Origin of the sequence: Mesorhizobium sp. M1163, assembly GCF_040318415.1 — a bacterium.
GTDB lineage: Bacteria > Pseudomonadota > Alphaproteobacteria > Rhizobiales > Rhizobiaceae > Mesorhizobium.
This window is the reverse complement of sequence record NZ_JAMYMF010000024.1, coordinates 1-57,364: the sequence shown is the minus strand read 5'-3', so window position 1 is coordinate 57,364 and position 57,364 is coordinate 1. Positions and strand designations below refer to the sequence as shown.

General features: G+C 63.2%; 50 protein-coding genes (1 of these 50 cut by a window edge). 28 read left to right on the top strand and 22 right to left on the bottom strand.

The genetic code is table 11. The features are described 5' to 3' along the window. On the top strand, window positions 1-2,215 hold the 3' portion of the coding sequence (xdhB, locus tag NKH43_RS22125) for a xanthine dehydrogenase molybdopterin binding subunit (protein ID WP_352859934.1). The gene continues 137 nt to the left of window position 1, outside the view; only the last 2,215 of its 2,352 coding nucleotides appear in the window; the start codon falls outside the window, past its left edge; the stop codon is at window positions 2,213-2,215. Between the two features lie 62 nt (window positions 2,216-2,277). Then, window positions 2,278-3,240, top strand: a complete 963-nt coding sequence (xdhC, locus tag NKH43_RS22120; protein WP_352859933.1) for a xanthine dehydrogenase accessory protein XdhC — start codon at window positions 2,278-2,280, stop codon at window positions 3,238-3,240. 9 nt (window positions 3,241-3,249) lie between these two features. Here xdhC and dps read toward each other — a convergent pair whose 3' ends face one another. The 4 genes from dps to NKH43_RS22100 all read right to left on the bottom strand — a co-directional run bounded on the left by dps (window position 3,250) and on the right by NKH43_RS22100 (window position 7,137). After that, the gene (dps, locus tag NKH43_RS22115; RefSeq protein ID WP_023718076.1) at window positions 3,250-3,738 is read right to left on the bottom strand and encodes a DNA starvation/stationary phase protection protein Dps; all 489 of its coding nucleotides are present in this window, start codon (window positions 3,736-3,738) and stop codon (window positions 3,250-3,252) included. A gap of 144 nt (window positions 3,739-3,882) precedes the next feature. Beyond that, a complete protein-coding gene (locus NKH43_RS22110) occupies window positions 3,883-5,136 on the bottom strand; it encodes an LLM class flavin-dependent oxidoreductase (protein WP_352859883.1) in 1,254 nt (417 codons plus the stop codon). Next, window positions 5,133-6,140 carry an LLM class flavin-dependent oxidoreductase gene (locus NKH43_RS22105; RefSeq protein ID WP_352859881.1) on the bottom strand — a complete coding sequence of 336 codons (1,008 nt, stop codon included), beginning with the start codon at window positions 6,138-6,140 and terminating at the stop codon, window positions 5,133-5,135. Before NKH43_RS22105 ends, NKH43_RS22110 begins: the two co-directional genes overlap by 4 nt. A 76-nt stretch (window positions 6,141-6,216) precedes the next feature. Continuing rightward, window positions 6,217-7,137 carry a LysR family transcriptional regulator gene (locus tag NKH43_RS22100; RefSeq protein ID WP_023718073.1) on the bottom strand — a complete coding sequence of 307 codons (921 nt, stop codon included), beginning with the start codon at window positions 7,135-7,137 and terminating at the stop codon, window positions 6,217-6,219. Window positions 7,138-7,276: 139 nt separating this feature from the next. Between NKH43_RS22100 and NKH43_RS22095 the strand changes: the two genes are divergently transcribed. The 4 genes from NKH43_RS22095 (at window position 7,277) to NKH43_RS22080 (ending at window position 11,850) form a co-directional block, all read left to right on the top strand. After that, window positions 7,277-8,494 carry a urate hydroxylase PuuD gene (locus NKH43_RS22095; RefSeq protein WP_352859879.1) on the top strand — a complete coding sequence of 406 codons (1,218 nt, stop codon included), beginning with the start codon at window positions 7,277-7,279 and terminating at the stop codon, window positions 8,492-8,494. Continuing rightward, the gene (gene guaD / locus NKH43_RS22090) at window positions 8,491-9,804 is read left to right on the top strand and encodes a guanine deaminase (RefSeq protein ID WP_352859877.1); all 1,314 of its coding nucleotides are present in this window, start codon (window positions 8,491-8,493) and stop codon (window positions 9,802-9,804) included. The genes NKH43_RS22095 and guaD overlap by 4 nt, the downstream gene beginning before the upstream one ends. Before the next feature lie 74 nt (window positions 9,805-9,878). Continuing rightward, the gene (locus NKH43_RS22085) at window positions 9,879-10,385 is read left to right on the top strand and encodes a heme-degrading domain-containing protein (RefSeq protein WP_352859875.1); all 507 of its coding nucleotides are present in this window, start codon (window positions 9,879-9,881) and stop codon (window positions 10,383-10,385) included. Between the two features lie 199 nt (window positions 10,386-10,584). Further along, complete coding sequence (locus NKH43_RS22080) at window positions 10,585-11,850, top strand: glycerate kinase type-2 family protein (protein ID WP_352859873.1); 1,266 nt, start codon at window positions 10,585-10,587, stop codon at window positions 11,848-11,850. Window position 11,851: 1 nt separating this feature from the next. Here NKH43_RS22080 and NKH43_RS22075 read toward each other — a convergent pair whose 3' ends face one another. The 3 genes from NKH43_RS22075 to NKH43_RS22065 form a co-directional block, all read right to left on the bottom strand. Further along, window positions 11,852-12,574, bottom strand: coding sequence for a UdgX family uracil-DNA binding protein (locus tag NKH43_RS22075; RefSeq protein WP_280940411.1), 723 nt, complete (start codon window positions 12,572-12,574; stop codon window positions 11,852-11,854). Between the two features lie 86 nt (window positions 12,575-12,660). Continuing rightward, window positions 12,661-14,082: a glutamine synthetase family protein gene (locus tag NKH43_RS22070; RefSeq protein ID WP_352859872.1), complete on the bottom strand. Its 1,422-nt coding sequence runs from the start codon at window positions 14,080-14,082 to the stop codon at window positions 12,661-12,663. A 14-nt stretch (window positions 14,083-14,096) separates the two neighbouring features. Next, window positions 14,097-15,479, bottom strand: a complete 1,383-nt coding sequence (locus NKH43_RS22065) for an aspartate aminotransferase family protein (protein WP_352859870.1) — start codon at window positions 15,477-15,479, stop codon at window positions 14,097-14,099. Between the two features lie 89 nt (window positions 15,480-15,568). Between NKH43_RS22065 and NKH43_RS22060 the strand changes: the two genes are divergently transcribed. Beyond that, the gene (locus tag NKH43_RS22060) at window positions 15,569-16,090 is read left to right on the top strand and encodes a hypothetical protein (RefSeq protein ID WP_352855778.1); all 522 of its coding nucleotides are present in this window, start codon (window positions 15,569-15,571) and stop codon (window positions 16,088-16,090) included. Between the two features lie 4 nt (window positions 16,091-16,094). On the opposite strand, the gene NKH43_RS22055 is transcribed toward NKH43_RS22060, so the two are convergent. Both NKH43_RS22055 and NKH43_RS22050 read right to left on the bottom strand, forming a co-directional pair. After that, window positions 16,095-17,069 (bottom strand): WD40 repeat domain-containing protein, encoded by a 975-nt coding sequence (locus NKH43_RS22055; RefSeq protein ID WP_352859868.1) that lies wholly within the window; start codon window positions 17,067-17,069, stop codon window positions 16,095-16,097. 153 nt (window positions 17,070-17,222) lie between these two features. After that, window positions 17,223-18,284: a CobW family GTP-binding protein gene (locus NKH43_RS22050; protein WP_352859866.1), complete on the bottom strand. Its 1,062-nt coding sequence runs from the start codon at window positions 18,282-18,284 to the stop codon at window positions 17,223-17,225. A gap of 200 nt (window positions 18,285-18,484) precedes the next feature. Between NKH43_RS22050 and NKH43_RS22045 the strand changes: the two genes are divergently transcribed. Together NKH43_RS22045 and NKH43_RS22040 are read left to right on the top strand one after the other, a co-directional pair. Further along, on the top strand, window positions 18,485-19,207 hold the full coding sequence (locus NKH43_RS22045) for an intradiol ring-cleavage dioxygenase (RefSeq protein WP_352859864.1): 723 nt from the start codon (window positions 18,485-18,487) through the stop codon (window positions 19,205-19,207). Window positions 19,208-19,410: 203 nt separating this feature from the next. Further along, complete coding sequence (locus NKH43_RS22040; RefSeq protein ID WP_352454736.1) at window positions 19,411-19,893, top strand: MarR family winged helix-turn-helix transcriptional regulator; 483 nt, start codon at window positions 19,411-19,413, stop codon at window positions 19,891-19,893. Between the two features lies 1 nt (window position 19,894). On the opposite strand, the gene NKH43_RS22035 is transcribed toward NKH43_RS22040, so the two are convergent. Further along, window positions 19,895-20,767: an AraC family transcriptional regulator gene (locus tag NKH43_RS22035; RefSeq protein ID WP_352859863.1), complete on the bottom strand. Its 873-nt coding sequence runs from the start codon at window positions 20,765-20,767 to the stop codon at window positions 19,895-19,897. A 51-nt stretch (window positions 20,768-20,818) separates the two neighbouring features. Between NKH43_RS22035 and NKH43_RS22030 the strand changes: the two genes are divergently transcribed. From NKH43_RS22030 to NKH43_RS22010, 5 genes are all read left to right on the top strand, one after another. Next, complete coding sequence (locus tag NKH43_RS22030) at window positions 20,819-21,226, top strand: DUF2000 family protein (RefSeq protein WP_352859861.1); 408 nt, start codon at window positions 20,819-20,821, stop codon at window positions 21,224-21,226. Between the two features lie 185 nt (window positions 21,227-21,411). After that, window positions 21,412-22,296 carry a DMT family transporter gene (locus NKH43_RS22025; protein ID WP_352859859.1) on the top strand — a complete coding sequence of 295 codons (885 nt, stop codon included), beginning with the start codon at window positions 21,412-21,414 and terminating at the stop codon, window positions 22,294-22,296. Window positions 22,297-22,364: 68 nt separating this feature from the next. After that, the gene (locus NKH43_RS22020; protein ID WP_023676245.1) at window positions 22,365-23,387 is read left to right on the top strand and encodes a LacI family DNA-binding transcriptional regulator; all 1,023 of its coding nucleotides are present in this window, start codon (window positions 22,365-22,367) and stop codon (window positions 23,385-23,387) included. Then, window positions 23,384-24,364, top strand: coding sequence for a 2-hydroxyacid dehydrogenase (locus NKH43_RS22015; RefSeq protein WP_023718057.1), 981 nt, complete (start codon window positions 23,384-23,386; stop codon window positions 24,362-24,364). The genes NKH43_RS22020 and NKH43_RS22015 overlap by 4 nt, the downstream gene beginning before the upstream one ends. A 154-nt stretch (window positions 24,365-24,518) precedes the next feature. Beyond that, window positions 24,519-24,914, top strand: coding sequence for a hypothetical protein (locus tag NKH43_RS22010; RefSeq protein ID WP_352484378.1), 396 nt, complete (start codon window positions 24,519-24,521; stop codon window positions 24,912-24,914). Between the two features lie 6 nt (window positions 24,915-24,920). Here NKH43_RS22010 and NKH43_RS22005 read toward each other — a convergent pair whose 3' ends face one another. After that, window positions 24,921-25,694: a gamma-glutamyl-gamma-aminobutyrate hydrolase family protein gene (locus NKH43_RS22005; protein WP_352484379.1), complete on the bottom strand. Its 774-nt coding sequence runs from the start codon at window positions 25,692-25,694 to the stop codon at window positions 24,921-24,923. A gap of 285 nt (window positions 25,695-25,979) precedes the next feature. Between NKH43_RS22005 and NKH43_RS22000 the strand changes: the two genes are divergently transcribed. Next, a complete protein-coding gene (locus NKH43_RS22000; RefSeq protein ID WP_023718055.1) occupies window positions 25,980-27,089 on the top strand; it encodes a TRAP transporter substrate-binding protein in 1,110 nt (369 codons plus the stop codon). Between the two features lie 151 nt (window positions 27,090-27,240). On the opposite strand, the gene NKH43_RS21995 is transcribed toward NKH43_RS22000, so the two are convergent. The 5 genes from NKH43_RS21995 to NKH43_RS21975 form a co-directional block, all read right to left on the bottom strand. Beyond that, window positions 27,241-27,615: a VOC family protein gene (locus NKH43_RS21995; RefSeq protein ID WP_352484380.1), complete on the bottom strand. Its 375-nt coding sequence runs from the start codon at window positions 27,613-27,615 to the stop codon at window positions 27,241-27,243. 275 nt (window positions 27,616-27,890) lie between these two features. After that, a complete protein-coding gene (locus NKH43_RS21990; protein WP_023718053.1) occupies window positions 27,891-28,916 on the bottom strand; it encodes a zinc-dependent alcohol dehydrogenase family protein in 1,026 nt (341 codons plus the stop codon). Between the two features lie 16 nt (window positions 28,917-28,932). After that, window positions 28,933-30,705, bottom strand: a complete 1,773-nt coding sequence (locus NKH43_RS21985) for a TRAP transporter large permease (protein ID WP_031193698.1) — start codon at window positions 30,703-30,705, stop codon at window positions 28,933-28,935. Next, window positions 30,705-31,289 carry a TRAP transporter small permease subunit gene (locus NKH43_RS21980; RefSeq protein ID WP_023718051.1) on the bottom strand — a complete coding sequence of 195 codons (585 nt, stop codon included), beginning with the start codon at window positions 31,287-31,289 and terminating at the stop codon, window positions 30,705-30,707. Before NKH43_RS21980 ends, NKH43_RS21985 begins: the two co-directional genes overlap by 1 nt. Before the next feature lie 205 nt (window positions 31,290-31,494). Continuing rightward, window positions 31,495-32,400, bottom strand: coding sequence for a branched-chain amino acid ABC transporter permease (locus NKH43_RS21975; protein ID WP_352859858.1), 906 nt, complete (start codon window positions 32,398-32,400; stop codon window positions 31,495-31,497). Window positions 32,401-32,560: 160 nt separating this feature from the next. Between NKH43_RS21975 and NKH43_RS21970 the strand changes: the two genes are divergently transcribed. From NKH43_RS21970 to NKH43_RS21920, 11 genes are all read left to right on the top strand, one after another. Then, complete coding sequence (locus NKH43_RS21970; RefSeq protein WP_352859856.1) at window positions 32,561-33,184, top strand: CGNR zinc finger domain-containing protein; 624 nt, start codon at window positions 32,561-32,563, stop codon at window positions 33,182-33,184. Next, window positions 33,177-33,722: a hypothetical protein gene (locus NKH43_RS21965; RefSeq protein WP_352859854.1), complete on the top strand. Its 546-nt coding sequence runs from the start codon at window positions 33,177-33,179 to the stop codon at window positions 33,720-33,722. Before NKH43_RS21970 ends, NKH43_RS21965 begins: the two co-directional genes overlap by 8 nt. A 225-nt stretch (window positions 33,723-33,947) precedes the next feature. Continuing rightward, a complete protein-coding gene (locus NKH43_RS21960; RefSeq protein WP_352859852.1) occupies window positions 33,948-37,427 on the top strand; it encodes an indolepyruvate ferredoxin oxidoreductase family protein in 3,480 nt (1,159 codons plus the stop codon). A gap of 152 nt (window positions 37,428-37,579) precedes the next feature. After that, a complete protein-coding gene (locus NKH43_RS21955) occupies window positions 37,580-39,892 on the top strand; it encodes a putative bifunctional diguanylate cyclase/phosphodiesterase (protein WP_352859850.1) in 2,313 nt (770 codons plus the stop codon). Window positions 39,893-40,136: 244 nt separating this feature from the next. Beyond that, a complete protein-coding gene (locus tag NKH43_RS21950) occupies window positions 40,137-40,820 on the top strand; it encodes an N-acyl amino acid synthase FeeM domain-containing protein (RefSeq protein WP_245278538.1) in 684 nt (227 codons plus the stop codon). A 109-nt stretch (window positions 40,821-40,929) separates the two neighbouring features. Then, window positions 40,930-41,079: a DUF3096 domain-containing protein gene (locus NKH43_RS21945; protein WP_023718043.1), complete on the top strand. Its 150-nt coding sequence runs from the start codon at window positions 40,930-40,932 to the stop codon at window positions 41,077-41,079. Between the two features lie 244 nt (window positions 41,080-41,323). Beyond that, window positions 41,324-41,548 carry an aa3-type cytochrome c oxidase subunit IV gene (locus tag NKH43_RS21940; protein ID WP_023718042.1) on the top strand — a complete coding sequence of 75 codons (225 nt, stop codon included), beginning with the start codon at window positions 41,324-41,326 and terminating at the stop codon, window positions 41,546-41,548. Window positions 41,549-41,629: 81 nt separating this feature from the next. Beyond that, complete coding sequence (locus NKH43_RS21935; protein WP_023718041.1) at window positions 41,630-42,904, top strand: Re/Si-specific NAD(P)(+) transhydrogenase subunit alpha; 1,275 nt, start codon at window positions 41,630-41,632, stop codon at window positions 42,902-42,904. Further along, window positions 42,904-43,326, top strand: a complete 423-nt coding sequence (locus NKH43_RS21930) for an NAD(P) transhydrogenase subunit alpha part 2 (RefSeq protein WP_036244434.1) — start codon at window positions 42,904-42,906, stop codon at window positions 43,324-43,326. Before NKH43_RS21935 ends, NKH43_RS21930 begins: the two co-directional genes overlap by 1 nt. A 6-nt stretch (window positions 43,327-43,332) precedes the next feature. Then, window positions 43,333-44,730, top strand: coding sequence for an NAD(P)(+) transhydrogenase (Re/Si-specific) subunit beta (locus NKH43_RS21925; protein WP_023718039.1), 1,398 nt, complete (start codon window positions 43,333-43,335; stop codon window positions 44,728-44,730). Between the two features lie 141 nt (window positions 44,731-44,871). After that, complete coding sequence (locus tag NKH43_RS21920) at window positions 44,872-46,338, top strand: hypothetical protein (protein ID WP_352859849.1); 1,467 nt, start codon at window positions 44,872-44,874, stop codon at window positions 46,336-46,338. Between the two features lie 103 nt (window positions 46,339-46,441). On the opposite strand, the gene NKH43_RS21915 is transcribed toward NKH43_RS21920, so the two are convergent. From NKH43_RS21915 to NKH43_RS21905, 3 genes are all read right to left on the bottom strand, one after another. Beyond that, window positions 46,442-47,359 (bottom strand): hypothetical protein, encoded by a 918-nt coding sequence (locus NKH43_RS21915; protein ID WP_352859848.1) that lies wholly within the window; start codon window positions 47,357-47,359, stop codon window positions 46,442-46,444. 248 nt (window positions 47,360-47,607) lie between these two features. Continuing rightward, on the bottom strand, window positions 47,608-50,079 hold the full coding sequence (gene gyrB, locus NKH43_RS21910; RefSeq protein WP_352859847.1) for a DNA topoisomerase (ATP-hydrolyzing) subunit B: 2,472 nt from the start codon (window positions 50,077-50,079) through the stop codon (window positions 47,608-47,610). A gap of 146 nt (window positions 50,080-50,225) precedes the next feature. Continuing rightward, on the bottom strand, window positions 50,226-52,892 hold the full coding sequence (locus tag NKH43_RS21905) for a caspase family protein (RefSeq protein ID WP_352859846.1): 2,667 nt from the start codon (window positions 52,890-52,892) through the stop codon (window positions 50,226-50,228). A 117-nt stretch (window positions 52,893-53,009) separates the two neighbouring features. Between NKH43_RS21905 and NKH43_RS21900 the strand changes: the two genes are divergently transcribed. Then, a complete protein-coding gene (locus NKH43_RS21900) occupies window positions 53,010-54,383 on the top strand; it encodes a cytochrome P450 (RefSeq protein ID WP_352859845.1) in 1,374 nt (457 codons plus the stop codon). Between the two features lie 27 nt (window positions 54,384-54,410). On the opposite strand, the gene NKH43_RS21895 is transcribed toward NKH43_RS21900, so the two are convergent. Continuing rightward, the gene (locus tag NKH43_RS21895) at window positions 54,411-55,385 is read right to left on the bottom strand and encodes a complex I NDUFA9 subunit family protein (protein WP_352859844.1); all 975 of its coding nucleotides are present in this window, start codon (window positions 55,383-55,385) and stop codon (window positions 54,411-54,413) included. 244 nt (window positions 55,386-55,629) lie between these two features. Between NKH43_RS21895 and NKH43_RS21890 the strand changes: the two genes are divergently transcribed. Further along, window positions 55,630-55,902: a hypothetical protein gene (locus NKH43_RS21890; protein ID WP_352859842.1), complete on the top strand. Its 273-nt coding sequence runs from the start codon at window positions 55,630-55,632 to the stop codon at window positions 55,900-55,902. A 57-nt stretch (window positions 55,903-55,959) separates the two neighbouring features. Here the strand turns inward: NKH43_RS21890 and NKH43_RS21885 are convergent, their stop codons facing one another. Together NKH43_RS21885 and NKH43_RS21880 are read right to left on the bottom strand one after the other, a co-directional pair. Further along, complete coding sequence (locus NKH43_RS21885) at window positions 55,960-56,961, bottom strand: Ldh family oxidoreductase (protein WP_352859840.1); 1,002 nt, start codon at window positions 56,959-56,961, stop codon at window positions 55,960-55,962. 33 nt (window positions 56,962-56,994) lie between these two features. Next, on the bottom strand, window positions 56,995-57,364 hold a 370-nt coding region (locus NKH43_RS21880), incomplete at its 5' end, for an ABC transporter permease subunit (RefSeq protein WP_352859839.1).

The window sequence follows — 57,364 nt, the reverse complement described above, 5'->3', positions numbered from 1 at the left end:
CACGCTGCACGGCTGTCTTGGGCTTTCGGCGGCGACGCATGCCACCGTCACCAGCATGGACCTGTCGGGGGTCCGCGCCGCACCCGGCGTCATCGACGTGCTGACGGCGAGCGACGTGCCCGGCGAAAACGATATTTCGCCGACCGGCCGCCACGACGAGCCGGTGCTTGCCGACGGCAAGGTGCAATTCTTCGGCCAGCCGATCTTCTGCGTCATCGCCGAAACCCGCGAGCAGGCGCGCCGGGCGACGAGGCTGGCCAAGGTCGGATACAAGGAATTGCCGTTCGTCGCCGATATTGGCGAGCTCGATCCCCGGAAAGACAAGCTGGTCACGCCGCCGCTGACCCTGAAGCGCGGTGATGCAGCGGCTGCGATCAAGGCAGCGCCACGCCGGCTGAAAGGGCAGATGCGCATCGGCGGCCAGGAGCATTTCTATCTCGAGGGTCATATCGCCTTGGCCATCCCTGGCGAGGACCACGACGTCACCATCTATTCCTCGACCCAGCACCCGAGCGAAATCCAGCACATGGTCAGCCATGCGCTCGGTGTTCCGAGCCACGCGGTGACGGTGGAAATCCGCCGGATGGGGGGCGCTTTCGGCGGCAAGGAAACGCAAGGCAATCAGTTTGCGGCATTGGCCGCTATCGCCGCGAAGAAACATCATCGGGCCGTGAAAATCCGGCCCGACCGCGACGACGACATGATCGCCACCGGCAAACGCCACGATTTCCTCGTCGACTACGAGGTCGGCTTCGACGATGAGGGCAATATTCTCGGCGTAGATTTCATGTTCGCGGCGCGCTGCGGCTTCTCGGCCGACCTCTCCGGCCCGGTCACCGACCGCGCGCTGTTCCATTGCGACAACACCTATTTCTGGCCGGCGGTGCACGCGCAATCGGCGCCGCTCTACACCAATACGGTATCGAACACCGCCTTTCGCGGCTTCGGCGGCCCGCAAGGCATGGTCGGCGCCGAGCGCGTCATCGACGAAGTCGCGTTTGCCGTCGGCAAGGACCCGCTCCAAATCCGCAAGAAGAATTTCTACGGCACCAGCGACCGCAACATCACGCCCTACCACCAGACGGTCGAGGACAACATCATCCACCGCATCGTCGCCGAGCTGGAGGCGAGTTCCGACTATGCAAGGCGCCGCCGCACCATCGATGCTTTCAATGCCAACAGCCGCTTCATCAAGCGGGGACTGGCGCTGACGCCGGTCAAGTTTGGCATCTCGTTCACCGCCACCCATTACAACCAGGCCGGCGCGCTGGTGCATGTCTATACCGATGGTTCAGTGCACCTGAACCACGGCGGCACCGAGATGGGGCAGGGCCTCTATGTCAAGGTGGCGCAGGTTGTGGCGGAAGAGTTCCAGATCGACCTCGATCAGGTCAAGATCACCGCGACGACGACCGGCAAGGTGCCGAACACCTCGGCCACTGCCGCGTCTTCCGGCTCCGACCTCAACGGCATGGCGGCGCAGAACGCCGCCCGCCAGATCAAGGACCGGCTGACCAATTTCGCCGCCGAGAAATTCCAGGTGCCGCGCGACCAGGTGCTATTCCTGCCAAACCGGGTGCGCATCGGTAATCAGGAGATCGCCTTCGCCGATCTCGTCAGGCAGGCCTATATGGCGCGCATCCAGCTTTCGGCGGCTGGCTTTTACAAGACGCCGAAAATCCATTGGGACCGCGACAAGGGCGAGGGTCGCCCCTTCTATTATTTCGCCTATGGCGCGGCTTGCTCGGAAGTTTCAGTCGACACGCTGACCGGCGAATATGTCGTCGAGCGCACCGATATTCTGCACGAAACCGGGCGTTCGCTGAACCGCGCCATCGACCTCGGCCAGATCGAGGGCGGCTTCATCCAGGGCATGGGCTGGCTGACCACGGAGGAACTGTGGTGGGACGACAAGGGGCGGCTGCGCACCCATGCGCCGTCGACCTACAAGATCCCGCTCGCTTCGGACCGGCCGAAGATTTTCAACATCACGTTGGCCGACTGGGCGGAAGCAGGCGAGCCGACGGTGCACCGCTCCAAGGCGGTCGGCGAGCCGCCCTTTCCGCTCGCAATGTCGGTGCTGCATGCGCTGTCGGATGCGGTGGCGAGCGTTGCTGGCCACAAGATCTGCCCGCGCCTTGACCCGCCTGCCACGCCGGAACGGGTGCTGATGGCGATCGAACGGCTGAAGCGAGAAGCCAGGACCGGCACTTGAATCCCGGAAAACGTGCAATTCAGGCCGAAAAACTCTATATTTCCCAACAGGGAACGCGAATGATGAACGCGAAAATGCAGAGCCTGAAAGCCTTTCTTGCCGGTGCCTGCCGGGTCGCCTTGGTTGAGGTGGCCGGGACAAAAGGCTCGACGCCGCGCGAGAGGGGTGCCTTCATGCTCGTCTCAGGATCGGCCACTTTCGGCACGATCGGCGGCGGCCAGCTCGAATATATGGCGATCGACAAAGCGCGGCAGATGCTTGGTCGATCGGCCTCAGGTTCTGGCGAATCTGTCGAGGCTGGCGCCGCCCCTCATCCGCCTGCCGGCCCCTTCTCCCCGTATAGTTACGGGGAGAAGGGGGCTGGCCGCAACGCTGTCGCGACGCTCGACGTCGCGCTCGGCCCGGAGATCGGGCAGTGCTGCGGCGGCAGGGTCGAGGTGCTGATCCGGCTGGTTGACGCCGCGCTTGAGGCCAAGTTGGTCGCGGCGGCGGAAGCCGAGGAGGCGCAGCTGCCGCATGTCTACATCTTCGGCGGCGGCCATGTCGGCCATGCGTTGGCCTCGGCGGTGGCTTTGCTGCCGGTGCATGTCGTCATTGCCGAGACGCGAGCCGAAGCGCTGGAGGGCATGCCAGACACGGTCGAAACCTGTTTGACGCCGATGCCTGAGGCGATGGTGCGCGAAGCCCCGGCTGGATCCGCCTTCGTCGTCCTTACCCATGACCACGCGCTGGATTTCCTGATCGTCGCCGAGGCGCTGAAACGCCGGGATGCCGCCTATGTCGGCATGATAGGCTCCAAAACCAAGAAGGCGACGTTTCGGAACTGGTTCCTTAAGTCGGCGGACGGAAGCGAGGCGGAATTTGACCGCCTCGTCTCGCCGATCGGCGGCGATGCCGTCAAGGACAAGCGCCCGCAAGTGATCGCCGCACTCGCCGCAGCCGAGATCATGACGGCGTTGGCCGCCCACGCGATAGAACCGGCAGCTCCGTCCAAAGCACGTCGTGGCAAGGCGATGGCGGGCTGACGTTTCCTTCTATTCCTGTTCCTGCGTGTGTGCCTCGAGGAACCACAGCAATTTGTCGAGCGAGCGTGAATAGGCGGTGAAGATGTCGGCGGTGTCGGCGTCGCCCGCTCCCGCCGCTTCGTCGATCGCCGCGCGTGCCCGCTTGGCGGTCGCGGCATAGCGGTCGATCAGCGCCGCCAGATGATCTCGGGTCTTGTGGATGTCGGTCGGATAGGCCTCGAGCATAGTCGCCTTCGACACCTCCTGCGATGTGCCGAGCGCCGTGCCGCCGAGCTGTACGGCGCGCTCGGCAATGGTGTCGACATGTCCGTCGATCTCCTCGCGGAACGTGTCGAGCATCTCATGGATGGCGATGAATTGCGGCCCCTTGACGTTCCAGTGCGCCTGCTTGGTGATCAAGGCCAGATCTATGGCGTCGGCGAGGCGGGCGTTGAGAAGATCGATACACTCTTTCTTGGCATTGGATTGCAGGTCGTTGCGGGTGGCGATGGCATCCATGATCGGCTCCTGTGGCGGTTGCGTCCGCGTGGTTTGAAGAGGGCGAAGGTTGTGGAAGGTCAATCGAACATGCGCGCAGACGCCCTCATCGCCGCGGCACAGCATCCCAAAACGGCGATCTCCGACTTTCGTTCCGCTCGTCGTTTACGCTGGCCTTTTCAAGCCCAGATGGTCGCGCAGCGTGCTGCCGTCATAATCCGTACGGAACAGACCGCGCCGCTGCAGCTCCGGCACGACAAGCGTGGCAAAGGCATCGAGTTCGCCGGGAAAATAGGATGGCATCAGGTTGAAACCGTCTGCCGCGCCGCCCTCGAAGCGTGCTGCGAGCTGGTCGGCGATCTGGGCCGGAGTTCCGACGACGCGCCAATGGCCGCGCGCGCCGGCGAAATGACGGGCAAGCTGGCGAATGGACAGGTTGTCGCGGCGCGATTGCTCGATGACGAGCGCCTGCCGGCTTTGCATGCCTTCGCTGGCCGGCAGCTCGGGCAGCGGTCCGTCGATGGGATAGCGCGCGAGATCGGATATGCTGAGATAGCTGGAAAGCAGCGCGACACCGACATCGTCCGGTATCAGCTCCTGCAGTTCATCATGTTTTGCCCGGGCTTCCGCTTCGCTTGCCGCGACGACCGGCGCGACGCCGGGCATGATCTTGACGTCGTCCGGCTTGCGCCCATGGGCAGTCAGCCGTGCCTTGAGGTCGTCGTAGAAGGCCTTCGCTTCCTCGAATGTCTGCGCCGCCGTAAAGACCACGTCGGTGGTCCGGGCGGCGAGGTCACGACCCTCGTCCGACGCTCCCGCTTGCACCATGACCGGTGCACCTTGTGGCGAGCGCGGCAGATCGAGCGGGTCACGCACCGAAAAACTTCTGCCTTCGTGTCCACCCTGGCCTCGCCAAAGGCCGGCAACCACGGCAGCGAATTCGCGCGCCCGCCCGTAACGGTCCGCATGCGGGCGCAGACCGGTCGAGCCGAAATTGGCGGCCTCGATCTGGCTGGCCGAAGTGACAAGGTTCCAGCCGGCACGCCCGCCGCTCAGATGGTCGAGCGACAGGAAGGTCCGCGCCAGCCCGTAAGGCTCGTTGTAACTCGTCGATGCCGTGGAGACGAGGCCGATGCGCTCCGTCTGCACCGCGAGCGCCGCAAGCAGGCTGATCGGCTCGAAGCCAATCGAGCGCGACGTTTGGCTGGCGATGTCGACATTGGCCTCGCGCACACCGGCGGCGTCCTCGCAGAAGATCATGTCGAACTTCGCCGCTTCCGCCGTCCGCGCCAGCTGGATGTAATGATCGATGTCGATGCCAGCCGTGACATGCGCCTGCGGATGGCGCCAGGCGGCGATGTGGTGGCCTGTCGCCCATAGGAAGGCGCCGAGCTTCATCTGGCCTCGACCGGCGCTCATTGCCGATCCTCCCCTGCAAGCCCGAGATGGGCCCGCAGTGTCGCCGCGCTGTAGCCGGACCGGACAAGGCCGCGGCGGCGAAGCTCCGGCAGCACGAGACCGATGAAATCGTCGAGCGCCGACGTGAGCGGCACGGCGATGTTGAAACCGTCGCAGGCTTTCGAGCGAAAGCACTCTTCGAGCCTATCCGCAAACATATCCGGCATGGCGGCCATCTCGCCATCCGTGACAACATTCATCAGCACCTTCAGCCCCTCCGGCCTGCGCCCGAAGGCAAGCGCACGGCGCTTCAGATCGTCAGCCCAGTCGATCGATCGCTGGTCTAGCAGGACAACATCGGCGGTGCGGGCGGCGATATCCATGTCGGGCTCGGACAGGCCGGACATGACCAGCACCGGCGTGTCCTGCGGCGACCGCGCCACGTTGAGCGGCCCGCGCACAGAAAAATATTCGCCCCTGTGGTCGAGAAGGTGCATCTTCTCGGGATCGAAGAAGCGGCCGCCACTTTTGTCGAACAGAAGCGCGTCTGCGTCCCAGCCTTTCCACAAGCCTTGCACGATGCCGACGAATTCCTCGGCGCGCAGGCGGAATGCGTCGCCGGAAAACCCTTCCGGTCGGCTGAAATTGGCCGCCTCGCGCGGGTCGGGCATCATGCTGGCGTTCCAGCCGGCGCGGCCATGGCTGATAATGTCGAGCGAAGCGAAACGGCGCGCGAGATTATAGGGCTGGTGGGCGACCATTGACGCCGCGGCGATGAGACCGATCCTGCTTGTCACCGTCGCCAGCGCTGCCAGCAAGGTCGTTGCTTCGAAGCGCATTTGCCGGTTCGGTCCGCCTGCAACCGGCGCGGAATCGGCGAGCAACACCATATCCAGGCCGGCCGCTTCGGCTTTTTGCACGGACCGCGTCAGCAGACTGAAATCCGGAACGACGTCGGACGGAGAGGAGGGAGCAGTTTCCGGAGCTAGTGAAACGGCTAGATGCATTCTGGCGCCGCTGGCCATCGGTCTTCCCTGGTGAGTGAGATTCCATAAGAAATATCTTCGCCGGCTGGACGGAAAGCAACCGGCCAGCCGGCGATCATTTGCCGGCCAGAATATCCCTGATCAGCCGCTGGCAGCGCTCGGCCATGAAGTCGAGCAGCAGCCGCACCTTCGGATCCTGCAGCTTCTTATGCGGGTAGACGGCGGCGAATTGCACCGGCGTCGGCGGCGTTTTGCTCAGGATCACCTTCAGCCGCTGGTCGCGGATAAACGGCTCGACCTCGAAGCGCGGCTTGTTGATGATGCCGCGGCCGGACAGCGCCCAGCCGGTCAGCACGTCGCCGTCATCGGTATCGTAGGGGCCGTGCACCTCGAACTTTTGCGGCCCGTTCCGCGTCTGCAGGGTCCAGACATATTCGCGCGCGCCGGAATAGCGCAGCATCAGGCAATCGTGCTTCTTACCGATCAACTCGCTCGGCTCGCTCGGCTCGCCGCGCGCCTCCAGATATTGCGGAGCCGCCACCAGCACTCGCTCGCAGTCCATGATGCCGCGCATCCTGAGGCTGGAATCCTCGATGATGCCCAGCCGGAACGCAACGTCGATGCCTTCCTTCATGATATCGACATTGTGGTCGGAAAGCCGGAGCCGCACCTCGATATCTGGGTATCTGTCGTGGAAGTCCGGGATGCCGGATGCCACCAGTCTCCGCCCGAGGCCGAGCGGCGCTGTCACCTTTATGGTGCCGCGCGGCTGGCCGGATAACGCGCTGACCGCAGCTTCGGCCTCGGTGACCGCCTCGAGCACCTGCTTGGCGCCGGAATAGAACACCGTGCCGTGCTCGGTCGGCATCAACTGCCGCGTCGTGCGGTTGAACAGCCTGACACCGAGATGCTTCTCGAGCTCCTTGATCCGGTTGGAAGCGACCGCCGGCGAAATGCGCATGTCGCGCCCAGCCGCCGACAAATTGCCGAGTTCGACGACGCGAACAAAAACGGCGATGTTATCGAGATAGGCCATGCGGCTTTCGGGGCTCTCATGTGGCTGCGTATGATCAGCCTAGTATTTTCCAATTTTTTTTGAAAGTCATCGTGCACCTCAGCCCTTTCCGTTTGCGCTCCAGTCCGTAAAGTCAGTCGATCGGCAGGGACGATTTTTCATGATGGATTTCGCGATATTCTGGGATTGGCTGAGTTTCGCCGTGCGCTGGCTGCACGTCGTCACCGGCATCGCCTGGATCGGCTCGTCCTTTTATTTCGTCGCGCTCGACCTCGGCCTGCGCCAACGCCCGGGCATGCCTGCAGGCGCTTTCGGCGAGGAATGGCAGGTGCATGGCGGCGGCTTCTACCACGTGCAGAAATATCTGGTGGCACCTGCCGACATGCCCGAGCACCTGACCTGGTTCAAGTGGGAATCCTACGCCACCTGGCTGTCAGGCTTCGCGATGCTGTGCGTGGTCTATTATGCCGGGGCGGACCTGTTCCTGATCGATCCGAATGTGCTTGCCATGTCGGTGCCTACAGGCATCTTGCTGTCGCTGGCGACGATCGGCGTCGGCTGGGTGGTCTACGATCTCCTGTGCCGTTCGCCGCTCGGCAACAGCGACACCGGCCTGATGCTGGTGCTGTATGGGGTGCTGGTATTCATGGCCTGGGGACTGACCCACCTGTTCACCGGCCGCGCCGCCTTCCTGCATCTTGGCGCCATCACCGCGACGATCATGTCGGCCAACGTCTTCATGGTCATCATCCCCAACCAGAAGATCGTCGTCGCCGACCTGATCGCCGGCCGTAAGCCGGATCCGAAATACGGCAAGATCGCCAAGCAGCGCTCGCTGCACAACAACTACCTGACGCTGCCCGTTTTGTTCCTGATGCTGTCGAACCATTATCCGCTGGCGTTCGGGACAGAGTTCAACTGGGTCATCGCCTCGCTGGTGTTCATCATCGGCGTGCTGATCCGGCACTATTTCAACACCAGGCATGCGCGCAAAGGCAATCCGACCTGGACCTGGCTGGCGGCGGCCGTGCTGTTCTTGGTCATTATCTGGCTGTCGACGGTGCCGAAGTTGCTGACCGGCGAGGCGAAGGCGTCGGCGGCGGCCCAGGTCTACGTTGCCTCGGCGCATTTCCCTGCCGTGCGCGATACGGTGCTTGGCCGCTGTTCGATGTGCCACGCCGCGGAGCCGTCCTACGAGGGCATCTACCACGCGCCGAAGGGCGTGATGCTCGACACCGATGCCGGCATCGCCGAGCACGCCGGCGAGATCTACCTGCAGGCCGGCCGCAGCCACGCCATGCCGCCCGCCAACGTCACCCAGATCACCGACAAGGAACGGGCGCTGCTGGTGGCATGGTTCGAAGGCGCAAGGAAATGACCAGCACGCTCCTGCGCGGCCGCACGCTGTCGTTTTTGCGCTGGCCCGAAACCGTCGACGACCATTCCGCCTGGCGCTACGAGCAAGATGGCGGCCTGCTGCTCCGCGATGGTAGGATCGTTGCCGCGGGCGCCTATGCCGAGGTCGAGAAAAAGGCGGGCGAGGGAACGAAAAAGATCGACCACCGGCCGCATCTGCTGCTGCCCGGGTTTATCGATGCGCACGCGCATTTTCCGCAGATGCAGGTCATCGCTTCCTTCGGCGCCGAGCTGCTCGACTGGCTGAACACCTACACTTTTCCGGAAGAGACAAAATTCGAGAACGCTCAGCATGGCCGCCGTATCGCTAGGCTGTTCCTGGATGAAGTATTGCGTCATGGCACGACGACTGTCTCCGCCTATTGCTCGGTACACAAGGAATCGGCCGAGGCGTTCTTTGCCGAGTCGCATGACCGCAACATGCTCAACATCGCCGGCAAGGTGATGATGGACCGCAACGCGCCGGACGGCGTGCTCGACACGCCGCAATCGGGTTATGACGACAGCAAGGCGCTGATCGAGGAGTGGCACGGCAAGGGGCGCCAGCACTATGCCATCACCCCACGCTTCGCCATCACCTCGTCACCCGAGCAATTGGAAACGGCGGGCGCGCTCTGCCGCGAATATCCGCACTTGCATATGCAGACGCATCTGTCGGAAAACCACGCCGAGATCGCCTTTACGCAGCAATTGTACCCGCAGACGCGGGACTATACCGACATCTACGAGCAGTATGGACTGCTCGGCCGCAAAAGCCTGTTCGGCCACTGCATTCATCTGTCGGAACGCGAGGCGGATGTGCTTTCGGATAGCGGCTCGGTGGCGGTGTTCTGCCCGACCTCCAACCTGTTTCTCGGCTCGGGCCTGTTCGATTATCAGCGCTATCGCCGCCGCGAGAAGCCGCTCCGCATCGCCGCCGCCACCGATGTCGGCGGTGGCACCAACTATTCGATGCTGCGCACCATGGACGAGGGCTACAAGGTGATCGCGCTGAATGGCGAGAAGCTCAATCCGTTTCAGTCATTCTGGCAACTGACCCGCGGCAATGCCGAGGCCTTGTCGCTTGCGGAAAAGATCGGCACTCTGGAGGAAGGCAGCGACGCCGATATCGTCGTGCTCGACGCCCGCGCCACGCCGGCGATGCGGCTGCGGGTGGAGACGGCGGACACGCTCGCCGAGGAATTGTTTCTGCTGCAGACGCTAGGCGACGACCGCGCCGTGCACGAGGTCTATGTCGCCGGTCGGGCAGTTAAGGCGGACATGGCGACCTAGCTGGTCCGGCGTCCCGGCTTGACCGAACGGCAGCCATCGGCCAAAGCCTGCGACGAGATTAACAGGGGAACGACATGGCCGTTGCGGACGACATCGCTCTGATCAAGAAACAGGAAGCCGCGCTTGTTTTCTCCGCCTTTGACGAGGCTGTCGCTTTCGAGATCGGCTCGGCGATCCGCGACCGGGCTTTGACCGAGAACCTGCCGATCATCATCGATATCAGAACCTTCGATCGGCCGCTGTTCTATGCGGCAATGCCCGGCTCGAACGCTTCCAATCCGGACTGGGCGCGGCGCAAGATCAACGTCGTGCGGCGGTTCCTGAAAAGCACCTACCGCATGGTGCTGGAGCAGCAGCGCCCCGACCGCAGCTTCAAGCCTGGCGAGGGGCTGGACATTGTCGACTACGTGCTGGCCGGCGGCGGCTTTCCCATCGCTGTCAAGGGCGCCGGTGTCATCGGCGTGATCGCCGTCTCGGGCCTGCCGGAGCGTGAGGACCATGGCGTGGTCGTCGATGCGCTGTGTAGCTACTTGGGCGTCGATAGCCAGGAGTTGGTCCTGCCGCCGGAAGCAACATCGTGACGTTGGCGCCGCCCCTCATCCGCCTGCCGGCACCTTCTCCCCGTGTAGCGACGGGGAGAAGGGAAGCGCTCCAACGCTGGCGTGTCCAGTTGATAGATGGGTGGCGACCCCCTCTCCCCGTCTCTAGACGGGGAGAGGGTAAGGGTGAGGGGCAACGCAGACGCCGCAGAAGTTCGCAGAACGTCGGTGGCAGCTCAGTATGACCATTCTCGACCCGAAATCCTTCCTTATATCCATCTTCAACGCCGCCGTTGCCGCCGCCGATCCCCAGAGGACGATCAAGAATCATTTGCCGGCAAGGCCGAAGGGCCGCACGATCGTCATCGGTGCAGGAAAAGGCTCGGCGCAGATGGCGGCGGCTTTCGAGAAAGTGTGGGACCGGCCGATCGAAGGTTTGGTCGTCACCCGCTACGGCTATGGCGCGGCCTGCCGGCGCATCGAGATCATCGAGGCGGCGCATCCGGTGCCGGATGCCGCCGGGCTGGAAGCTTCGCGACGGCTGCTCGAAAAAGTCCAGGGACTGACTGCGGACGACCTTGTCGTGGCGCTCATTTCCGGCGGCGGCTCGGCGCTGCTGCCGTCACCCGCCGAAGGTCTGACGCTGGCCGATGAGATCGCCGTCAACGAGGCGCTGCTCGCCTCCGGTGCGCCGATCACCGCGATGAACACGATCCGTAAGCACCTTTCCACCATCAAGGGCGGCAGGCTGGCGGCCGCCGCATATCCGGCCAAGGTGGTCTCGCTGGTGGTATCAGACATTCCGGGCGACAATCCGGCTCTGGTCGCTTCTGGTCCGACCGTGCCGGACATAGGCAGCCGTGAGGACGCACTGGCGTCGATCGCTGCCTATGGCATGAAGCTGCCGGCTTCGGTCATGGCGCATATCAAGTCGCCGGCGGCCGATGCGCCACGTCCGGACGATCCGCGTTTTATCGGCAACGAGGTGCATCTGATCGCTTCGGCCGGCGTCTCGCTGGAAGCAGCAGCGGCCGAAGCGAAGCGCCGAGGTATTCAGGCCGTCATTCTCTCCGATTCCATCGAGGGCGAGGCACGCGAGGTCGGTGGCATCCACGCCGCAATCGCGCGCGAGGTGGCGACGCGCAGCCGGCCATTTGCAAAGCCGGTGCTGATCCTGTCGGGCGGCGAGACGACGGTGACCCTGCGCGCGAAAGGCAAAGGCGGCCGTAACTCGGAATTCCTGCTCGCCTTCGCCATCGGCATCACCGGCATGGCGGGCGTGCACGCACTGGCCGCCGACACCGACGGCATTGACGGTTCGGAAGACAATGCCGGCGCCTTCGCCGACGGCTCGACAGTTTCGCGGATGCGCGCGGCGGGCGTCGATGCCAAGGCCATGCTTGCCGGCAACAACGCCTGGACGGCATTCAATGCCGTAGATGACCTTTTCGTACCCGGTCCGACCGGCACAAACATCAACGATCTCCGGGCGATATTGATCAAATAGCTCAGGCCGCCATCAGCCTTTTCACCGCTCTCATATCCTGCAGGAACCGCTCGCGTTCGGCCCGCTTGTCCGCCGGCTCGCGAATGCGCAGAATGAAGGACGGGTGGATGGTGACGAAGACACGCAAGCCATCGTCGCGCTCCACTACCGCCCCGCGCATCTTCATGATCGGCACCACCTTGCCGAGCAGCGCCTGCGCTGCAGTGGCGCCGAGTGCCACCGCCAGGTTGGGCTTGATCAGATCGATCTCTTTGTCCAGCCACCAGCGGCAAGCCTGCACCTCGCCGGCATTCGGCTTGGAGTGGATGCGCCGCTTGCCGCGCGGCTCGAACTTGAAATGCTTAACCGCGTTGGTGACGTAGACTTTCAGCCGATCGACGCCGGCATCATCCAGGATCGCGTCGAACACCTTGCCGGCCGGACCGACGAAAGGCTTGCCCGCCAGGTCCTCCTGGTCGCCCGGCTGTTCGCCGACGAAGATCACCTTGGCTTTATCAGGACCCTCACCGAACACGGTCTGCGTGGCATCGCGCCATAGCGGACAGCGGCGGCAGATCTTGGCTGTTTCGCGCAGTTCAGGAATCGTCCTGGCGTCGATTTCTGTCGTGTCCGGGGACTTGCTTGCAGGCAAGCCTCTCGACTGCACCTTGGCATGGTGCGGCGTCGGGGTTGTCTGCATCCTGGCGATCATGACTAAGGCGGCCTTGTTCGCTCCTGCAATCAGACACGCAATGAGCAAAGCCCGCCGAAGGTTCCGCTGAAATTATTCCGCATGGGCCTTCACCGGCAGATGGCCGACGATGTGAAGCCCTAAACCTCGTGCAGATAGAGGTGATAATCCAGTTCGCTGACCGTGCGCGCCACGCGCAGATATTCCGACTGCTTGATCGCCACGAATGTCCGGTGCAGGTCTTCGCCCAATGCGCCCTTGAGGAAGGTCGACGCCCTTGCCGCCTCGATCGCGGCACGCCAGTCGACCGGCATCGTCGTGCGCGTGACGGCGGATTCGTAGCCATTGCCGGTGGTTTCAGGGCCGGGGTCAAGACCTTCGTCGAGACCCCTAGTGATGCCGGCCAGCACCGTTGCCGCGACTAGATAAGGGTTGGCGTCGACGCCCGATGGCCGGTGCTCGATGCGGCGGTTCTTGGCATCGCCGGCTGGCACACGCAGCGCCACCGAACGGTTGTTGACGCCCCAGGTCGGCGCCACCGGCGCATAGGATTGCGAGACGAAGCGCCGCCACGAGTTGGCGTGCGGCGCAAAGACCAGCATCGATTCTGCCATCGTCTGGATCAGTCCGCCGAGGCCGCGCAGCAGCGGCAGCGACCAGCTTTCACCGCCGGTTTCGGCAAAGACATTCTTGCCGGCATCGTCCAGCAGCGAGACATGAAAATGCATGCCCGAGCCGGCATATTTCTCGATCGGCTTGGCCATGAAGCAAGCGGTGACACCATGACGGCGCGCCTGCGCCCGCACCAGACGCTTGAGCATGACGAGATCGTCAGCCGCCCGCATCACGTCCTTGCGGTAATTGAGCGTCAGTTCGTACTGGCCCGGCGCATATTCGGAAATGACCGTCTCGGCCGGGATGCCTTGCACCTTGGCTGCAGCATAGATGTCGGAAAACAGTGGCTCCATGCCGTGCAGATGGTCGACGGAATAGACCTCTGTCTTGGCCGAGCGGCGGCCGTCGAGCACCGCATGCGCCGGCTGCACCTTGCCTTCGGCATCGCGCTCATTGGCGAGCAGGAAGAACTCGAGCTCGAAGGCGCCGGCCGGATGCAGGCCCTTGGCCGCGAGGATATCTACCTGGCGGGCGAGCGCCAGCCGCGGGTCGGACGACATCGGCTGGCCATCGAGATGGTACATTGCCATCAACACCTGGCCGCGCGGCGGCTGGGTGCCGAACAGCGGCACCAGCGTGCCGGGGATCGGCCACGCCCGCAGGTCGCCGTCGCCGGTCGTCCAGATCAGCCCGGTCTCGTGAACATCCTCGCCGGTGATGTCGAGGCCGAGGATCGAGATCGGCATGTGCCGGCCGCCCTCGAAGATGCTCATCAACTCATGTCGGCGCACGATCTTGCCGCGCCCCACGCCATTGGCGTCGGTCAGCACGATGTCGAACGCTTCGATCTCCGGATGGGCGTCGAGAAAGGCCTGCGCCTCGGCGGGCGTCGAGCCCGAAGGGGATGCCGTGACCAGGTTCAAACTTTGCTTGGGCGCTTGTTTCATGCTGCCAGCTTGTCTCATGCCGTAAGCTTTGCCGCAACCGCGCCGAAGGCGGTGATCAGCCGGTTCACCTGGGCGGCGCGAGTTGCCGGCGAGATCAGCATCATATTGTGGAACGGTGCGATCAGCACGCCGCGATTGACCAGCGCGACATGCATCGCCGCTTCGAGCTCCGGCGCATGCGCCCTCTCGGCTTCGCCGCCATTCCTCAGCGGGCCTGGCGCGCAGATGAACTCGACGCGGGCGCCGACCCGAGCAACATGCCAGGGCAGGCGATAGCGATCGATAACGGCAGTCAGCCCGGCGTCGAGCCGCCGCGCCAGATGGTCCATATGGCTGTAGTTCTCGTCGGTCATGACGTCTTCGAGCGTGGCACGCATCGCCGCGAATTGCAGCGGATTGGCCGACAGCGTTGTCCCCATGCCGGAATAGCCGGGCTCTTTCCGGCTGATATAAGCGGCATAGCGCGCCGCAACGCCTTCGCTCATGCCCCACACACTCGCCGGTATGCCGCCGGCAATCGGCTTGCCGAGCACGAACAGGTCCGGCTCCAGCCCGTATTTGCTTGTATAGCCGCCGGGACCGGTCGAGATCGTATGCGTCTCGTCGATTAGAAGCAGCGTGCCGGTCGCACGGGTGAGACGCCGCAAGCCGTCATGAAAGCCGGCTTCGGGCAGCACCATGCAGGAATTGGTCAGCACCGGCTCGGCGATGACGCAGGCGACATCGTTGCCCTGAAGTGCGGCCTCAAGCGCCGGCAGATCGTTGAACTCGACGATATCAGTTGCCCGCGTCAGGTCGCGGAATTCGCCGGCCAGTCCCGGTCGGTTCACCGCTTTGCCGTCGACCAGCCGGACCATCGTCTCGTCGACCGAGCCATGATAGCAGCCGTTGAAGACCAGGATCTTCTCCCGGCCGGTAACGGCACGGGCAACCCGCAGCGCGAAGCGGTTGGCGTCGGTTGCCGTCGTCGCGATCTGCCACAACGGCAGACCGAAGCGCTGTTGCAGCAGCGGGCCGATGGCGAGCGCGTCCTCGGCAGGCAGCATGTAGGTCAGACCGCGTCCGGCCTGCCGGCGGATGGCGCGGGCGACCGGCGACGGCGAATGACCGAACATCGAGCCGGTGTCGCCGAGGCAGAAATCGTCGAGCCGGTTGCCGTCGATATCTCTGATGGTGGCGCCTTTGGCCTTATCAACGAGGATCGGGAACGGCGTCGGCCAGTCGTTCATCCAGTGCATCGGCACGCCGCCGAAGAAGCCGGGCAGGCCATTGCCGATTTTCGCCATCGATTTCGGCCGCGCCTGGCGGAAGGCTTCTGCCTCGGTCTCGCGCAACTCGGCAATCCGGGCCGGGCCGATGCCGCCGATGGAGGTCTTTGAATGGTCGATGACGTTCATGGCGGCCCTCTCCGCCGCACTTTAGACAATCGGCATCCGCCACCGCAATTGGCGGGCGGCTGCCCTGTGTTGGGTCAGCGGTCATTTGAATGGAACAGGCGCTTGACCGCGAGCCGCCTTCGGGCGCCAATGGCACTTCGGCTGGAGGGGACACGATGGTGCGGGCGATCATCTGCGCGGCAACGCTGCTGTCGTCGGTTGGTGCGGCTTTGGCATCCGGCGGCATCTGGTGTTCCGCCGAGGATGCAGCCGTCAAATTTGAGGTCGATGCCGGGGTCACCAGAGGCATGGGTGGGCCGACCTTCAATTTTCGCGGCGAGCTCGAAATTCTGGGCAGGCCAGCCGGCGACAGTCTGCGCAAGACTGTGTTCGAGGATCAGAACCTCACGCAATATTGGCTCGACAACAAGGAATTGCGGCTGCTCGTCTATCGCGAACGGCAGGTCGAAAACGCCTACGGCTATGTCGAACTGGCGATCCTGACCAAGGCCAGCGACGAAGGCGTCTTTGACGGCCGCTATTTGCTCTCAATCTATGATGTAACGGCCGATGCCGAAAAGGACGGCAAGCCGGCTGAATTGACCGGCAAAGTATCTTGCGGAGCCGACTAACGGGCTAGGCGGAAATGTCGATGACGCCGCAATCGCCGGCGGCGCTGCCGAACGCGACGCGGCGCTCTTCCTTGTCCCACATCATCGATGTGATGGCGCCCTTGCCTGGCCGGCGCAACAGCACTTCCCTGGCGTCGGCGAAGCGCACCGCCATCACCATGCCGTCATCATACCCTATCGCCACTACATCTTGGCTCGGATGGCAGGCGACGGAGGTGACCATCGCATTGCCGCGCGTGCCGAGTTCCAGCGGCGCCTTGCCCATCGGCCCATCCTTGCCCGAAAACGGCCAGACGATCGCCGCCGACGCGCCGGAACTCGCCAGCCATTTGCCCTTGGCGCTCCACGACAGGCTTTTGACCTTGCCGGGATAGCCGGACATCCGCATGTGCTTGCCGTCGGCGAGTTTCCAGCCATGCAGCGCGTTTTCCTGCATTGTGGTGACGACGAAGCCGCCGTCCGGCGAAAACGTGATGCCGGTGTGGGCGCCGGCCCATTCGAGCTCGACCGGCTTGCCGTCGGCGGCCGGGAAATGCAGCGTCGCGCCATTGTAGCGGGCAACGCCGAAGCGCATGCCCTTGGGCGAGAAGGCCAGCCCCTCGACCGAGCGCGGATGCGAGAATTCCCTGGTCTTGCCGTCAGCAAAACGCACATAGGCCATTTTGCCCGAAGCATAGGCAACAGCGCCTTGCGGCCCGGCGGCGACGCTGGTGATCCATTTTTTGCCTGCGGTCGCCAATTCCGCAGTATTGCCGCCTGCGGTCACGGCAAAGATCTTGCCGTCCTCACCGCCGGTGATCAGCCGGTCGTTTGCGCCATCGTGAAGGGCGGCGAGCAGCCCGTCATTGGCCTGCACCGTCTTGTGGCCATGGTCGAGCCGATGGATTGTGCCGTCGGCCAGCGCGAAATGCGGCACGTCGCCAAGGAACACGGCGGCGAGGCAGTGGCCTTCGAGATCGAGCGGGGCGACTGTCGGCATGAGAGACCATTCCGTTCGAGATTTCTGCTGCCCCACCCTTAAGGGGTTGAGCTGCGGGTCTCAACCCGTGCTTCGGATCGTCGTGAGGAGAGAGCGCCAGCGTTGCGGGCGCCCCTTCTCCCACAAGGGGAGAAGGGGGAAAGGGCAGCTAAATCAAGCGGCGTGGCAGGCCTGGAAGCTTGTCTTCAGCCGCTCGGCGTCGAGTTCGCGGCCGATGAACACCAGCCGGCTCTCGTGCTTCTCGCCGTCCTTCCAGGCGCGTTGGTGGTCGCCTTCGATGATCATGTGCACGCCCTGGATGACATAGCGCTCGTCATCGCCTTTCAGCGCGATGATACCTTTCAGCCGCAGGATGTTCGGGCCTTCCATTTGGGTGACCTTCTCGATCCACGGGAAGAACTTTTTCGGGTCCATCTCGCCGCCGCGCAGCGACACCGACTGCACCGTCACATCATGGATGTCGGAAGGGTGCGCGTGATGATGGTCATGCCCGTCATGATCGTGATGATCATGGCCCTCGTGATCATGGTGATCATGATCATGATGGTCGTGATCGTCATGCGCCTCGAGGAAGTGCGGATCGTTCTCCAGCGCCCGGGACAGGTCGAACGCACCGCGATCGAGCACCTCGGACAGCGCCACGCCGGCGCGTGTGGTGCGATGGATGCGTGCCGCCGGGTTGATGGCGCGGATCGTCGCCTCCACCTTGCTCAGCTCTTCGGGGGTGACCAGGTCGGTCTTGTTGAGCACGACGACATCGGCAAAGGCGATCTGGTCCTCGGCCTCGCGGGAATCCGTGAGGCGCAGCGGCAGGTGCTTGGCGTCGACCAGCGCCACCACCGCATCGAGCCTGGTCTTGGAACGCACGTCGTCGTCCATGAAGAAGGTTTGTGCTACCGGCACGGGATCGGCGAGGCCGGTGGTCTCGACGACGATGGCGTCGAAGCGGCCGGGCCTGCGCATCAGGCCTTCGACGACGCGGATCAGGTCGCCGCGCACGGTGCAGCAGACGCAGCCATTGTTCATCTCGTAGATTTCCTCGTCGGATTCCACGATCAGCTCGTTGTCGATGCCGATCTCGCCGAATTCATTGACGATGACGGCGTAGCGCTTGCCGTGGTTTTCCGAAAGGATGCGGTTGAGCAGTGTCGTCTTGCCGGCGCCGAGATAGCCGGTGAGGACGGTTACGGGGATCTGCGTCTGTGCGTCGCTCATATTGTGCCTCGAATAGGGATTGTCGGCTCCATATAGGATGTGTACTCGGCTTTTGCACGAGGCAAACCGGTGGGCCAAAGAGAGGCCGGTATTGCCGAACTTTCATCACATTGCCTAACTTTCATTGGCGCGGGCTGGCGGTAGGGCCTAGATAAGCCGAGGATCATCTACGGGGGCTGTTCGCACTGAAGAGGCGCCAGATGTCCGACAAGTCCTTGCCATTAAGCCGTCGGCAGGCGCTCGGTCTCGTTGCGGTTACCGCTGGCGGCATATTCCTGCCCGCCGGCGCAAGGGGCGGGCTGGTCTCGCCCTATGCCGGGCTTGCTTTGTTCGAAGCCGGTGCCGGCGTCTGCGCCATCACGCCCGAGGTCACCGAAGGACCATTCTATTTCGACCCGAAGCTTGAACGCGCCGATATCACCGATGGCAAGAAAGGCATCGCCCTCAATGTGCGGCTGCAAATCGTCGACGCCGCCTGCCGGCCGCTTCCCGGCGCACGCGTCGATATCTGGCATTGCGACGCCCAGGGCGCCTATTCCGGCTATCCCGGACAGGGCGACGGGCAGGATATCGACACGTCCGGCCAGAGCTTTCTGCGCGGCTGGCAGAGAACCGATGAAAGCGGCATCGCTTCTTTCGCCACCATCTATCCCGGCTGGTATCGCGGCCGCACCACCCACATCCATTTCAAGATCTTCCCCGACGAACGCTCCGCGATGACCGGCCAGATGTTCTTCCCCGACAACTTGAGCGAGCAGATATTCGCCACCGTCGCGCCCTATAACGATCGCCCCGGCAAACGCGATACATCGAACACGCGGGACGGCATTGCGCGGCAGGCCGGGCCGCCGTCGCAGGCAGCGCTGCGGGAAATGGCGGACGCCTATCAGGCCTTGATGGTGGTCGCGGTGAGGGCCGGTTGAGAACACCTCGTCACGTCGCCATCCAGCCGTCGCGGAAAGTCGTTTGTCATCTAACTGAAATAAACATCTGGCATTAGCCACGGCGAACACTGCGATGCTTGCCGGCAAAGCTATTTTCCGAGCCGGAATGTTTTCGATCGTCATTGCCAATCGGCGGCCTGCTTCTATGCTGTTCGCACCGGTTCGGCCGAGGAGGGATGAGCATGGCCAAGGCGGACAAGACTGCAACAATGAGCCGGCTGCATTCGGCGGCGCGGCTGGCGCGCACGGCGCTCGCCGCCCGGCTTCTGGCGCATGGCTTCTATGCCGGCCAGGACCAGATCATGCTGGCGCTCGACCGCGAGGACGGGCAGACGCCCGGCAATCTTGCCGGCCGCCTCGGCGTGCGTCCGCCGACCATCACCAAGACCATCAACCGGCTGCAGGCGCAGGGTTTTCTGGAAAAGCGCGCCTCTTCCGCCGATGCCCGCCAGGCGCATATTTTCCTCACCGACACCGGCCGCGAAATCATCCACGCCATCGAGAAATCGGTGAAGAAGACCGAAAAGCAGGCATTGAAGGGTCTCGACAAAAAAGATCAGAAAGCACTGTTTAAGCTGCTAGCCCGTGTCGAGGCGAACCTTTCGAACGGCGAAATGGTGCTCCCGGATGACGAACTGGACATCGAAGACAAGATCCTTGAATAGGTCACGCGTTCGCCGCTGATGGCCGCCGCGTCAGTGCCGACCAGCGTCCCGGTGTGACGCCGAACGCCTTCTTGAAATGCCGATTGAAATGGCTTTGGTCACTGAAGCCGGCTGCGATGGCGATTTGCGCCAGCGGCTCGTCGGCTTCAATCATCCGACGGGCTCGCTGAAGCCGGCGCATCAACAAGAACCGGTGCGGGCTGGTCGAGAAGGTGGCGCGGAAATGCCGCGACAGGGCATAACGGTCCAACCCGGTGATCGCCTCCAATTCATCCGAACGTACAATCCGCGCGACATTTTCCTCCAGATAGTCGCGCGCCAGACTGGCGGCACGCCACGCCATTTTCGCTATCGGTTTCGCCGGTTGACCGGCATGCCGGGCCAGGCTTTGCATCAGCTGCGTTATGAAATCGACGACAAACAGCTCGTCCAATTCCTGATCCAGCGGCCCGAGCGCCGAAAGCAGCGTCGCGCGGAAATCGCGGTCTGTCATCACGGCATCCCCGACAAACGGCAGTGACCCGCCGCCGAGGCAATCGAGCATCAGGGATGGCTCCAAATACAGCATTCTGTATCGCAAGCCGTCTTCGGTGCCGGCGCCGCCATCGTGCATTTCGTCGGGATGAAGGATAATGATCTGGCCAGGCAGGCTCTGATGCGTCGCGCCGCGATAGCGGAAGCTCTGTATGCCATAAAGCGTCACCCCGATTGCATAGGTGTCGTGGCGATGGAGATCGAAGGCGTTGCCGTGGAACCGGGCCTCGATGCGTTCCATGCCGGCAGTACCGGGTGCCGATACGATGCAGTTCTCGGCTGCATCCACGCACAAACGTCCAAGACCCTGAAAGGCTTCCCCGTCTAGACCGTGCGGCATCGCTTCACTCGCAGCCTCGGATTGGCCCCCTTTCGGATTGGAAACTGTCGCATGTTCGATACGAAATTTGCAATCGTGCTCAGGGACGATCTTCCCGTCTGGCAGAAGCTCAACGTCACCGCCTTTCTGACCAGCGGCATCGTCGCGCAGTTTCCCGACCTCATCGGCGAGCCCTACCGTGACCGCGCCGGCAATATCTACAACCCGCTATCGATCCAGCCGGTCATCGTGCTTTCGGCAGGCGGCCAGGCGCTCGGAACGATCCAGCGGCGGGCGCTGGAGCGTGGTGTGACGGTTTCGCTCTATGTCGAGGAAATGTTTTCGACTGGGTACGATCTGGCCAACCGTGCCGTCTTTGCCGAATTTGCGCCGGAGGATGCCAAGGTGGTCGGCATCGCGCTTCGCGCCGAAAAGAAGCTCGTCGACAAGATCACCAAGGGTGCCCGCATGCACACCTGACTCTCCGGCCACCAGGAACAAAACTGAGCCTGTCGTCGCCTGTCGGTGTGCCAGCCTCTTTTGGCTTGCCCGCTGGCGACAATTCCCGCATTGGTGAGGGACTGCCTTGCTTCCCGTCCGGCCTGAAATTGAATGCTCCCCCAAGACAAGACGAAAGCGCGACGTCGCCGGCGGCGATCCTGTGCATGCTTTCCGTCTATGTGTTTTTCACCTTCCTCGACACCAGCAGCAAGTACCTTGTGCTGGCTGGCGTCTCGGCGCTGATCGTCGCCTGGACCCGCTTCGCGGTCCATGTCCTGCTTGTCGGCGTCTTTCTGCGCGGATGGCGTGAGCCGTTGCGTTTTCGTCCCGCCAACCTGCCGGCGCATCTCACGCGCGGTCTGCTCCTGTTCGGATCGACCATGTTCAACATTCTGGCGCTGCGGACGCTGCAGCTGGCGGAAACCACCTCGATCTACTTCTTCGGCCCGATGGTGATCACCGCGCTTGCCGGTCCGTTGCTCGGCGAATGGGCCGGCTGGCGGCGCTGGCTGGCGATCATGAGCGGCTTTGTCGGCGTCCTCATCATCACCCGGCCGGGCATCGGGGTTTTTGGCGTCGGCCATCTCTTTGCGCTCGGCTCGATGCTATCGAACAGTTTCTACGTCATCATGACGCGCCGTATGTCGGCGACGGAAACCTCGGAAAGTCTCATCCTGTTTTCGGCGCTGGCGCCGGCCGTGCTGCTGCTGCCGACACTGCCGTTTTCGCTTTCGCTGCCGCAGGATGGCTGGCACTGGTTCATATTGCTGATGCTTGGCGTCTTCGGCGCCATCGGCCATTGGCTTCTTGTGCAGGCCTATCGCCTTGCCACCACCACGGCCCTGGCTCCCTGTCCCTATTCGCAGATGATCTGGATGATCATCTCCGGCCTGATCGTCTTCAACCAGTTTCCCGACCGCTGGACGCTGGTCGGTGCCACCGTCATCGTCGCCAGCGGCCTCTACATCGTCCACCGCGAGCACCGGCTTCGCTTGCACAACCGCGCGACGCTGGACGCGGAGGCGGAAGCGCTGGCAAAAAAACTTTGATTTGCTCGGGATCGATGGCATAAGAGCCGGCCTTTAAACAGTTTAAATTGCTTCGGGAGCGCAGGGCGCTGGCACAGAAGATCAAGCTTTCGACCATCGCGGATGCGCTCGGCGTGTCCACGGCCACGGTCTCGCTGGCCTTGCGCGACAGCCCGCTGGTCGCCGGCGGCACCCGCGACCGTATCAAGGAACATGCACGCGCCATCGGCTATATCTACAACCGCCGCGCCGCCAGCCTTCGCACCTCACGCTCGGGCATTGTCGGCGTCGTCGTCCACGACATCATGAACCCGTTCTTTGCCGAGATACTGCGTTCGATCGAGAGCGAACTCGACCGCAGCCGGCAGACCTTCATCCTGTCGAACCACTACGACCAACTCGAGAAACAGCGCACCTTCATCGACACGCTTCTGCAGCTCGGCGCTGATGGCGTCATCATGTCGCCGGCCATCGGCACGCCGCCCGAAGACATAATCATGGCCGAGGAGAACGGTCTCCCGGCAGTGCTGATTGCACGCACCGTCGAAGGTGCCGACGTGCCGGTGTTTCGCGGCGACGATGCCTATGGCACCGGGCTTGCTACCAATCATCTGATCTCGCTTGGCCACAAGCGCATCGCCATGATCGGCGGTACCGACCAGACGTCGACCGGCCGCGACCGTTATCAGGGATATGTCAACGCCATGGAGGCGGCAGGGCTCGAGGTCAGGCCGTCATGGCGTATCGCCGGCCCGCGCACCAAGCAGGCCGGCTTCGAGGCTGCCGGGCAGTTCTTGGCGCTGAAAGACAGGCCTACCGCGGCCTGCTGCTGGAACGACCTCGTCGCCATCGGCCTGATGAACGGCATTGCGCGCGCGGGGCTGGTGCCGGGCATCGACATCTCCGTTACCGGCTATGACGACCTCGAGGAAGCGGCGATCGCGACGCCGGCACTGACCACGGTCTGGAACGGCCAGCGCGAGGTTGGCCGCCGCGCCGCCAGCGCGCTGCTCGACAAACTCAACGGACAGACGGTGCGGCCGTCGCAGGAACTGATCAAGCCGGAACTGCATGTGCGCCAGTCGACCGGCAAACCGGTGGAACGTGCATGACAAAAACCGAACAGCAAGCTGTCGCCATTCTGGTGCCGGGCCAGTTCAACGACCATGCGGTCGGCCGCATCGACGGGGCGTTCAGCCGCGTCCGGATCGAAGGCGCCGATCCGTCGCTGGTCACCGACGACATGCGCCGTACGGTGCGCGGCATAGCCGCCTTCGGCGGCATAAGCGCCGCGTTGATGGACGCGCTGCCAAAGCTCGAGATCATCGCCAATTTCGGCGTCGGCTATGATTCTGTCGATGTCCGCCACGCCGTACAGCGCGGCATCATGGTCACCAACACCCCGGATGTGCTGACCGAAGAGGTCGCCGATACGGCGCTCGGCTTGCTGATCAACACCATCCGCGAACTGCCGCGCGCCGAGGCCTGGCTGCGCGACGGAAGTTGGCTGCGCAAAGGCAACTATCCGCTGAGCCGGCTGACCCTGCGCGGGCGCCATGTCGGTATCTTTGGCATGGGCCGCATCGGCCTCGCCATTGCCCGCCGGCTCGACGCTTTCGGGCTGCCCATCGCCTACCACAACCGGCGCCGCGTCGAAGGCCTGTCCTATGATTATCACCCGACGCTGAAAGGTCTCGCCGAGGCGGTCGACACACTGATCTCGGTGGCGCCCGGCGGGGCCGCGACGGAAAGGGCAGTCAATGCCGAAATCCTCTCGGCTCTTGGGCCGAACGGCGTCTTCGTCAATATCGGCCGGGGCAGCACGGTCGACGAGCCAGCCCTTGCCGCCGCACTTGCCAGCGGCAGCATCGCCGCTGCCGGGCTAGACGTCTTTGCCGACGAGCCGAATGTGCCAGCGGCGTTGCTTGCCGCGCCCAACACCTCGCTTTTGCCACATGTCGGCTCCGCCTCGCAGCACACCCGCCGCGCCATGGCGGACCTATGCGTCGACAATCTGGTCTCGTGGTTTTCGCAGCGCAAGGCACTGACGCCGGTGCCGGAGACGGCAAATGTCAAGGCAAGGCCGTAAGCGGGCTGCCATATCTATTAACTTCAGCTTAACCCTTCGGAATCATTCTGGTCCCTTCCTAGTGTCTGTCCGCCTGACAGCACATGACAGCAAGATGAAGCGCGCCTCCTGATCTCTTCGAACGCGGCGCGCTTGAAATGCGCGGAGAAACAGGATGAAAACGCTTCCTGCATTGATGGCGGTTGCTGTGCTGTTCGGCAGCGTCCAGCTGTTTTATGCCGGTAGCGGTGAAAGCCGTGCAGCCAGTGAGTCACCACCTTCATCCGGCAACTACCGGCTGGTAGCCCATGGTGACGAGGCGTCTTGTGCGGTCAGCCGTGGCGCCGAGATTTCGCAAGGCTTGTCGCTGTTGACGGTCGCCGCGAATTGCCGCCGGGTGTTGCCCGGTGTCGAGCAGGCGAAGTTCTGGCGAGAGCAGAATGACGGCACGGTCACATTCAGCGCCAACGGCACCGATCCAATCGTCATGTTCTCAGTCGCCGATGGCGACGGTTACGAATCCTACGCGCCGGCGCTGCCGCTGCTATCGCTGGCGTCGGCCGGCAACTGACGAGCGCTATTCTGCCGCTGCGCGCGCGCCCGATTTCGCCGCCTGATGCAGACGTACAGCGTCGCCGAAGGCGCGGAAAATCTTTGCCGAGATGTTGTCAGATTCGACCCAGTACTCTGGATGCCACTGCACGCCAACAGCGAAGGCGCGGGCGTCCTTGACCGAAACCGCCTCGACAGTGCCGTCGGCGGCGACCGCTTCGACCTGCAGCTTCGGGCCAAGCCGATCGATGGCCTGGCGATGCACCGAATTGACCAGGATGTCGCCGGCGCCGAAGACCCCGGCCAGGCAGCTGCCGGGTTTTATCGACACGCTCTGGCGGATGGCGAAGCGTTCGTCCTGATTGTCGCTTGCCGGCGCACGATGGTCGAGCGAACCGACGCGTTCCTGGATTTCGGTCGCCAGCGTGCCGCCCAGTGCCACATTCATCTCCTGGATTCCGCGGCAGATGGCGAGCAGCGGTACCCCGCGCTCCACCGCCCGGCGGATCAGTGGCAACGTCGTCGCGTCGCGGGCGGAGTCGTAAGGACCATTGGCTTCGCTGGCGTCACCGCCATAGAGCGAGGGATGAACGTTGGACTTCGAACCGGTGACCATGACGCCGTCGACGGCGGAAAGCAGTTCATCGAAGTCGAGCCGGTCGCCGAAGGACGGTACCAGCAGCGGGAACACGCCTGCACCCGAAAGCGCCGCTTCAAGATATTGCTGTGGCGCGGCATGCCAGATGTAATTGTCGAACTGGCGGACGTCGGTCGATATGGCGACGAGCGGCTGGTGCATTTGGTCCGGATCCCATCGGGTGCAACGAATTATCTGCCTGCAAAATAGGCGATCCGAAGGCGCATTTCCATGGCAAGTTTCGGCGTGTCGCGTAGGCCAGTTAATCGACCTTAGACTATAGTTGCAAGATCTGCCCCAACGCCGTGAATTTCCCCGAAATGCGCCACTCAAACCGGGCTGCCACGCTGGACTCGACTCCTTGCCTGTGTATTGTCGGGCTCGAAGCCGATCCGGGCCCCGAAGCGTCCCGAATGTCGGTCAGTTGATCCAAAAGGGAGGAACTTCATGGATCGTCGTTCGTTCATCCGCAAGGCCGGCACCACCGGTTTCGGCGCCGCGGCCGCTGCCGCGACACTTGCTGCGCCGGCCATCGCCCAGTCCAACCCGAAAGTGACCTGGCGGCTGGCGTCGTCCTTCCCGAAGTCGCTCGATACGATCTATGGTGGCGCCGAAGTGTTTTCCAAGATGCTGTCGGAGGCGACCGACGGCAACTTCCAGGTCCAGGTCTTCGCCGCCGGCGAACTCGTTCCCGGCCTGCAGGCCGCCGACGCCACCACTGCCGGCACCGTCGAGGCCTGCCATACGGTGGCATACTATTACTGGGGCAAGGACCCGACTTGGGCGCTGGGGGCGGCGGTTCCGTTTTCGCTCAACGCGCGCGGCATAAACGCCTGGCACTATCATGGCGGCGGCATCGATCTGTTCAACGAGTTCCTGGCGACGCAGGGTCTGTTCGGGCTGCCGGGCGGCAATACCGGCGTGCAGATGGGCGGCTGGTTCCGCAAGGAGATCAAAACGGTCGCCGACCTTTCCGGCCTCAAGATGCGTATCGGTGGTTTTGCCGGCAAAGTGGTGCAAAGGCTCGGCGTAGTTCCGCAGCAGATCGCCGGTGGCGACATTTATCCGGCGCTGGAAAAAGGCACGATCGACGCCGCCGAATGGGTTGGCCCCTACGACGACGAGAAGCTCGGCTTCTACAAGGTTGCGCCCTATTACTACTATCCCGGCTGGTGGGAAGGTGGACCGACCGTCCATCTGATGTTCAACAAGGCGAAATACGACGAACTTTCGCCGGCTTACAAGTCGCTGGTGCACACTGCCGCCCAAGCGGCCGACGCCAACATGCTGCAGAAATACGACTACCTCAACCCGGCGGCGGTGAAGCGGCTGGTTGCCGGCGGCGCCAAGTTGAGCCCGTTCAGCCAGGAGATCATGGCCGCCTGTTTCGAAAAGGCCAACGAAGTCTATGCCGAGATGGAAGCCTCGAACGCGCCGTTCAAGAAGATCTGGGACTCGATCAAGGCGTTCCGCAAGGAGCATTATCTCTGGGCGCAGGTGGCCGAGTACAATTACGACACCTTCATGATGGTCCAGCAGCGCAACGGCAAGCTCTAGAATATTCTGCGACGCCGAGTGGCTCCACTCGGCGTCGCAGAAAAGGGCTAAAACAAAGCGGATGTCCCGTTTGGTTTGAATGCATTCCGCTCCCAGGCGTTTGATGGATCTCGTCATAGGACCGCGAGCCACGCCCCGCGGTCCTTCCCTGTCAGCCTTCGGACGCACTGACTTCGACCAGTACTCCACCCGGCGCATGGCAATAGAACGTCGTCGACTGGATGCGGCCGCGCATTAGCTGCTGGACCTCGCCCGGTTGCAGGCCGGCATCGGCAAGCCCGGCTCGCTTTGCATGCACAAACTCCGGCTTGCCGACGAAGAAGCCAACGTGAAAGCCGTCCGGATAGCTGGCGGGCTCGCCTTTCCCCGGCTTCATCAGATTGAGGATGAAGCCATCGATGCCACGCAGAACCGCGAAGGCGTCCTTGCCGCGCACGGCGACAAATTCAAAGCCGAAATGGCTGGTGAAGAAGCGGGCAAGGCCGGCAACTTCGGTGGTGACGAGATTTATGTGGTTCAGTTTCATGATGCGTCTCCTGCCACGGGTTGAATGCGGACAGGCTTCGACCGAAGAGCGCAAACCGGCGGGACCGCTACATCCGAAAATCCGGACGTGACCCGACCGGCTCGCGAGTTTCGCCTCGCTTGCCGGCCGCGGGTTCTCCCACAAGTAATGTGGCGAACAGGCTTCCCCGAGCATCGTGCTCAGGACGGGAAGAGCCGGACTACCGAACCGGCAATGTCTTTTTCGGCGTAGTTTCTGTAACCGGTCGCCCCGCCGGTGGCAACGGGCCCGATCGATCAGCCCTGAGGCACTACCAGGACCTTGACCTCACCTGGTGCCGACGGGTTGGCAATGATCGCCACCGCCTCGTCGAGGTCGACTTGTCGCGATATCAGCCGGTCTACCTCGATCGCACCCGAGGCGATGAGATCGGCGGCCCGGCGATGGGTAAAGGGATTGAGGAAGGAGCCCAGGACCTTCAACTCGCGGAACAGCAGGTCGAACGGTTCGAACGCCGCTTTCATGCCTTGCGGCATGACGCCGACGACGACAATTGTGCCGCCCGCCTTGGCCAGCCGCATCGCCTGCTCGACGGTGTCTTTCACGCCGGCGCATTCGAACACCACGTCGACGCCGCCCGGCATCAAACCCGACCGGCCGACGATCGCGTCGGTGATGTCGGAAGCACTGGGATCGACCGTCGCCGTTGCGCCAAGTTCCTCGGCAAGGGCGCGCCGCGAGGCCTGGCGCGTCGACAGGATGATGGTCGTCGCACCGGCGAGCTTTGCCAGTTGAACGGTGAGCAGGCCGATCACGCCGCCGCCGAGCACGGCAACCGACGAACCTGGTCTGATCGCGGCAAGGTCCACGCCATGCAGGCAGCAGCCGAGCGGCTCGCAGAACGCACCATGCGTCGGCGTCAGATCGCCTGGCAGGACGAAAGCCTGTTTCTGCGGCAGGGCAAGATATTCGGCAAAGCCGCCATCGCGATGGATGCCGATGGCACGCAGATTGCCGCAGAGGTTGACCCGGCCGGCCTGGCAATGCGCGCACCGGCCGCAGGCGATGTTGGGATCGCCGGTGACGCGGTCGCCGACGGCAAAGCCGGATACGGCAGGTCCGATCGCCTCGACGATGCCGGAGAATTCATGGCCGAGAGTCACCGGCGGCGTGCACGGGAATTCGCCATGGAAAAGATGCCGGTCGGTGCCGCAGACGCCGCACGCCTCGATCCGCACCAGCAGCTCATCCGGTCCGGCAGTCGGTTTCTCGACCTCGCACACGGCGAGGCCGCCCACTCGCTCCAGTCGCACCGCCTTCATGGCTGCCGGGCCTTCGTCAATTGAAACTCGGTGGTTGCGACAGATCGGTTGCCGGTGCCGCCGGTTTCGCGGGCGGCTTTTCGTCGAAGCTTGGCGGCTGCGACAGGTCCTGCGCGCCGGGCGCAGCGGGTGCCGTGCTGCCACCGGCCGGCGGCGTGCCGAGCGGCGACAGGCTGGGCATCTCCGGCACCTTGATGTCGATCGTCGCTGGATCGACGACGGCGCCTTTGTAGTGCATCACCATCTGCGGGAAGGCGATGGTCAGGCCGATCATGATCACCTGGATACAGACGAACGGCACTGCGCCCCAGTAGATCTGCCCGGTGGTGACGGGCGCGATCTGTTTGCCGGTGAGCCGGTCGAGATAGGGCACGCGTGCGGCGACCGAGCGCAGATAAAACAGCGCGAAGCCGAACGGTGGATGCATGAAGCTGGTCTGCATGTTAACCCCGAGCAGCACGCCGAACCAGATCAGGTCGATGCCGAGCTTGTCGGCCGCCGGCGCCAAAAGCGGCACGATGATGAAGGCGAGCTCGAAGAAATCGAGGAAGAAGGCGAGCACGAAGACGAGGATGTTGACGCCAATCAGGAAACCGACTTCACCGCCCGGCAGCGACGTCAACAGGTGCTCGACCCAGATGTGGCCATTGACGCCGTAGAAGGTCAGCGAGAACACCCGCGCGCCGATCAGGATGAACAGCACGAAGGACGACAGCCGCGTCGTTGAGGCCAGCGCCTGCTTGACCACGTCGAGCGACAGCCGCCCCTTCATCGCCGCCATCGCCAGCGCGCCGACGGCGCCCATGGCGCCGCCTTCCGTCGGCGTGGCGATGCCGAGGAAAATGGTACCCAGCACCAGGAAGATCAGCGCCAGCGGCGGGATCAGCACGATGATCACCTGCTGTGCCAACCTCGACATCAGGTTGATCTTCAGGCGCTGGTCGATGATCGCCACGACATAGATGAAGATCACGCCGATGGTGGCGCCGAGGATATCGGCATTGCCGCCATGGTTTGGCGCGAGGTAGCGATACGCGGCATAGGAAACCACCACCGCCGCCAGCAGCGCCGCCAGCAGCGACAGCACACCGTGGCCGAGCGTGCGGGCCTCCAGCGGCAGTGCCGGCATCGACTTCGGCCGGACGATCGACATGAGCAGGATGTAGAGCATGTAGATGCCGGTCAAAATGAGCCCGGGGATCAGCGCCCCCTTGTACATATCGCCGACCGAGCGGCCGAGCTGGTCGGCCAGCACGATCAGCACCAGTGACGGCGGGATGATCTGGGCGAGCGTGCCCGATGCTGCGATGACGCCGGATGCCAGCCGCCGGTCGTAGCCGTAGCGCAGCATGATCGGCAGCGAAATCAGCCCCATGGCAATGACGGAAGCCGCCACCACGCCGGTCGTCGCGGCCAGCAGCGCGCCGACGAAAATCACGGCATAGGCCAGGCCACCACGGACCGGTCCGAACAACTGGCCGATCGTGTCGAGCAGGTCTTCGGCCATGCCGGATCGTTCGAGCACGATGCCCATGAAGGTGAAGAACGGGATCGCCAGCAGCGTGTCGTTCGACATCACCCGGCTGCCGTAGAAATTGTCCGGCAACGCGTGCAGCAACGGCCATGCAAGGTTGATCGAGCCGCCCGAATAGGGCGACAGCAGCACGCCGATGAAGAAGAACATCAGGCCGTTGGCGGCAAGCGAGAAGGCGACGGGGTAGCCGATCAGCAGGAAGAAGATCAGCGAGGCGAACATGATCGGCGCCATGTTCTGGGCGATGAACTCGATCACGAGCGCACCTCTTCGACGAGCGCCTTGGCTTCTAGCTCGGCCTGTTCATGCACCGATATGAATGGAGTGGGATCGTCCATATGACCGCGCATGATGGCGATTTTCTTGATGATTTCGGAAATGCCCTGCAGCGCAAGCAGGAAAAAGCCGACCAGCAGGATCGCCTTCGCCGGCCAGATGATCAGCCCGCCGGAATTGTTCGACATCTCGCCGCTGCGATACGACAGCGACACATAGGGAACGAAATAGACCACCATCAATGTCACGAACGGCATCAGGAAGAAGACGTGACCGAAAAGGTCGATCCAGTGCTGCACGCGGCGCGAGAACATGCCGTAGACGATATCGATGCGGATATGGTCGTTCTGCTTCAGCGTGTAGGCGGCGGCCAGCATGAAGGCGGCGCCGAACAGATACCACTGCAATTCCAGCCAGGCGTTCGAGGACATGTCGAACAGCTTGCGGATGACGGCGTTGGCGGCGCTTACCAGAATTGCCAGCAGGATCAGCCACGATACCCATTTGCCGATGAATTCGTTCAAACGGTCAATGGTTCTGGAAAGAGCGAGAAGCCCTGCCATGCATTCCTCCCTTGTGTCAGAGCGCGGCGGTTCCCTGTCCGTTGCGCCGCTGTGGACCAACGGTATGCAGTGCGTGGTCCGGCGGGTCAACACGGGCCAGCCCGCATAAACACAGTTGTGAGGTGACGGCCGGCAAAAAAGCTGCCGCGTCCTTTGCATGTCCACGGACATGCGGCTCTTTCATCCAACCAAAGTCGGGTGCGGCTCAGGCAATCTTCTGTTGGTCGCGGCCAGCGCCGATCAGCACAAGCATGGTGACGAGGAACAGGTACATCCAGGCATCGCGCCATTCGAGCGGGAAGTAGCCGGCCCATAGCGATTCGGCCATGCCGAAAGCGGCGGCGCCCAGTGCCGCCCGCAGCGGCGAAAGATAGCCGCCTACTGCCGTCACGAACAGGATCTTCAACCCGTAGACCAGGCCGGTGCCGAAGCTGATGTTGCCGTAGTAGAAGCCGGCGAGCACGCCGGCCAGCGCAGCGCAAAGGCCGCCGAAAAGCACGGCACGCCGAAACACCGCGCGGACATCGACACCGCACATCGCAGCAGCCTTGGGATCGTCGGAAACGGCGCGCCAACTGCGGCCGAAGCTCGAATGTGTGAACCCCCACGCAGCCAGCGCAATGGCCGCCAGCACGGCAGCGCAATCGAGCAACTGGATCAGCGTCAACGTCGCCTTGAAGCTGGCACTCTGCGCGAAGACGATGGTCTGGGCCAGCATCGGTGGCAACCACAGATCGTGGGTGTTGGCGGCGATGCGGCTGGCTTCCGACAAGACCAGCAATATACCGAGCGTTGTCACCACGATCGCATTGGGCGAGCGGTCGGCCAAGGGTTCGAAGATGCTTCGTGACAGAACGTGGCTGATCAGCGCCGCGTAGAGAAACGCCGCAACTATGCCGAGCGCGACCGATGCAAGCAGCGTCAGCCACAGTGCCTGATAGCCGAATGCCGCGGTGAGGATCATCGTTTGCCCGCAAAAGGCGAACAGCGCGCCATAGGCAAGATTGGTGCGGTGCAGGATGCCGTTAGTCAGCACATAGCCGAAGGCAAGCAGTGCGTAGAGCGCGCCCGAATGCAGCCCGTTCAGAACCTGCTGGAAGAAATAGAGCATGCAAAATCCTCGGTGCATGGCTCCGAATAATCGGAAATCGACTTTCGCTGGGATCATGCACAAAATCAAAGTGCTACAAGCCGCGGCGCTCGCAGCCGTGAAGAGCGTTGCACTCGGAATCTAACTTGTCAAATGCGATTTATCGGTTAGATTTCATCGCATGACGGTATCCTGGACTCCGCACCGCTTCACCGGCGGCATGCTTGCGCTCGACACGGCGAACACCGTTGTGCTGCGGCACCATCCGGAGAAAATCTTCGACCGTTTCGACGATCCCGCCGAGATTGCCCGCTTTGCCGAAGCCGCCAGCGGCTTTCGCGCCGCCGAGCTCGGCGGCAGGCGGCTGGAGGCCCCGTCGCCGGACAAGATCGCGCCGGTGGTACTGTCGATCCGCGAAACCACCGATCGGCTGTTTCGCCGCGCGGTGTCGAAAGGTGCGATCGCCACCGCCGACATGCCTGAATTCCTGGAAGCCTGCGCCGACGGCCTCGCCCATGGCCGCACCGAAATCGGGACGCTTGGAACACCGTTCGGCGACCCGGCGACGCCTATCGCCTTTGAGGTGGCGCTGGCCGTCTCGGCGCTGTCGCTGCTGCGCGGCGACACCATCGCCAGGCTGAGGATATGTCCGAACTGCAGCTGGCTGTTTGTCGACCGAAGCCGCAATTCCAGCCGCCTTTGGTGCGACATGGCGGTATGCGGCAACCGCCAGAAGGCAAACCGTCACTATCGCCGCCGGACGGCGGCGAACGGGGTCCAGAATGGCGAGGTCCAGAATGGCTAGGCTGTTTTCGCGTTCGATCGTTGTCGGGGTTGCGCTGATTGTGGCTGCAGCGCTCGGCGCCTGTCGCGAGACGGGCACGGACGACAACGGCGATGGCAAATTGTTCGAGATTTCAGGCAAGATATTCGTGTTCAACTATCGCCTCGCCAGGGCGACCTACCTCGTTACGCTGCGGCCGTTGCGGCCGATGGGGGAGGGGCAGGTCGCGGTCGCCAGCTTCCAAAACCCGGCCGGCGGCGAGCCGCTGGCAGTCGAGCAGAAAATCTGGCCGAAGCTCGACAAGGTGACGCTGGAGAGTCCGGCGCTTCAATGCGTCGTCAAGGACAAGCCTTACGCGATCGCGATCAACATCAAGGACGCTGACGGCACGATCCTCCAGAAGATCGACACCACTCTGATGTCGACGGAGGACCAGTCCGTCCTGCCCGACCGGCCGCTGGTCATCGATCAGCTTTATACGCCCAATCCGGACCTTGCCGGCCACCCGGACGGCAAGTTGCCGAACGAACCTAAGCCCGACTGTTCGAAAGGTCTCTGACGCATTTTTCGACGGCATGGGATGGCGCCGGAATTTTATTGCTGTCGAAAACAGCCGACGCGCGGTTTCTTACGCCGGCGGGCGCGGCGTTGATGATTTGTTGCGGACCGCCTGGCGGCTTCGATTTTGTTTGACCTCCCCGGCAAGGGAAGAAAGACTATAGGTACTTGACTCCGACGTTGGCCGCGCACCCTCCACGTGTGGCTTCCGCACAGGAAATGCCTGATGACGCTGCACAATGTCGCGCTCGACGACAAGTTCGACCTGGCAAAGGAGCGCATCTTCCTGTCGGGTGCCCAAGCAGTCATCCGCATGCTTCTGATGCAACGCGAGCGCGACCGCCGGGCTGGCCTGAACACCGCCGGTTTCGTCTCCGGCTATCGCGGCTCGCCGCTCGGCGGCCTCGACATGCAGCTGTGGAAGGCCCGGGACCAGCTCGCGCAGTCGGACATCGTCTTCCAGCCCGGTCTCAACGAGGAGCTCGCCGCCACCGCCTGCTGGGGCTCGCAGCAGGCCGAATTGCTGGGCGAGGGCACTCGTGACGGCGTTTTTTCGGTCTGGTACGGCAAGGGTCCGGGCGTCGACCGCTCCGGCGACGTGTTCCGTCACGCCAATCTTGCCGGCTCGTCGAAACATGGCGGCGTGCTGGCCCTGATGGGTGACGACCACATGGCCGAATCCTCGACCAACGCGCATGCCACCGAGTTCCTGTTTGTCGACACCATGGTGCCGATCCTCAATCCGGCCGGTGTCCAGGAGATCATCGACTACGGCCTCTACGGCTTTGCCATGTCGCGTTTTGCCGGCACCTGGGCGGCGATCAAATGCGTCAAGGACAACATCGAATCGACGGCCTCGGTCGATGCCGCGCTCGACCGGCTAGATATCGTCATCCCGGACTTCGACATGCCGCCCGGCGGCCTCAACATCCGTAACGAGATCGACATGCTCGGCCAGGAGGAGCGGTTGCATGAATACAAGCGCGCCGCTGCTTCGGCCTTCATCCACGCCAACGGGCTGAACCGGATCGTCTATTCAGGCGGCAGCAGCCCGAAGCTTGGCATCGTCACCATCGGCAAGAGTTATCTCGACGTTCGGCAGGCGCTCGAAGACATAGGCATCGACGAAGTGGCCGCCAATCGCATCGGTATCAGGCTGTTCAAGGTCGGCTGCCCGTGGCCGCTCGACCTGCAGCACATCGCCGACTTTGCTCGCGGCCTAGACACCATCGTTGTCGTCGAGGAGAAACGCTCGCTGATCGAGGTGCAACTGCGCGAGAACCTTTACGGCACCGCCACGCAGCCGATCATCGTCGGCAAGAAAAACGAACGCGGCGAGTGGCTGTTCCCGGCCAAGGGCGCGCTCGACCCCAACGACATTGCCATCGCGCTCGGCGAGAGGATCTTGCTAACGATCGGCCCGTCGGAAGAAATTGCCGCGCGGGTGGCGAAATTGCGCCAGTTCCAGGCGATGCTGGCCGACACGTCAGACATCGCCTCGCGCACGCCCTTCTTCTGCTCCGGCTGCCCACACAATTCCTCGACCAAGGTGCCGGACGGCTCGCTCGCCGCCGCCGGAATCGGGTGTCATTTCATGGCGCTGTGGATGGACCGCAACACCGTCGGCTTCACTGCCATGGGCGGCGAGGGCGCGCAGTGGGTCGGCCAGGCGCCGTTCTCGAAGCGCGAGCACATCTTCCAGAATCTGGGCGATGGGACCTACAACCACTCGGGTGTGCTGGCGATCCGCTTCGCGCTGTCGACCGACGCCAACATCACCTACAAAATCCTCTACAATGACGCCGTCGCGATGACCGGCGGGCAGCCGCACGAGGGCGGCCTGACGGTGGACATGATCGCCAGGCAGGTGCGCGCCGAGGGCGTCGAGCGCATCGCCATCGTCACCGACGAGCCGGACAAATATACCGGCAAGGTGGAATTTCCCGCCGGCGCCACCATCCACCACCGCGACGACCTCGATCTCGTCCAGCGCGAGTTGCGTTCGGTCAAGGGCGTCTCGGTGCTGCTCTACGACCAGACCTGCGCCGCCGAGAAGCGCCGCCGCCGCAAACGCGGCACCTTCCCCGATCCCGACAAGCGCATCTTCATCAACGAGCTGGTCTGCGAAGGTTGCGGCGATTGCGGCGTGCAGTCGAATTGCGTCTCGATCCAGCCGGTCGAGACCGAATTCGGCCGCAAGCGCAAGATCGACCAGTCGAGCTGCAACAAGGACTTCTCTTGCGTCAATGGTTTCTGCCCGTCCTTCGTCACCGTCCACGGCGCCAAAATCAGGAAAGCCGAAGGCATAGCCGGCACGGCCGACCCGCTCGCTGGGGTGCCGGCGCCGGCGCAATTTACACTCGGTGAACAAGGCTGGGCGGCGATCATAGACGGTGTCGGCGGCACCGGCGTCGTCACCATAGGCGCGGTGCTCGGCATGGCAGCCCACCTCGAAGGCAAGGGCTGCGGCATGATCGACATGGCCGGCCTCGCCCAGAAGGGCGGCTCGGTGTTCACCCATGTCCGTATTGCCCGCACGCCGGACGACATCCACGCCATTCGCGTATCGGCCGGCAAGGCCGATCTCGTGCTTGGCTGCGATCTCGTCGTTTCGGGTGCAAAGAAGGTGCTGGCCGCGGTGCGCGAAGGCCATACCATCTTCCTCGCCAACACCGCCGAGATCATGCCGGGCGAGTTCGCCCGTTCGGCCGATTTCTCGCTGCCTATCGAGCGGCTGAAGAAAGCGATAAGAACTGCCGCGGGCGACGACAAGGCGCATTTCTTCGACGCGACCCACACCGCCACCGCGCTGTTCGGCAGTTCGCTCGGCGCCAACATGTTTATGCTCGGCTTCGCCTTCCAGCACGGCGGCTTGCCGCTGTCGGACGAGGCGGTCGAGAAGGCAATCGAGCTCAACGGCGAGGCGGTGGCGATGAATATCGCGGCATTTCGCTGGGGTCGCCGCGCCGCCCACCAGCCGGATTTCGTGCGCGGCCTTCTCACCCAGCCGGGCAAGGCCACGCAGCCTGCCGCGATTGCCGAGACGCTGGACGACATCATTGCCCGCCGCGTCGCCTTCCTGACCGCCTATCAGAACGCCGCCTATGGTAAGCGCTATGCCGACAGACTGGCAGCGCTGCGTAAGGCCGAAACCAAGCTCGTGCCCGGTTCGACCGTGGTGACCGAAGCTGCCGCAAAGAACCTGTTCAAGCTGATGGCGATCAAGGACGAATACGAGGTGGCGCGGCTCTATACCGACGGCTCCTTTGCCGCAGATCTCGCAAAGCAGTTCCAGAGTTACGACAGGCTCGAATTCCATCTCGCACCGCCGATCATGGGCAGGCGCGGCAGTGACGGCAAGCCGAAGAAATCGAGCTTTGGTCCGTGGATGATGAACGGGTTCCGCCTGCTGGCGGCGATGAAGGGCCTGCGCGGCACCGCTTTCGACCTGTTCGGCTACAGCGCCGAGAGGCGTATGGAGCGGCAGCTTCTTGCCATCTATGAGGCCGACCTGGAGCTTGTCGCCGGCGCGCTGGCACCGGGCAAGATCGAGGCCGCTGCCGCGCTTGTCGCGGTGCCGGCGCTCATCCGCGGCTATGGCCACGTCAAGCGGGCCAGTGCCGAAAAAGCCGCCGGCGAACGCCAGCGTCTGCTCGACCGCCTTTCGACGGCGCCGCTCCGGCCGCAGCTTCAAGCCGCCGAATGATTCAGCGCTGCGATACCCGTTGTTTACCTGAACTGTAGTTTCCCTGTTTCCGCAGCGTCAACGATGGACGCCGGCAGGGCTCGAACCGCCTCTCTAAACCTTTCTTAAGGCGAATGTGACACTGCTGGGTTCCCCAGGGTTGGGATCCAGGCGTGAATCTGAGACGAAAAAACGAGATTCCGGTCGACGTTTACATTCCGTTCGTGGAAACCCTGTTTCGCGACGGCGTTACGCTTTCGATCGGCATTGTCGCGCAGACCTTCCTGATCGGCCTTGTCTGGTGGAAAAGCGGCGACCCGCTTTATCTGCTTGTCGCGATCGCGATGGTTCTCGTCGGCATCTTCCGTATGAGAAACTTCCGCAAATACAACAGCTTGCCCCCGCCGGCGACCTGGGAAGAGGCGCACAAGCGCGAGAACGACTACATCCTCTATGGCTCCTTGCACGGGCTCACGCTTGGCGCCTTCTGCCTGCTTGGCATCTATTTTGCGCGCGACAATTTCGCTGAGATCGCCTCCGTCTGCCTGACGCTGGCCACGGCCACCTCCATTGCCGGGCGCAACTATGGCTCCCCGCGCATGGTCACCATCCTGACGCTTGCCTTGACGTGGCCGATCTCGTTGGGGTTCCTTTTACGTGGCGATATCTACCACATCCTTCTCGGGCTCCTGTCCGCCCCATTCCTGTTTGCTATTCGCAAATTCGCCGACACGGTCCGCGACGTGCTTTTTGCCGCCGTCTCGGAGGAAAAAAAGGCGAACCGCATCGCACAGCGTTTCAACCGCGCCCTCAACACCATGTCGCATGGTCTTGTCATGCTCGGTCCGGACGGCCGGGTAGCGGTGGCCAATGCCGAAGCCGCGCACCTGATGTCGCTCAAATCGCCGGATGCCTTGCTCGGACGGTCGATCCACGGTCTGCTGATGCGCGGCGTTGCCGGCGGCATGCTGGCGCCGAAGGATTGCCGCTACATCGAAGCCCAACTGACGCGCGCCCTGCGCGAGGGCCGCGACCGCAAGGTTCTGGTCTCGCTCGCCAACGGCCAGCACTATGAATTTTCTGCCCGGGAAGGCAGCCAGGAACTGGGCGTCATCACTTTCGAGGATGTGACCGCCCGCGTCGAGGCGGAGGACAAGATCCGCTTCATGGCGCGCTACGACAGTCTCACCGGTCTGCCCAATCGCGCCTATTTCCATGAGCTGGTCGTGGAGGCCATGGCCTCGGGCGATCCGGACCGTCTCTGCGGGCTGGTCGTGCTCGACCTCGACGATTTCAAGAGCGTAAATGATACGCTCGGCCATCCGGTCGGTGACGGTTTGATCTACGCCGTCGCTGAGCGGCTGGCCGCGATCGCCGGGCCAGGTATCACCGTCAGCCGCTTCGGCGGCGACGAGTTCATGATCTTCTTCGAACGCATCGAAGATGAAAGCCATCTGACCGGCCAGGTTGATGAGATCTTTGTCAATCTACAGGGCGAGGTCGATGTCGCCGGCCACGGATTGCGCATCCAGGCCAGCGGAGGTGCGGCGCTCTCGCGGGTCAGGGATACCGACGTCGATGCCATGATCGTCAAGGCCGACCTTGCACTCTACAAGGCAAAGGAGCTTGGCAAGAACGGCTGGCGGCTGTTCGAGGCCTCCATGGACGCTGCCTTCCGCAGCCGCCAGCTGATGAAGGCGGATCTGCGCAGTGCGGTGGAAAACAAGGAGCTGCGAGTCGTCTACCAGCCGATCGTCGCGATGAACACGATGCGGATCGCCAGTTGCGAGGCGCTGTGCCGCTGGGATCATCCCGACCTCGGGCCGATCTCCCCCGGTATCTTCATTCCTCTTGCGGAGGAAATGGGCATCATTTCCGACATCAGCACTTTCGTCCTGCATGCGGCCTGCACGGAATGCGCCAAATGGCCGGCCCAGACCAGCGTGTCGGTCAATCTCTCGGCCAAGGATTTCCGCAATCGTGATGTCATCCAGAAGGTTCGCGATGCGCTGGCCGGTTCCGGTCTGCCGGCCGACCGCCTCGAGATCGAGGTCACCGAGACGGCGCTGCTCGATGACAAGTCGCTGACACGCCAATATATCGAGGAATTGAAGCGGCTCGGCGTTCGCATCGCGCTCGACGATTTCGGTACCGGTTATTCGAGCCTGAGCTATCTCCACAAACTGCCGCTCGACAAGATCAAGATCGATCGCTCGTTCCTGATCGACGTTACCCAGAACAGCCGGTCGCTCGAATTGCTCAAGGGCATCGTCAACCTGTCACGGCCGCTGGGACTTTCGGTTACCGTCGAAGGTGTCGAGACCTTCGAACAGCTCAAGATCCTAGCATTGCAGGTCAAGCCGGACCTGGTCCAGGGCTTTCTGTTCGGGTCGGCACTCAGCGCGTCCGGCATCGAGACGATGTCAAGCACCGTCTGGCCATTCGCCAAAGACATCCAGACCGCAAGGAAGGCGCCGCGGCGCTGATTTGCGCTGAAAACCGCGTATTTTAGTATAATTTTATTAATTGTTAACCTTAACGAGCGGTAAACGAGCTCGTACTTATTTTCATCTTTACATCTCATGACCCGTCCGTAGTGTCGGCTGGTGGCGGTAATCGCGGGGAATAGAGTTCATGTGTGCCCAGTTGAGTTCGCTCGGCCATGCGGCGAGCGCGGGCGGTGAAAATTCGTCCGAAACTATGTCTAGTTTCGCCAGGAATGTTTCGGCGATGCTGGAGCGGACGGAATACCGCCGTTGCGACAAGGGCGAGGATCTCGAGGACATCTATCGCCTGCGCTACAAGTCGTACCGTTCCAACGATATGGTTCCCGATAACGAGAACCACACCATTCACGACGAACTCGACGAGGTGCCTAACGTCTTCCGGTTCGGTGTCTACATCGACCAGGAACTCGTCAGCACACTGCGTATTCATCACGTAACGCTGTCGACGCCAAGATCGCCTTCCACCAAAGCTTTCGGTGACATCGTCATGCCGATGCTCGAGGAGGGCATGAGCTTCGTCTGCCCCAGTCGGTTCGCCTCCGACCCGGAATGGTCGCGCGTCTATCCGCAAATACCCTATCTCACGCTGCGGCTCGCCGGCATGGCATGTTTTCACTTCAACGCGCCCTATTGCCTTTCGACCATCCGCGAGGATCACGCCGGCTTCTACAAGCGGATCTACTACGCCGAGAAGATCAGTGAGCCTCGTGCCTATCCTGGCGTCTATAACAAGGTCGTGCTCTACCGTGCTGATGTTGGCGCTATTCGCGAACGGTCGCTGTCGCGCTTTCCATTCTTCCGTTCGACGCCAATGGAGCAGCGTATGTTATTCAATGCGCCCGGTGCCGGCGAACTCGCTCCGCTGACCATCCTGCCTACCGCCAAGTATTTTCGCGAAGCCGCCTGAACGAGCCCATGGAGCCTTCCGGTAGCTTCGGCGTTCTGGGCAAGGTGCTGGTGGTAGGCTGGCATCCGCCAAGCATCGCTTCGATAGCGATCCGATCCAAGGAACCGATATGACCATTTCGACACTCGCCCTTACCCCGCTTATCTCGCTGATTGCAGGCGTGCTGATCCTGGTGATGCCGCGGCTGCTCAATTATATCGTCGCCCTTTATCTGATCGTTGTCGGCCTGCTCGGGCTGTTCCCGCATCTCGCCAGCTAACGACATCGGCAATAGCGGACCTGCCATCCATTGTGATTGGTATCGCCGCGCTCCGACCCGCCTCGTTTCAGGGGTTGGGTCAGTCATAGCCGCTGCGCACGTTGCGGCACATCATTGACGCAGCGATTTCAAGTTTCGCTTGAGACTGTTGGCTGCGGCGCTGCGGCGATGCGGCAATAGCGCCATTGCCCTTAACGCGGCTTTTCGCTATGTGCCTGAAAGATGTCTTCGAAGGGGTATTCCTATGGCTGAACACACGCCGACCGGTCCTGTCGAACTGGGCGCGAAGATGGACTATGCCGAGCACGACCGCACCTATGCCGGCTTCCTGATGCTGGCCAAATACGGGTCGCTGTTTTGCGCCGCAGTGCTTCTGGCCATGGCGTTCGGCTTCTTTGTGGGCGGCTTCTTCTCGGGGACCATCCTGTTCGTTCTGATCCTGGCCGTCGGCGCCTTTATTCTCCGATAACTCCTCCAATTTTTGTCGAGGACGCCGCCGGGGGCCGGCCGGCGTCTTGCGGTAACGGGTTGCGGCCGAAAGGATCATGCGGTGGGACAGACGGTTTTCATCCCTCGTGAGCTCGACGCGAACGAGCCGCGCGTCGCGGCCTCGCCCGACACGGTGAAGCGGCTGGCGGCGCTGGGTTTCGACGTGGTCGTCGAAGCTGGCGCCGGCGCGGCGTCGCGCATTCCCGACGAGGAGTTTGCCAAGGCCGGCGCCGCGATCGGCAAGGCCGGCGATGTTTCCAGGGCTGATGTCGTGCTGAAGGTGCGCCGGCCGAGCGATGCCGAGCTGAAAGTCTATCGGCCGGGCACTGCCGTGATCGCCATCATGGATCCCTATGGCAACGATGCCGGCGTCGCCGCGTTGGCCAGGGCCGGTGCTACTGCTTTTTCCATGGAGTTCATGCCGCGCATCACCCGCGCCCAGTCGATGGACGTTCTATCCAGCCAGGCGAACCTCGCCGGCTATCAGGCGGTGATCGACGCGGCTGCCGAATATGACCGGGCGTTGCCGATGATGATGACGGCGGCTGGCACGGTACCGGCGGCGAAGGCCTTCATCATGGGCGTCGGCGTCGCCGGTCTGCAGGCCATCGCCACCGCGCGCCGCCTCGGCGCCGTGGTCACCGCCACCGATGTGCGCCCGGCTGCCAAGGAGCAGGTTGCTTCGCTCGGCGCAAAGTTCCTGGCGGTCGAGGACGAGGAATTCAAGGCGGCCGAGACGGCCGGCGGCTACGCCAAGGAAATGTCGAAGGAGTATCAGGCCAAGCAGGCGGCGCTGACCGCCGAGCACATCGCCAAGCAGGACATCGTCATCACCACGGCGCTCATCCCCGGCCGGCCAGCGCCGAAGCTGGTTTCGGCGGCGATGGTCGCCTCGATGAAACCCGGCTCGGTGATCGTCGACCTTGCGGTCGAGCGTGGCGGCAACGTCGAGGGCGCCGTTCCGGGGCAGGTGGTGACCACCGCCAACGGGGTAAAGATCGTCGGCCATCTCAACGTTCCCGGTCGCGTCGCCGCCTCCGCCTCGCTGCTCTATGCGAGAAACCTCTATGCCTTCCTCGAGACGCTGGTTGACAAGGCGACGAAGACGCTTGCCATCAACCGCGACGACGAGCTGGTCAAGGCAACCATGCTGACCGATGCCGGCAAGGTCGTGCATCCCGCCTTCGTCAGGGCTGAGCAGGAGCCGCCAAAGGGCCAACATGTCGAACCGCCGGCCATTCCGGCCAAGACGATGGTTGCCGAGGCTTCGGCGAAGCCGGCTGCGAAGAGGCCGGCCGCTTCGAGGAAGCCCAAGACCACCGGAGGGATCGCGTGATGGATCAGACCCTGCAGAAAGCCCTCGACCAGCTCGACCAGGCCACAGCTGCCGTCCGCCTTGCGGTACAGAACCTGGCCACCGCGCCCGGCACCGAGGCCGCTGGTGACGCCGCGCACGCGCTGTCCGGCGGCGCGATCGATCCCTTCGTCTTCCGCTTCGCCATCTTCGTGCTGGCGATCTTCGTCGGCTACTACGTCGTCTGGTCGGTCACGCCGGCGCTGCACACGCCATTAATGGCGGTCACCAACGCCATTTCCTCCGTCATCGTCGTCGGCGCGTTGCTTGCCGTCGGCATCTCGGCCTCGGGCATCGCCACCGGCTTCGGCTTTGTTGCGCTGATGCTGGTATCGGTCAACATCTTCGGCGGCTTCCTCGTCACCCAGCGCATGCTGGCCATGTACAAGAAGAAGGAAAAGTAGGCCGCTATGAACGCCAACTTCGCCTCCTTCCTCTATCTGGTCTCCGGCATCCTGTTCATCCTGGCATTGCGCGGCCTGTCGCATCCGACCACCAGCCGCCAGGGCAACATGTACGGCATGATCGGCATGGGCATCGCCATTGTCACGACGCTGGCGCTGGCCACCCCTTCCGCCGGCCGCTTTGCGCTGATCGTGCTCGGCCTCGCCATCGGCGGCTCGGTCGGTGCGGTCACGGCACGGCGCATTGCCATGACCTCGATGCCGCAGCTGGTCGCCGCCTTCCACTCGCTGGTCGGTCTTGCCGCGGTCATGGTGGCGGCCGCCGCCATCTATGCGCCGGAAAGTTTCGGCATCGGCACCGTCGCCGATATCCATGCCCAGGCGCTGATCGAGATGAGCCTCGGCGTTGCCATCGGCGCCATCACCTTCACCGGCTCGGTCATCGCCTTCTTGAAGCTCGACGGCCGCATGTCGGGCAAGCCGATCATGATCGGCGGCCGTCACTTCATCAACGCAGCCCTGGGCATAGCGCTCATTGTGCTGATCATGCTGCTCGTCACCACCGAGTCCAAGCTGGTGTTCTGGCTGATCGTTGCCGCCTCGCTCGTGCTCGGCGTCCTTCTCATCATCCCGATCGGCGGCGCCGACATGCCGGTGGTCGTATCGATGCTCAATTCCTATTCGGGCTGGGCAGCGGCGGCACTCGGTTTCACGCTCGGCAATCTGGCGCTGATCATCACCGGCGCGCTGGTCGGCTCATCGGGCGCCATCCTGTCCTACATCATGTGCAAAGGCATGAACCGAAGCTTCATCTCGGTCATCCTCGGCGGCTTCGGCGGCGAGACATCAGCCGCTGCCGACGACGGCATCGAGCGCACCGTCAAGCAGGGCTCTGCCGAGGATGCCGCCTATCTGATGATGAATGCGCAAAAGGTCATCATCGTGCCGGGTTACGGCATGGCCGTCGCCCAGGCGCAGCACGCGCTGCGCGAAATGGCCGACAAGCTCAAGGCCAACGGCGTCGACGTCAAATACGCCATCCATCCGGTGGCCGGCCGCATGCCCGGCCACATGAATGTGCTCTTGGCGGAAGCCAACGTGCCTTACGACGAAGTGTTCGAGCTGGAGGACATCAACTCTGAGTTCGCGCAGGCCGATGTCGCCTATGTCATCGGCGCCAACGACGTCACCAATCCGTCCGCCCGCGACGACAAATCGTCGCCGATCTATGGCATGCCGATCCTCGACGTCGACAAGGCGCGCACCTGCCTGTTCGTCAAGCGCTCGCTCGGGTCCGGCTATGCCGGCATCGACAACACGCTGTTCTACAAGGACGGCACCATGATGCTGCTCGGCGACGCCAAGAAGATGACCGAGGAGATCGTCAAGGCGATTGATCACTGAAACGGCGTCGTTGCCAACTCACTGCCGGTCGTCGAAATACAGCCCTGGCTCCGCGCCGGGCTTTTTCTTGGCTGTTACCGGTTCTGAAGCTACGATAGCGACCCGTCGTCTTGTCTAACGGCGTCATCGGTGGAGGTGCTGGTGCCCGACCCTGGTTCTGCCGCGTCGCCGGCCGCCGATCTGACCGCAGCAGAGAAGGTGCCGCGCAAGCGCAGCCAGGCGGTGGTGGTCGTGCACGGTATGGGCGAACAGCGGCCCATGGACACGTTGAGGGGATTTGTCCAGGCCGTTTGGAGCCACGATCCGGCCCGTGCTCCGTTCTATGCCCATGTCGCTGATCCGGCCGACCCAATGGGTGCGAAGATCAACCAGAGCTGGATCACGCCCGACAGCCGGACCAATTCGCACGAGCTTCGCCGGATCACCACACCGTATGATGTCGATGGCCGCCGCACCGATTTCTACGAGCTTTACTGGGCCGACATCACCCAGGGCACGACCCGGAGCCGCCTTGCTGCCTGGGTGACGACCCTGCTCTGGCGCAAGCCCGCCGATATTCCGCGCGATGTGCGCAAACTCTATGTCGTCACGCTTTTGGCCACCATCGTCGTCCTTGGCGCGGCGCTGGCGCTCGCAACGTCGGCCTGGCAAGGCTATATCTCCTGGACGACCGGCGTGCTTGTCACCGTCCTGGCGTCGTTCGTTATCTGGTCGGTGGACCAGTTTGGCCTGCCCTATTTCGGCGATGTCGCCGCCTATGTGCGGGCCGAAGCGGCGACGGTCGAGAAGCGCGCGCTGGTCCGCGAGCGTGGCCTCAAGCTGCTGAAGCGCCTTATGGTGGACGACGCCTACGACCGCATCGTGCTGGTCTCGCACAGCCTGGGGTCGATCATAGCCTATGATCTGTTGCAGATATTGTGGGCCGATTTCAGGCCTCGAAAGCTGGAAGCCATTCGCGACAGAGCGAGGCTGAAGGCGATCCACGCCGTCGATAAGGCGACGCTGGCCGCCGATGCTTCCGCCTGGCCCGACCGCCTCGATGACCTCCCCACATTCCGGCGCGGCCAATGGGAACTCTACCGGCAGCTTCGCGACAGTGACGCCGATCATCCGCTGCCGTGGAAGATCAGCGATTTCGTCACGCTCGGCAGTCCGCTGACCCACAGCGAGTTTCTGGTGACCTACAATCTTGCCGAGTTCAGGCGCGGCATCGCCGAGCGGCTGTTCTCGGCATGCCCGCCGATCGCCGACAGGGCGGCGGGCGGGACTATGCTCTATCAGGAAGGCCGCAGCCATTCGGGCAAGCCACAGCGGGCGGTGCATCATGGCGCGATGTTTGCCGCGATGCGCTGGACCAACATTTTCGACAGAGGCAATGGCTGGTTGACCGGCGACCCGATCTCCGGGCCGATGACGGAGAACTTTGGTCCGGGCGTGGAAAACATCCAGGTCGAGCTGCGCGGCTCGCTCGGCCGCGTCTTCACACACACGCTCTACTGGTCGTTGACGGCGAGCGGCGTCGAGGCCAACGCACCGTCCGGCGTGCCGCGCTCGCACCTTGCCGTGCTGCGCGATGCGGTCGATCTCGGCCGCAAGCTGGGGGACTGAGCTGTCGGTGGCGAGCAACGCACGACAATGCTGCGCCGACAGCTCAAAGCAAGGTCCGCTTCGGGGTAATCTTCGAAGCGGACCGAGTTCGCTTAGGCGCCGATCAACGATTGGTCAGGAAAATCGCTTCCTCGTCGTCGCGCTGCCTGCCGCCAAGTGCTGCAGCCGCACTGGCAATGAAAGCCCCGACGACCAGCGACAGCGCGCCAATCAGTGAGAAGGTGGCGCCTGCCTTTCTGGCGGTGTCGGCCGCCTGCTGGGCCTTGACCTTGGCCTCCTGCGCTTTGGCGATTACCGCATCGACGCGAGCGGTGGCATCGGCTTCGGACAGGCCTGTGCGGGCGGCCACCAGCCGCGACAGATAGGTCTTGTCGTCGGCCGATATTTCGCCTGCTGCGGCACTCGCGATCAGAATGCGCGATGCCTGCGCCGTTGCCGCGGCGTCGCTCTCCGGATTGGCGGCAGCGAGCCTTGCCGGATCGGCCGGGCGGAACAGCGTATCGACGAAATACGATGTGGCGTTGTCAGTCGAGGCGCCACCAGCGTTTGCAGCAGCACCTGCCGAAGCGCCCATTGCCGCGCCGGATGCCACAGTCGAAGCGGCCTGGACACCGGTACCTATCGCGGCCGAAAGCGCCGTGCCGAGCACGCCGGCGACGAGCAGCGTCGCCAGCGCCCAGGCCAGGAAGCCGTGAGCGGTATCGCGGAAGAAGACTTCATCGGTGTGGATACCAACCCATTTGGTGCGCAGGCGCCCGGCAAGGTAGCCGCCGAGGGCCGATGACAGCCACTGCACAATGATCAGCCAGACGGCGGTGGAAACGGCGAAAGTGGTGACTGACGCACCCGAGCCGGACCATGGCGACACCATACTCAGCCCAAGCCCGGACCCGAGCAGCATCAAAATGAAGGTAAGTGTCGACGCAGCAAAGGCGCCGGCGACGATTGGTCCCCAGCTGACGGCGGGGGATGAGGATTCCGTCGGTGCGGAAACCTCGGTAGTCGTTAGGGTGGACGGCATGGAAGCCTCCTACCTTGCAAAAAGCAGAATCAGAATAATGATCGGAATCGGGACTCCGAGAAGCCAGAGCAAAATGCCACGTCCCATGAATGCCTCCTGCGGCGATTGTGATCAACTACAATGCCTTGAAAGACTTTCCGTTCCGGGAGATCCTCGGTGATCTTTGTTGCGGTGCAGCAGTCGGCGTCGGTGCGCCAAGATGCACCAATGCACTTCATGCCTGCAGGCTGGGTATTCTGGATGGCGGCTCAGATGTCCAGATTGGCGACCGACAGCGCGTTTTCCTGGATGAATTCGCGCCTTGGCTCAACCTCGTCGCCCATCAGTCGCGAAAACAGTGAGTCCGCGTCAGTCGCGTCATTGACCTTGACCTGTAAAAGCGAGCGCACATTCGGGTCGAGCGTCGTTTCCCAGAGCTGCTCGGCGTTCATTTCGCCAAGGCCCTTGTAGCGCTGCATGGTCAGACCCTTGCGGCCGGTGGCAAACACGGCATTGAGCAGTGCCAGCGGCCCCGAAATTGTTTCGGAGACATCCTTGCGGCGCAGCACCGGCGGCTCGCCATAGATTTCTGCCAGGCGCGGCGCATAGCGGTCGAGCTGGCGTGCGTCGGCGGAATTGATCAGCGCCAGGTCGAGATGCGCGAACTCCTTGACGCTGCGCACCGTGCGCTCGAATACATAGCCGCCGACGCCCTCGTTGGAGGTCGACATGCGGCCTGTCCAGCCGCGCTCGGTGTCCTCGGCGATAATGTCGAGACGGCGGGCAACGCGCTCGGCCATCTCGTTGGCGCGACCGAGGTCGGTGAAGATTTCGGGGTTGAGCGCGCCGGCAATCGCTGCCTGCTCCACCACGCCACTGTTGTAGCGCGTATGCAATCCGTTGATGAGTTGGCGGACAGCCAGGGCATCGTCGATGGCGCTGCGCAGATCGTGTCCGGCCCGCACCTCGCCCGTGCTGAGCGCAAGCGACGCTTCTTCCAGCCCCGAGCCGATCAGGAATTCCTCGAAGGCGGCTTCATCCTTGATATATTGCGAGCTCTTCCCTCGTGTCACCTTATAGAGCGGCGGCTGCGCGATATATAGATGACCGCGTTCGATCAGTTCCGGCATCTGGCGGAAGAAGAAGGTCAGCAGCAAGGTGCGGATGTGGGCGCCGTCGACGTCGGCGTCGGTCATCAGGATGATCTTGTGGTAGCGCAGCTTGTCGGCATTGAACTCATCCTTGCCGATCGAGGTGCCGAGCGCAGTGATCAGCGTGCCGATCATGTCGGAGCCGAGCATGCGGTCGAAGCGGGCGCGCTCGACATTGAGGATCTTGCCGCGCAGAGGAAGAATGGCCTGGTTCTGGCGCGAACGGCCGCCCTTGGCCGAGCCGCCGGCGCTGTCGCCCTCGACGATGAAGATCTCGGATTTCGCCGGATCGCGCTCCTGGCAATCGGCCAGCTTGCCGGGCAGCGAGGTGACGCCGAGCGAGCTCTTGCGGGTGATGTCGCGTGCCTTGCGCGCGGCTTCACGCGCGGCAGCGGCCTGGATGACCTTCTCGATGACCGCCTTGCCCTCGGTCGGGTGCTCCTCGAGCCAGGTGCCGAGCGCCTCGTTGACGAGCCCTTCGACCACCGGGCGAACCTCGGACGACACCAGCTTGTCCTTGGTCTGCGAGGAGAATTTCGGGTCGGGAACCTTGACCGACAGCACCGCGGTCAGGCCTTCGCGGCAATCGTCGCCGATCAGCGCCACTTTTTCCTTCTTGGTCAGGCCCGAGGAGTCGCCATAGCCGGTTATCTGGCGTGTCAGCGCACCCCGGAAACCGGCGAGATGCGTGCCGCCGTCACGTTGCGGGATGTTGTTGGTGAAGGCCAGCACGTTCTCGTGGTAGCTGTCGTTCCACCACATGGCGACTTCGACGGTGATGCCGTCGCGCTCGGCGCGGATCGAAATCGGCTTGTCGAGCAACGGCTTCTTCGTTCGGTCGAGATATCGGACGAACTCTTCCAGCCCGCCATCATAGTGCAGTTCATGGCGCACGATGTCGGCATGGCGGGCATCGGTCAAAACGATGCGCACGCCGGAGTTCAGGAAGGCGAGCTCGCGCAGCCGGTGCTCCAGCGTACCATAGTCGAACTCGACCATGGTGAAGGTCTCGGACGACGGCAAGAACGTGATTTCGCTGCCGCTGCGCCCTTCATAGGTGCCGGGGACCTTGTCTTGTTCATAACTGCCGGTGATGCGCAGCGGCGCGTCGGCATCGCCATGCGTGAAGCTCATCTCGTAGATCTGGCCGTTGCGACGGATCTTCAGTTTCAGCCAGGCCGACAGTGCGTTGACGACCGACACGCCGACGCCGTGCAGGCCGCCCGACACCTTGTAGGAGTTCTGGTCGAACTTGCCGCCGGCATGCAGCTGCGTCATGATCACTTCGGCCGCCGAAATGCCTTCGCCGGTGTGGATATCGGTCGGAATGCCGCGGCCATTGTCGATGACCGTCACCGAGCCGTCCGGATTGAGCGTCACCGTCACCAGGTCGGCATGGCCCGCCAGTGCTTCGTCGATGGCGTTGTCGACCACCTCATAAACCATGTGGTGCAGGCCCGAGCCGTCGTCGGTGTCGCCGATATACATGCCCGGCCGCTTGCGAACGGCGTCCAAGCCCTTCAAAACCTTGATGGAATCGGCGCCGTATTCGGCTTCAACGCCGTTGGCGATGTCGGTGTGGTCGCTCATGAAAACCTGTCTGATTGGTGCCGTGTGCAGAGCGCGAAAAATCGGCGTCGAATCGCGCATTCCTAATGTCGTAGATATAGGCGCAAAAGGCGGTTTTTCCAAGGTTTGCAGGCATTTCCGAACGGAATGACCGTCGCGTGAACCCGCTACCGGCGCCTGGCTTCGATCCTGGCCAGCCGCTCACGCAAAAACTTGATCATGAACTTGTATCGCGGCGCCAGCCGACCGGTCCGGTCGAGCTCCAGCGTCATGTCGAGTGCCTTGGAAAGGACGGCTTTCGGGTCCTTTGCGACTTGGGCGTAGTCGATATAGGCAACCACCAGGTCGCGCTGCCAGGTGGCGTTGTCCGGATCTGACTGGGCAAGTTTCTCGCGAATGGCAAGGCTGTCCTGAAGGGCTTGCCGGGCTCCCCTGACGTCGCGCTGCCTGAGGCGGAGCGTGGCGACTTCGGACAGCGTTATCGACAAGTCCCGCTGCCAGTCGGAATTGGCGGAATCGAGCTTCGCCAGCCTCTCCGCAATCGCGTAGCTGTCCAGATAGGCTTTCAGTGCGCCTTTGTGGTCGCCCTGTATCGCCAGGACGCCGGCGACCTTCTCGAGGCACACGGACAGGTCGCGCTGCCAATCGGTGTTGTTCGGGTCGCCGGCGGCGAGCGCGCTGGCTTGCGAGAGTGCCTGACGATAAGCCGAAAGTGCCGCCGGCCAATTCTGCTGGTCGCTCAGCGCGTTGCCGACCTTGGCGTTGCCGACGGACAGGTCGCGTTTCAGCTCGGTGTCGTCCGGATCGCGTTTCGCCAGTTGCTTGACGATCGCCAGGCCTTCCTTGTAGGCCGTCAGCGCCCCAGCGGCGTCGCCGCGTTCGCGCAGCAGGTCGCCTATCGTATCGTGGCTGACCGAGACGTCACGCTGCCGATCGGCGTCTCCCGGTCTGTCCGCCGCCAGCGCCAGCCGCACCTTCAGGCTCTCTTGATAGGCCGCCTGTGCGTTGTCCAGTTGACCTGCGACATGGGCAAGGTGGCCGATCTCATCATAGGTGATGGTCAGGTCGCGCTGCAGTTCGGCACGGTCGGGCTCTCCGGCAGCGAGCTGTTTCTTGATCGACAGGCTTTCCTGATAGACCTGTGCGGCGCCGGCCAGATCACCTTGCGTCGCCAGCACGTTACCGATCTTGTCGTCGGTCATGGCGAGGTCGCCGAACCACTCCAGATTGTCCGGCTCTGCCTCGGTCAGGTCCTGCAGAATGGTCTTGGCCGTTTCATAGTTTTGCAGCGCTGCCGGCAGATTGCCTTGCGCCATCCGCACGTTGCCGAGCTTGACGTGGCTGACGGCGAAGTCGCGCTTCACGTTGGGATCGGTTTCGTGGCGCGACCGCCGCTCGAGATCGGCTTGCAGCGCCTCGAAGGCGCGGCCAGCAGCATCGATGTTGCCGACCGTGGTATAGAGCTTGCCGAGCTCGTCCAGCGTGCGGATGAAGCGGTCGGCGTCGTCGAGCGACAGCACCACCTGTCCGGCTTCGCCATAAAGCGTGAGCACGGATTCATAATCCTTGATGGCTGTGGCGTAGTCGAGGTCGGCGCGCGCTGCCCCGCCGGACAAATAGTGCGTCGCGGCTTCGGAAAGCGTGCGACTGACGAAATTGGCCTTCAGCGCGTTGCGCGAGATATTGTCGATCTCGGCTGCTTCGGCAAGCTTTTTCCGCGCGGCATCGAACGCTCCCAGCGAAAGCTGCTCTTCCGCCTGCCGGCGCAACGCTGCCACTCTGAGATCGTCGGAGGAAAGCGTCTGCATTTCGCTCCGCACCTTGACGAAGGCGTCGGCTGCCTCACGCAGCCTGGCGTTCAGACTGTCCGCGGAGAGGCGGCCGGCATCGGAACTGATCAACGCGCCATAGAGCGGTGCCAGCGGCATGTCGGCGTCGCTGGCGATCTTTTCCACCTCGCCACGCATCGCGGGCGTCACCTCGGCCATGGCCAGCAACAAGCGTTCGCGCTCCGGCAGTTTCTCCTTGGCTGTCGTGGCAAAGAACAACTGCGGCAGGCCGCTCTCGACATAGGGCAATTGCCTGCCGCGCGAGAGATCGTAGACCTCCTGCTGCACGAGCGTCAGCACGGAGCGGATCTCAAGACCGTCGGTGCCGAGGTATTTCGTCAGCGCCGCGGTGAACGGCGAATTCTGGCCGGTCCCATCCGAGGCGGTCTCGCCGGGCGCCGCCGAGAAGGCAAACAGGATGTTTTCTGCCCGCCCGATGCGGCCAAGACCCGGCCTGACCTTGTCGCTGACCTCTTTTACCAGCGCCGTTGCGCCGCGGCCTTCGCCGCCCGTGGCAGCAAACGGATCGCTGCGGCAGGCATCGAGCACGATCAGTCCGACCTTGCTGGTGGCGGCGACGGCCGCGCGGATCTCCTCCAGCGGCAGGCTGGTCCCTTCCAGCGTAGCGAGCGACGACGCGTCTGCATCCACCGGCAGGAGCCGATTCTCGCCGGCGATCTCGACGCCGTGGCCGGAGAAGAACACCAGTGCCACGTCGGCGCCTTTAGCATCCTCGCGGAAATCGTCGAGCGCCCGGCGCATGCGCCGCAGGTCGCGGTTGGTTTCGAGGAAGACCTCGAAACCGAGCTTCCTCAGCACCGTTTCCATGACCTCGCCGTCATTGACGGGATTGGCGAGCGGCCGGATCAGCCGGTAGTCGTTCTCGGCGATGACCAGCGCAACGCGCCGCTCCGCCATGGCACCGGAGGCCGTCGAGAGGATCAGCAGCAAAGCAAACAGAAGACGCAAATCGAACCGCCCCGGCCCGGTCATTTCCCGGAGCATTCCATCTCTTTATGGCATGGGCAAGCCGCCCGTTCGTGTTGTTAGCCGGCCCTGCCGTCCGATCACATGGACGCCTGCCTTGCCAGCCACTACATTGAGGGGTCAGCGGAGCAAGCCATGGACAGTCAGCCCGTCCCCTTCGTCCCGCCGGCGCCGAAGCCGCGCACCGCGCCGCCTTCGACGCTGGAGATGATCCGCATCGTCTATCGCAATCCGCTCGAACTGTGGGGCGAGGCGACCTACAACGAGCCCTGGATTTCGGTGAACGGCGTCGGTGGGCCGCTGGTCATCGCCAACGATCCCGGCCTCATCCGCCATGTGCTGGTCGACAACGCCAAGAACTACAAGATGGCGACGGTGCGCCAGAAGATCCTGCGGCCGATCCTGCGCGACGGGCTGCTGACCGCCGAAGGCGAGGTGTGGCGGCGTTCGCGCAAGGCGATGGCGCCGGTATTCACGCCGCGTCACATTTTCGGTTTCGCCGAGCCGATGCTGAAACGCACGCTCGAATTCATCACCCGTTACGAGCAAGGTGGCACGTCGGATATCGCCCACGACATGACGCTGCTCACCTTCGACATCCTGGCTGAGACGCTGTTTTCGGGCGAGATATCGGGCGAGCCGGGCAGCTTCGCCAAGGAGATCGACCGCCTGTTCGAGACGATGGGCCGGGTCGATCCGCTCGATCTTTTGCGTGCGCCCGACTGGCTGCCGCGCCTGACGCGCATCCGCGGCCGCAAGACCATGGCCTACTTCCGCAAGATCGTAACCGACACGGTGCAGATGCGCGAGGCGCGGCTGAGGCGCGCTCCGGACACGGTGCCGCAGGATTTTCTCACGCTGCTGCTGAAGGCGGAGGGACCGGGCGGGCTGACCCGGGCCGAGGTCGAGGACAACATCATCACCTTCATCGGCGCCGGCCATGAGACTACAGCCAGGGCGCTCGGCTGGACGCTCTACTGCCTTGCCGAAGCGCCGTGGGAGCGCGAAAAGATCGAGCACGAGATCGATGCTGTGCTGGCGCGTGAGCCCGACCCGACGAAATGGCTCGACGCCATGCCGCTGACCCGTGCCGCCTTCGACGAGGCGCTCAGGCTCTATCCGCCGGCGCCGTCGATCAACCGCGAACCGATCGAACCCGAAACCTGGAACGGCCTCTATATACCGCGCCGCGCCGCGGTGCTGGTGATGCCGTGGGTCGTCCATCGCCACAGGAAATTATGGGACCGACCGGACGCTTTCATGCCGGAGCGCTTTCATCCGGGGAATCGCGAAAAGATCGACCGTTTCCAGTATTTGCCGTTCGGCGCCGGCCCCCGCGTCTGCATCGGTGCCAGCTTCGCCATGCAGGAGGCGATCATTGCGTTGGCGATCATGCTGTCGCGCTACCGCTTCGACACCACCGCGGAGACCCGCCCCTGGCCGGTGCAGAAGCTGACGACGCAACCGCAAGGCGGGCTGCCGATGCAAGTCACCCGGCGCGCCTCGTAAACGGCTGAACGTCCATTCGCGCCGGTACTATGCGGCGGACTTGCGTTGGAACTGGCCCGCGGCGCGGTAGCGCCAGAGATAGCTGGGCAGGATGGTTCCGATCGACCGTGGCTGGATTCCGAGGCCGGCGAGCGTCCTGTTGTCCTTGACGGCGGCATCCGACACGACATTGTGCTGGCGCAACAGCAGGACCTGGTCCTTGGTCAACAACGGATTGGGCAGCAGCCCGAGAATTGATGCCTGGAGGTTCGCCAGCCACCACGGCATAGGCAGCAAAAACCGCTTGCGTTCGATGATAACAAGCAATTCTTGCATGCATTCCTTGAAAGTGAGCACTTGCGGCCCGCCGAGCTCATAGATATGGCCGCCCTGGACCTTGCCGTCGACCGAGTGCGCCACCGCTTCGGCGACGTCGCCGACATAGACCGGCTGGAATCTCGTCTGACCGCCGCCGATCAGCGGCAGGACTGGGGAAAAGCGGGCCATGTTGGCAAAGCGGTTGAAGAAACCGTCCTCCGGCCCGAAATTGATCGATGGCCGCAGGATCACAGCGTCCTGGACCGTCTCAAGAACGGCCTTTTCGCCAAGCGCCTTGGTGCGCGCATAGTCCGATTGCGCGTGGAGATCCGCACCCAGAGCCGAGATATGGGTGACGCCGGCGCCGACGGCGCGCGCCGCTTCAGCGACAGCACGCGCGCCGAACTCGTGGACGGCAGTGAATTTCTGCCGGCCGGCCTCATGCGCGATCGCCACCAGATTGACGACATGGTCCGCGCCTTGCACGGCGCGGTCGACCGACCAGCGCACCCGGACATTGGCCTGCACCGGCTGGATCTGCCCGACATTGCCGAGCGGCTGCAGGTGGCCGGCGAGATCGGGCCGACGGCAGGCGACCCGGATGCGGTAGCCGCGCCTGGCCAGCGCCCGCACGACATGACGACCGACAAAGCCGGAGCCGCCGAAGACGACGACGAGCTTTGGGGTCTGCAGGATTTCGGTCATGGCTGGCTCCGGCGGGCTATCCACATGGGCTTGATTGAAGCCGTTTCATAGTCGGTTTCGCGCCAAAGGCAAAGGGCGACCATCGGTCGCCCGGCATTGTTGAAGCATGATTTCTGATATCCGTTCGAAATGGCAGTAAACGCCGCCGCCGCCCGGCTTTGCGGCAACTCCATTCGAAACAGGAACCTTTGTTCGGCCGGCGATTTTAGATGTATGGTTTGATTCCGAATGGAGGATATTGCCGATGACGACAAAACGCGTTGCGCTCTTCGCTCTGGCTTTCGCAGCAGGCTGCAGCATTGGTGCCTCGGCATTCGCGGCAAACCGGCATCACCACCAAGCTCAACCCGAACGCTACGTTCCGGCCAACGGAGACATCATCGACATTCTGTTCGGCGGCCCGCGCTACTATGACAACCACCTGTTCACGACGGCCGCCGAACCCTGCTCCTACAACAGGGTAGGACCGGACGCGAATGCGGCGAACGTCATCAACGATCATTATTGCGGGAAGTAGGCTCGCGCTGCCGGATCGGCCGGCCTCCTCAGCCGCTCATCGGACAAACGAATTTCTTCAGGACGAATAGCGCGCGGCGAATTCGGAAATGCGTTGCACCACGGCTTTCGGCGCGCTTATGCCGCGCGCCGCCGCCTTCTCCGCGGCCTCGGCCCGGGCAAGCCCCGGCACATGCACGCCATAGCGCCGCCGCAACCGGTCGAGCTGGTCCTTCATCCGTTTCTCGAAGTCCGGATCGAGCAGCTTGGGCTCGACGGCGAGCACGAACAGGCCGGTTCCCGGACTGTCCGGCCCGCCACTGAACCATGGCGCATCGAGGGACCAGTTGGCGCCCGACAGGCCCGCAGCCAGTACCTCGACCATCAGCGCGATGTTGGCGCCGCGCTGGCCGCCGAAGGCAAGCATGGCGCCTTTCATGGCGGCTGCCGGGTCCGTGGTTGGATTGCCGCTGGCGTCCAGTGCCCAGCCTTCGGGGATCTTCTTGCCATCCTCGGCGGCTTTGCGGATGTTGACGAAGGCGGTGGCGCTCGACGACTGGTCGATGACCAGCGGCGCCCCGTCCGCGGCGGGTGCGGCAAAGGACATCGGGTTGGTGCAGTAGACCGGCTTGACCGAGCCCGAGCCGGCAAGCACGGCCGGGCCGTTGGTCGCGGCGAACGACACCAATCCCTGCGCGGCCAGCCGTCCGGTGAAATAGCCGAGCGCGCCGCACGTATAGGCATTCTTCTGCGAAAAGATGGCAACGCCGAACAGCCGCGCCGCCTTGGCGAGGTCATCGATCGTGCGGTCGAAACCGGTATGCGCCAGTCCGCCGCGGGCATCGGAGAGATAAACCGCGAGCGCTGGCCTGGTGATGACAGGATCGGCATTGCCGTCGATACGGCCGGCTTCCAGCGCTTCGAGATAATCAATGAAATGCGACAGCCCGACGGTCGACAGTCCTTCAGCCTCGGCCGCGACGATCGAGGCAGCCAGTGACTGCGCCGCCTCTTCGTTGGCGCCGGCGCCAAGTGCGGCCATCCGGCACAGCCCTGTCGCCTGGTCGAGACTGAGTTGCATTGTAGCTGCCCTGAATTCGCGACTTTAACAGCTTTAGCCTAGCTTGCTCGGGATCCGCGCCTCGAGCCGGCGGAAGCCGAACACCAGGATACCGGTGATGGACATATAGACCAACGCCAGAAGCAGCAAGGGTTCGTAGGTGACGAAGAGATCCTGGCGCACCCGCGAGGCTACGGCATAGATGTCGACCATGGTTATCGTTGCCACCAGCGGTGTTGCTTTCAGCTGGAGAACGGTTTCACCCGCCAGCGTCGGCAGCGCCCGGCTGATCGCCTGCGGGAGCCATATTCGCCTGAAGATTTTCCAACGGCTCATGCCGAAAGCGCGGGCCGCCTCGAGTTGGCCATGCGGTACACCGGCGAAGGCGCCACGCTTCACTTCACCTTCATAGCCGGCATACGAG

Excerpts from the sequence above, each read along its gene's own strand:
- dps (WP_023718076.1), bottom strand. The coding sequence starts at position 3,738 with ATGGATGCCATCGCCACCCGCAACGACCTGCAATCCAATGCCAAGAAA.
- xdhC (WP_352859933.1), top strand. The coding sequence starts at position 2,278 with ATGAACGCGAAAATGCAGAGCCTGAAAGCCTTTCTTGCCGGTGCCTGC.
- NKH43_RS21895 (WP_352859844.1), bottom strand. The coding sequence starts at position 55,385 with ATGACCGAAATCCTGCAGACCCCAAAGCTCGTCGTCGTCTTCGGCGGC.
- NKH43_RS22095 (WP_352859879.1), top strand. The coding sequence starts at position 7,277 with ATGATGGATTTCGCGATATTCTGGGATTGGCTGAGTTTCGCCGTGCGC.
- NKH43_RS22000 (WP_023718055.1), top strand. The coding sequence starts at position 25,980 with ATGGATCGTCGTTCGTTCATCCGCAAGGCCGGCACCACCGGTTTCGGC.
- NKH43_RS21945 (WP_023718043.1), top strand. The coding sequence starts at position 40,930 with ATGACCATTTCGACACTCGCCCTTACCCCGCTTATCTCGCTGATTGCA.
- NKH43_RS21965 (WP_352859854.1), top strand. The coding sequence starts at position 33,177 with ATGGCTAGGCTGTTTTCGCGTTCGATCGTTGTCGGGGTTGCGCTGATT.
- gyrB (WP_352859847.1), bottom strand. The coding sequence starts at position 50,079 with ATGAGCGACCACACCGACATCGCCAACGGCGTTGAAGCCGAATACGGC.
- NKH43_RS22070 (WP_352859872.1), bottom strand. The coding sequence starts at position 14,082 with ATGAAACAAGCGCCCAAGCAAAGTTTGAACCTGGTCACGGCATCCCCT.
- guaD (WP_352859877.1), top strand. The coding sequence starts at position 8,491 with ATGACCAGCACGCTCCTGCGCGGCCGCACGCTGTCGTTTTTGCGCTGG.
- NKH43_RS22005 (WP_352484379.1), bottom strand. The coding sequence starts at position 25,694 with ATGCACCAGCCGCTCGTCGCCATATCGACCGACGTCCGCCAGTTCGAC.
- NKH43_RS22105 (WP_352859881.1), bottom strand. The coding sequence starts at position 6,140 with ATGGCCAGCGGCGCCAGAATGCATCTAGCCGTTTCACTAGCTCCGGAA.
- NKH43_RS21915 (WP_352859848.1), bottom strand. The coding sequence starts at position 47,359 with ATGCCGTCCACCCTAACGACTACCGAGGTTTCCGCACCGACGGAATCC.
- NKH43_RS22060 (WP_352855778.1), top strand. The coding sequence starts at position 15,569 with ATGGAACAGGCGCTTGACCGCGAGCCGCCTTCGGGCGCCAATGGCACT.
- NKH43_RS22110 (WP_352859883.1), bottom strand. The coding sequence starts at position 5,136 with ATGAGCGCCGGTCGAGGCCAGATGAAGCTCGGCGCCTTCCTATGGGCG.
- NKH43_RS21975 (WP_352859858.1), bottom strand. The coding sequence starts at position 32,400 with ATGCTCTATTTCTTCCAGCAGGTTCTGAACGGGCTGCATTCGGGCGCG.
- NKH43_RS21885 (WP_352859840.1), bottom strand. The coding sequence starts at position 56,961 with ATGCAACTCAGTCTCGACCAGGCGACAGGGCTGTGCCGGATGGCCGCA.
- NKH43_RS21940 (WP_023718042.1), top strand. The coding sequence starts at position 41,324 with ATGGCTGAACACACGCCGACCGGTCCTGTCGAACTGGGCGCGAAGATG.
- NKH43_RS21890 (WP_352859842.1), top strand. The coding sequence starts at position 55,630 with ATGACGACAAAACGCGTTGCGCTCTTCGCTCTGGCTTTCGCAGCAGGC.
- NKH43_RS22065 (WP_352859870.1), bottom strand. The coding sequence starts at position 15,479 with ATGAACGTCATCGACCATTCAAAGACCTCCATCGGCGGCATCGGCCCG.
- NKH43_RS21930 (WP_036244434.1), top strand. The coding sequence starts at position 42,904 with ATGGATCAGACCCTGCAGAAAGCCCTCGACCAGCTCGACCAGGCCACA.
- NKH43_RS21995 (WP_352484380.1), bottom strand. The coding sequence starts at position 27,615 with ATGAAACTGAACCACATAAATCTCGTCACCACCGAAGTTGCCGGCCTT.
- NKH43_RS22050 (WP_352859866.1), bottom strand. The coding sequence starts at position 18,284 with ATGAGCGACGCACAGACGCAGATCCCCGTAACCGTCCTCACCGGCTAT.
- NKH43_RS22045 (WP_352859864.1), top strand. The coding sequence starts at position 18,485 with ATGTCCGACAAGTCCTTGCCATTAAGCCGTCGGCAGGCGCTCGGTCTC.
- NKH43_RS22040 (WP_352454736.1), top strand. The coding sequence starts at position 19,411 with ATGGCCAAGGCGGACAAGACTGCAACAATGAGCCGGCTGCATTCGGCG.
- NKH43_RS22080 (WP_352859873.1), top strand. The coding sequence starts at position 10,585 with ATGACCATTCTCGACCCGAAATCCTTCCTTATATCCATCTTCAACGCC.
- NKH43_RS21960 (WP_352859852.1), top strand. The coding sequence starts at position 33,948 with ATGACGCTGCACAATGTCGCGCTCGACGACAAGTTCGACCTGGCAAAG.
- NKH43_RS21900 (WP_352859845.1), top strand. The coding sequence starts at position 53,010 with ATGGACAGTCAGCCCGTCCCCTTCGTCCCGCCGGCGCCGAAGCCGCGC.
- NKH43_RS22100 (WP_023718073.1), bottom strand. The coding sequence starts at position 7,137 with ATGGCCTATCTCGATAACATCGCCGTTTTTGTTCGCGTCGTCGAACTC.
- NKH43_RS22015 (WP_023718057.1), top strand. The coding sequence starts at position 23,384 with ATGACAAAAACCGAACAGCAAGCTGTCGCCATTCTGGTGCCGGGCCAG.
- NKH43_RS22085 (WP_352859875.1), top strand. The coding sequence starts at position 9,879 with ATGGCCGTTGCGGACGACATCGCTCTGATCAAGAAACAGGAAGCCGCG.
- NKH43_RS22055 (WP_352859868.1), bottom strand. The coding sequence starts at position 17,069 with ATGCCGACAGTCGCCCCGCTCGATCTCGAAGGCCACTGCCTCGCCGCC.
- NKH43_RS22030 (WP_352859861.1), top strand. The coding sequence starts at position 20,819 with ATGTTCGATACGAAATTTGCAATCGTGCTCAGGGACGATCTTCCCGTC.
- NKH43_RS21905 (WP_352859846.1), bottom strand. The coding sequence starts at position 52,892 with ATGCTCCGGGAAATGACCGGGCCGGGGCGGTTCGATTTGCGTCTTCTG.
- NKH43_RS21970 (WP_352859856.1), top strand. The coding sequence starts at position 32,561 with ATGACGGTATCCTGGACTCCGCACCGCTTCACCGGCGGCATGCTTGCG.
- NKH43_RS21925 (WP_023718039.1), top strand. The coding sequence starts at position 43,333 with ATGAACGCCAACTTCGCCTCCTTCCTCTATCTGGTCTCCGGCATCCTG.
- NKH43_RS22025 (WP_352859859.1), top strand. The coding sequence starts at position 21,412 with ATGCTTTCCGTCTATGTGTTTTTCACCTTCCTCGACACCAGCAGCAAG.
- NKH43_RS22035 (WP_352859863.1), bottom strand. The coding sequence starts at position 20,767 with ATGCCGCACGGTCTAGACGGGGAAGCCTTTCAGGGTCTTGGACGTTTG.
- NKH43_RS22010 (WP_352484378.1), top strand. The coding sequence starts at position 24,519 with ATGAAAACGCTTCCTGCATTGATGGCGGTTGCTGTGCTGTTCGGCAGC.
- NKH43_RS21980 (WP_023718051.1), bottom strand. The coding sequence starts at position 31,289 with ATGGCAGGGCTTCTCGCTCTTTCCAGAACCATTGACCGTTTGAACGAA.
- NKH43_RS21990 (WP_023718053.1), bottom strand. The coding sequence starts at position 28,916 with ATGAAGGCGGTGCGACTGGAGCGAGTGGGCGGCCTCGCCGTGTGCGAG.
- NKH43_RS21950 (WP_245278538.1), top strand. The coding sequence starts at position 40,137 with ATGCTGGAGCGGACGGAATACCGCCGTTGCGACAAGGGCGAGGATCTC.